At 33.6% G+C, this 57,671-nt stretch carries 45 protein-coding genes (2 of these 45 cut by a window edge); 19 read left to right on the top strand and 26 right to left on the bottom strand.

Annotated features, from left to right (window positions below):
• Nucleotides 1–1,213 carry the 3' portion of an FMN-binding glutamate synthase family protein gene (locus JC605_RS15415; RefSeq protein WP_198857045.1) on the top strand. Its footprint begins 302 nt before the window's first position, so 1,213 of the gene's 1,515 nt are visible here — the last part of the coding sequence; its start codon lies beyond the left edge, outside the window; its stop codon occupies nucleotides 1,211–1,213.
• 49 nt (nucleotides 1,214–1,262) lie between these two features.
• On the opposite strand, the gene JC605_RS15410 is transcribed toward JC605_RS15415, so the two are convergent.
• The 5 genes from JC605_RS15410 to JC605_RS15390 all read right to left on the bottom strand — a co-directional run bounded on the left by JC605_RS15410 (nucleotide 1,263) and on the right by JC605_RS15390 (nucleotide 5,230).
• The gene (locus JC605_RS15410) at nucleotides 1,263–1,694 is read right to left on the bottom strand and encodes a hypothetical protein (protein ID WP_198857044.1); all 432 of its coding nucleotides are present in this window, start codon (nucleotides 1,692–1,694) and stop codon (nucleotides 1,263–1,265) included.
• Between the two features lie 266 nt (nucleotides 1,695–1,960).
• On the bottom strand, nucleotides 1,961–2,368 hold the full coding sequence (locus tag JC605_RS15405) for a hypothetical protein (RefSeq protein WP_198857043.1): 408 nt from the start codon (nucleotides 2,366–2,368) through the stop codon (nucleotides 1,961–1,963).
• Nucleotides 2,369–2,461: 93 nt separating this feature from the next.
• Nucleotides 2,462–3,184 carry a hypothetical protein gene (locus JC605_RS15400; protein WP_198857042.1) on the bottom strand — a complete coding sequence of 241 codons (723 nt, stop codon included), beginning with the start codon at nucleotides 3,182–3,184 and terminating at the stop codon, nucleotides 2,462–2,464.
• Nucleotides 3,184–3,963 (bottom strand): hypothetical protein, encoded by a 780-nt coding sequence (locus tag JC605_RS15395; RefSeq protein ID WP_198857041.1) that lies wholly within the window; start codon nucleotides 3,961–3,963, stop codon nucleotides 3,184–3,186. Before JC605_RS15395 ends, JC605_RS15400 begins: the two co-directional genes overlap by 1 nt.
• A gap of 88 nt (nucleotides 3,964–4,051) precedes the next feature.
• Nucleotides 4,052–5,230 carry a glycoside hydrolase family 88 protein gene (locus JC605_RS15390; protein WP_198857040.1) on the bottom strand — a complete coding sequence of 393 codons (1,179 nt, stop codon included), beginning with the start codon at nucleotides 5,228–5,230 and terminating at the stop codon, nucleotides 4,052–4,054.
• A gap of 199 nt (nucleotides 5,231–5,429) precedes the next feature.
• Between JC605_RS15390 and JC605_RS15385 the strand changes: the two genes are divergently transcribed.
• A complete protein-coding gene (locus JC605_RS15385; RefSeq protein WP_198857039.1) occupies nucleotides 5,430–5,813 on the top strand; it encodes a DUF2809 domain-containing protein in 384 nt (127 codons plus the stop codon).
• On the opposite strand, the gene JC605_RS15380 is transcribed toward JC605_RS15385, so the two are convergent.
• Nucleotides 5,794–7,572, bottom strand: coding sequence for an ABC transporter ATP-binding protein (locus tag JC605_RS15380; RefSeq protein ID WP_198857038.1), 1,779 nt, complete (start codon nucleotides 7,570–7,572; stop codon nucleotides 5,794–5,796). The two genes, JC605_RS15385 and JC605_RS15380, sit on opposite strands and share 20 nt — an antisense overlap.
• A 76-nt stretch (nucleotides 7,573–7,648) precedes the next feature.
• Here JC605_RS15380 and JC605_RS15375 point away from each other — a divergent pair, with 76 nt between their 5' ends.
• The 3 genes from JC605_RS15375 (at nucleotide 7,649) to JC605_RS15365 (ending at nucleotide 11,305) form a co-directional block, all read left to right on the top strand.
• Nucleotides 7,649–8,227: a non-canonical purine NTP diphosphatase gene (locus JC605_RS15375; protein ID WP_198857037.1), complete on the top strand. Its 579-nt coding sequence runs from the start codon at nucleotides 7,649–7,651 to the stop codon at nucleotides 8,225–8,227.
• Between the two features lie 203 nt (nucleotides 8,228–8,430).
• Nucleotides 8,431–10,350 (top strand): DEAD/DEAH box helicase, encoded by a 1,920-nt coding sequence (locus JC605_RS15370; RefSeq protein ID WP_198857036.1) that lies wholly within the window; start codon nucleotides 8,431–8,433, stop codon nucleotides 10,348–10,350.
• A gap of 172 nt (nucleotides 10,351–10,522) precedes the next feature.
• Nucleotides 10,523–11,305, top strand: coding sequence for a carboxypeptidase-like regulatory domain-containing protein (locus JC605_RS15365; RefSeq protein ID WP_198857035.1), 783 nt, complete (start codon nucleotides 10,523–10,525; stop codon nucleotides 11,303–11,305).
• A gap of 120 nt (nucleotides 11,306–11,425) precedes the next feature.
• On the opposite strand, the gene JC605_RS15360 is transcribed toward JC605_RS15365, so the two are convergent.
• On the bottom strand, nucleotides 11,426–12,886 hold the full coding sequence (locus tag JC605_RS15360) for an aminoacyl-histidine dipeptidase (RefSeq protein ID WP_198857034.1): 1,461 nt from the start codon (nucleotides 12,884–12,886) through the stop codon (nucleotides 11,426–11,428).
• 178 nt (nucleotides 12,887–13,064) lie between these two features.
• Between JC605_RS15360 and JC605_RS15355 the strand changes: the two genes are divergently transcribed.
• The 3 genes from JC605_RS15355 (at nucleotide 13,065) to JC605_RS15345 (ending at nucleotide 15,414) form a co-directional block, all read left to right on the top strand.
• Nucleotides 13,065–14,126, top strand: a complete 1,062-nt coding sequence (locus tag JC605_RS15355) for a DUF3810 domain-containing protein (protein WP_198857033.1) — start codon at nucleotides 13,065–13,067, stop codon at nucleotides 14,124–14,126.
• Nucleotides 14,127–14,278: 152 nt separating this feature from the next.
• The gene (locus JC605_RS15350; RefSeq protein ID WP_008462500.1) at nucleotides 14,279–14,773 is read left to right on the top strand and encodes an RNA polymerase sigma factor; all 495 of its coding nucleotides are present in this window, start codon (nucleotides 14,279–14,281) and stop codon (nucleotides 14,771–14,773) included.
• 8 nt (nucleotides 14,774–14,781) lie between these two features.
• Entirely contained in the window at nucleotides 14,782–15,414 is a 633-nt protein-coding gene (locus tag JC605_RS15345; RefSeq protein ID WP_198857032.1) for a hypothetical protein, read from the top strand.
• Between the two features lie 249 nt (nucleotides 15,415–15,663).
• On the opposite strand, the gene JC605_RS15340 is transcribed toward JC605_RS15345, so the two are convergent.
• On the bottom strand, nucleotides 15,664–16,473 hold the full coding sequence (locus JC605_RS15340) for a 1-acyl-sn-glycerol-3-phosphate acyltransferase (RefSeq protein ID WP_198857031.1): 810 nt from the start codon (nucleotides 16,471–16,473) through the stop codon (nucleotides 15,664–15,666).
• A gap of 132 nt (nucleotides 16,474–16,605) precedes the next feature.
• Nucleotides 16,606–17,250 carry a CoA pyrophosphatase gene (locus JC605_RS15335; RefSeq protein WP_198857030.1) on the bottom strand — a complete coding sequence of 215 codons (645 nt, stop codon included), beginning with the start codon at nucleotides 17,248–17,250 and terminating at the stop codon, nucleotides 16,606–16,608.
• 92 nt (nucleotides 17,251–17,342) lie between these two features.
• Here JC605_RS15335 and JC605_RS15330 point away from each other — a divergent pair, with 92 nt between their 5' ends.
• Complete coding sequence (locus JC605_RS15330; RefSeq protein WP_198857029.1) at nucleotides 17,343–17,783, top strand: DUF4268 domain-containing protein; 441 nt, start codon at nucleotides 17,343–17,345, stop codon at nucleotides 17,781–17,783.
• A gap of 161 nt (nucleotides 17,784–17,944) precedes the next feature.
• On the opposite strand, the gene JC605_RS15325 is transcribed toward JC605_RS15330, so the two are convergent.
• From JC605_RS15325 to mnmA, 4 genes are read right to left on the bottom strand one after another with little or no spacing between them, the layout of a single operon-like run.
• Entirely contained in the window at nucleotides 17,945–18,355 is a 411-nt protein-coding gene (locus JC605_RS15325; RefSeq protein ID WP_198857028.1) for a hypothetical protein, read from the bottom strand.
• Nucleotides 18,356–18,375: 20 nt separating this feature from the next.
• On the bottom strand, nucleotides 18,376–19,320 hold the full coding sequence (locus tag JC605_RS15320) for a nitronate monooxygenase family protein (protein WP_198857027.1): 945 nt from the start codon (nucleotides 19,318–19,320) through the stop codon (nucleotides 18,376–18,378).
• Nucleotides 19,321–19,328: 8 nt separating this feature from the next.
• Entirely contained in the window at nucleotides 19,329–20,936 is a 1,608-nt protein-coding gene (locus JC605_RS15315; RefSeq protein ID WP_198857026.1) for a S8 family serine peptidase, read from the bottom strand.
• 44 nt (nucleotides 20,937–20,980) lie between these two features.
• Nucleotides 20,981–22,168, bottom strand: a complete 1,188-nt coding sequence (gene mnmA, locus JC605_RS15310; RefSeq protein WP_198857025.1) for a tRNA 2-thiouridine(34) synthase MnmA — start codon at nucleotides 22,166–22,168, stop codon at nucleotides 20,981–20,983.
• 492 nt (nucleotides 22,169–22,660) lie between these two features.
• On the opposite strand from mnmA, the gene JC605_RS23920 reads away from it, so the two are divergent.
• Nucleotides 22,661–24,391, top strand: coding sequence for a PEP/pyruvate-binding domain-containing protein (locus tag JC605_RS23920; RefSeq protein ID WP_370569056.1), 1,731 nt, complete (start codon nucleotides 22,661–22,663; stop codon nucleotides 24,389–24,391).
• Nucleotides 24,392–24,520: 129 nt separating this feature from the next.
• Here JC605_RS23920 and JC605_RS15300 read toward each other — a convergent pair whose 3' ends face one another.
• The 12 genes from JC605_RS15300 to JC605_RS23910 all read right to left on the bottom strand — a co-directional run bounded on the left by JC605_RS15300 (nucleotide 24,521) and on the right by JC605_RS23910 (nucleotide 37,762).
• A complete protein-coding gene (locus JC605_RS15300; RefSeq protein ID WP_233074126.1) occupies nucleotides 24,521–24,946 on the bottom strand; it encodes a DUF4956 domain-containing protein in 426 nt (141 codons plus the stop codon).
• Between the two features lie 39 nt (nucleotides 24,947–24,985).
• Entirely contained in the window at nucleotides 24,986–26,035 is a 1,050-nt protein-coding gene (locus JC605_RS15295; RefSeq protein WP_198857024.1) for a tetratricopeptide repeat protein, read from the bottom strand.
• A gap of 150 nt (nucleotides 26,036–26,185) precedes the next feature.
• Entirely contained in the window at nucleotides 26,186–26,911 is a 726-nt protein-coding gene (locus JC605_RS15290; RefSeq protein ID WP_198857023.1) for a toxin-antitoxin system YwqK family antitoxin, read from the bottom strand.
• A 95-nt stretch (nucleotides 26,912–27,006) separates the two neighbouring features.
• Nucleotides 27,007–28,929 (bottom strand): membrane protein insertase YidC, encoded by a 1,923-nt coding sequence (gene yidC, locus JC605_RS15285; protein ID WP_198857022.1) that lies wholly within the window; start codon nucleotides 28,927–28,929, stop codon nucleotides 27,007–27,009.
• A 79-nt stretch (nucleotides 28,930–29,008) separates the two neighbouring features.
• Nucleotides 29,009–30,625 carry a CTP synthase gene (locus JC605_RS15280; protein ID WP_198857021.1) on the bottom strand — a complete coding sequence of 539 codons (1,617 nt, stop codon included), beginning with the start codon at nucleotides 30,623–30,625 and terminating at the stop codon, nucleotides 29,009–29,011.
• 216 nt (nucleotides 30,626–30,841) lie between these two features.
• Nucleotides 30,842–31,168 carry a DUF2752 domain-containing protein gene (locus JC605_RS23915; RefSeq protein ID WP_370569058.1) on the bottom strand — a complete coding sequence of 109 codons (327 nt, stop codon included), beginning with the start codon at nucleotides 31,166–31,168 and terminating at the stop codon, nucleotides 30,842–30,844.
• 75 nt (nucleotides 31,169–31,243) lie between these two features.
• Nucleotides 31,244–31,654, bottom strand: a complete 411-nt coding sequence (locus JC605_RS15270; RefSeq protein ID WP_198857019.1) for a DUF4190 domain-containing protein — start codon at nucleotides 31,652–31,654, stop codon at nucleotides 31,244–31,246.
• 104 nt (nucleotides 31,655–31,758) lie between these two features.
• Entirely contained in the window at nucleotides 31,759–31,989 is a 231-nt protein-coding gene (locus tag JC605_RS15265; RefSeq protein ID WP_008462478.1) for a DUF3820 family protein, read from the bottom strand.
• 295 nt (nucleotides 31,990–32,284) lie between these two features.
• Nucleotides 32,285–34,213, bottom strand: a complete 1,929-nt coding sequence (gene nagB / locus JC605_RS15260; protein ID WP_177210273.1) for a glucosamine-6-phosphate deaminase — start codon at nucleotides 34,211–34,213, stop codon at nucleotides 32,285–32,287.
• Nucleotides 34,214–34,237: 24 nt separating this feature from the next.
• Nucleotides 34,238–35,617 (bottom strand): sugar MFS transporter, encoded by a 1,380-nt coding sequence (locus JC605_RS15255; RefSeq protein WP_198857018.1) that lies wholly within the window; start codon nucleotides 35,615–35,617, stop codon nucleotides 34,238–34,240.
• A 165-nt stretch (nucleotides 35,618–35,782) separates the two neighbouring features.
• Entirely contained in the window at nucleotides 35,783–36,664 is an 882-nt protein-coding gene (locus tag JC605_RS15250) for a sugar phosphate nucleotidyltransferase (RefSeq protein WP_198857017.1), read from the bottom strand.
• Nucleotides 36,665–36,670: 6 nt separating this feature from the next.
• Nucleotides 36,671–37,762 (bottom strand): galactokinase family protein, encoded by a 1,092-nt coding sequence (locus tag JC605_RS23910; RefSeq protein ID WP_198857016.1) that lies wholly within the window; start codon nucleotides 37,760–37,762, stop codon nucleotides 36,671–36,673.
• Between the two features lie 231 nt (nucleotides 37,763–37,993).
• Between JC605_RS23910 and JC605_RS15240 the strand changes: the two genes are divergently transcribed.
• Nucleotides 37,994–39,034 carry a LacI family DNA-binding transcriptional regulator gene (locus tag JC605_RS15240; protein ID WP_198857015.1) on the top strand — a complete coding sequence of 347 codons (1,041 nt, stop codon included), beginning with the start codon at nucleotides 37,994–37,996 and terminating at the stop codon, nucleotides 39,032–39,034.
• 193 nt (nucleotides 39,035–39,227) lie between these two features.
• On the opposite strand, the gene JC605_RS15235 is transcribed toward JC605_RS15240, so the two are convergent.
• Nucleotides 39,228–39,866: a sugar-binding protein gene (locus JC605_RS15235; protein WP_198857014.1), complete on the bottom strand. Its 639-nt coding sequence runs from the start codon at nucleotides 39,864–39,866 to the stop codon at nucleotides 39,228–39,230.
• A gap of 679 nt (nucleotides 39,867–40,545) precedes the next feature.
• Between JC605_RS15235 and JC605_RS15230 the strand changes: the two genes are divergently transcribed.
• The 8 genes from JC605_RS15230 to JC605_RS15195 form a co-directional block, all read left to right on the top strand.
• Entirely contained in the window at nucleotides 40,546–43,644 is a 3,099-nt protein-coding gene (locus JC605_RS15230) for a TonB-dependent receptor (RefSeq protein WP_198857013.1), read from the top strand.
• Nucleotides 43,645–43,675: 31 nt separating this feature from the next.
• Nucleotides 43,676–45,187, top strand: coding sequence for a RagB/SusD family nutrient uptake outer membrane protein (locus tag JC605_RS15225; RefSeq protein ID WP_198857012.1), 1,512 nt, complete (start codon nucleotides 43,676–43,678; stop codon nucleotides 45,185–45,187).
• 94 nt (nucleotides 45,188–45,281) lie between these two features.
• A complete protein-coding gene (locus JC605_RS15220; protein ID WP_198857011.1) occupies nucleotides 45,282–46,688 on the top strand; it encodes an aryl-sulfate sulfotransferase in 1,407 nt (468 codons plus the stop codon).
• 13 nt (nucleotides 46,689–46,701) lie between these two features.
• A complete protein-coding gene (locus JC605_RS15215) occupies nucleotides 46,702–47,703 on the top strand; it encodes a c-type cytochrome (RefSeq protein ID WP_198857010.1) in 1,002 nt (333 codons plus the stop codon).
• A gap of 37 nt (nucleotides 47,704–47,740) precedes the next feature.
• Nucleotides 47,741–50,743 (top strand): glycoside hydrolase domain-containing protein, encoded by a 3,003-nt coding sequence (locus tag JC605_RS15210; RefSeq protein WP_233074125.1) that lies wholly within the window; start codon nucleotides 47,741–47,743, stop codon nucleotides 50,741–50,743.
• Between the two features lie 267 nt (nucleotides 50,744–51,010).
• On the top strand, nucleotides 51,011–54,106 hold the full coding sequence (locus JC605_RS15205; protein WP_198857009.1) for a DUF5107 domain-containing protein: 3,096 nt from the start codon (nucleotides 51,011–51,013) through the stop codon (nucleotides 54,104–54,106).
• Nucleotides 54,107–54,128: 22 nt separating this feature from the next.
• The gene (locus JC605_RS15200; protein ID WP_198857008.1) at nucleotides 54,129–56,312 is read left to right on the top strand and encodes a M1 family metallopeptidase; all 2,184 of its coding nucleotides are present in this window, start codon (nucleotides 54,129–54,131) and stop codon (nucleotides 56,310–56,312) included.
• A gap of 99 nt (nucleotides 56,313–56,411) precedes the next feature.
• Nucleotides 56,412–57,671 carry the 5' portion of a Gfo/Idh/MocA family protein gene (locus JC605_RS15195; RefSeq protein WP_198857007.1) on the top strand. 120 nt of this gene lie beyond the right edge of the window, so only the first 1,260 of its 1,380 coding nucleotides appear in the window; it begins with the start codon at nucleotides 56,412–56,414; the stop codon falls past the right edge of the window.

Genomic DNA, 57,671 nt, shown 5'->3' with positions numbered 1-57,671 from the left:
TGATTCGAGCACTCCATTTGGAACACAATTAAACTTAAATACTGAAAACTACGAAGGAATCAAGCATTCTATTTTTCCTGCAAAAGTAAACGAAGAATTACCTCGTGTATTAGTTGGAGGAAAAGATTGCAAACAACCTTATTCTGCTTCTTTATTTAACGTTTCGGCAATGAGTTTCGGTTCACTGAGCGAACATGCAGTTCGCGCCATTAATATTGGAGCAAAAAAAGGAAATTTCTACCAAAACACAGGAGAAGGTGGATTAACTGAATTTCACCTTGCCGGAGGCGGAGATATTACTTGGCAGATTGGTACAGGATATTTTGGCTGTCGTGATGCCGAAGGAAATTTTAGTCCAGAAAATTTCTCAGAAAAAGCAAATCTTCCAAATGTAAAGATGATCGAGATTAAAATTTCTCAAGGTGCAAAACCAGGTCATGGAGGTGTGTTGCCTGCAGCTAAAAACACAGAACAGATTGCTAAAATTAGAGGCGTTGTCCCACACACTATGATTCTTTCTCCTCCAGGCCATCATGCTTTTTCTGATGCCAATGGACTAATTCAGTTTATTAAACAATTACGCGAGTTATCTAACGGAAAACCAATCGGATTTAAATTATGTATTGGCAATACTGAGGAGTTTGAAGCAATCTGCCAAGAGATGATCAATGAAGACACTTATCCCGATTTCATTACCGTTGATGGCGCAGAAGGCGGAACTGGAGCTGCTCCGCTTGAATTTGCAGATGGTGTCGGAATGCCTTTTGAACCTGCATTGATCTTTGTAAATAAAACTTTAGTGCGCTTAGGTATTCGTGATAAAATGCGCATTATTGGAAGCGGAAAAATCATTTCGGGTTATTCTATTTTACATGCCATTGCACTTGGAGCAGATATGTGCAACAGCGCAAGAGGATTTATGTTTTCTTTAGGTTGCATTCAAGCTTTACGTTGTCATAATAACGAATGTCCAACGGGAGTCGCAACACAAAACAAAATGCTAATGAAAGGTTTGGTAGTCACAGACAAATCTGAAAGAGTGTATCACTTCCATAAAAATACGCTTCATGCTGCAAATGAGCTTTTAGCAGCAGCAGGAAAAACATCATTTGCAGATGTTGACATTAATATTTTCATGAGAGGAGATGAGTTTACCAACTTGTCAGAACTTTATTTCCCTGATAATTTGAAAAACGTTACTCAGTTCTCATAAAAAAAATCCTCTTCAAATGAAGAGGATTTTTTTTATGCATAATTTTCAATTATAATTTTGCCGTTTCTTTTCCTGCTTTTGCTGTTCCTTCCAAAACCGCTAACTCATCTTGATCTACTACTTCTTGGGCTAAAATAGCATTATTATAAGCTAAAAAATAGACGTCAAATTTTACTCCTTCAGCAATAAGAGAGGAAGAAATCTGATCATTCTTAATCATCTCTTTTAATAAGTCTGGAAATGATTCTTTGTAGGCTAGTTTATTTGCATCGTTTTCTTCTAAATTGGTTTCAATTCTAATTTCGATTTTATTGTCATTTAGAAACGCTTTTGCTGATGTACTCGTAATTCCGCTTCCTTTTATAGAAACAGAATTATTGTAATTACTTACATGTTCCTGTATTTTTTGCTTGGTATTTTTACAGCTTACCAAGAATAATGCAAAAGCGAATGCGAATGCGATTTGGGTAATTTTTTTCATAATTTTTTGGTTTAATAGTTATTTTTTAACTCAAACATAATTAATTCATAACACAAAAACAATATTCAATTACAAAAATCACATACACAATTCTTTGAATACAAACCAATTACCTGCTTAAAAAGAGGGATATTTGTAAGAATAAAACGTTTATTCTACGCTTAACTTTTAGTCGTAAACATAAAAAAGTCTCTTTAAAATTTATTTAAAGAGACTTTCAATATGTAAGAATTAAAATAATTTGTATTTCTACAAAACTCCATTTATTATTTCAAAAAATCTTTAAGCGATTCGCCCGTTAGTGTTTCTTTATCTAAAACAGTATTATCATCTGCTAGAAAATAAACATCAAATTGAACCCCTTCTTCTATTAATTGTCTTGGAATCTCGTCTTTATCGATCATCAATTTTATTAATTTTGGAAAAGAAATAACAGCTGCTGACTTATTTGCTTCATTTTGTTCCAAATCGGTTTCAAAACGCAACTCTATTTTATCATCATTAATATAACCTCTTGCTGTAGTAAGTGTTACATTTTCAGCTCTAAAACTTGGCGCAATAGTTTTGTTGTAGGTTACAACATACTCTTGAAGTTTTTGTTTGGTATTTTTACAGCTCGCAAGCATTAATACCATCATTATTGCAAAGGCAATTTGGCTTATTTTTTTTATCATGACTTTAGTTTTTAAACTAAATACAATTTAGTCATTATATTTGATATTATTTGTCAATTTCAATTAAGATAGACTTTTACTTTCTATAAATCCTTATTTTTTCTGCTTCATATTTTGAAGTAAAAAGTCTAAAGCTTTCGTTTTTACTAGATCTCTAGAAAGTGTACTGCTCTCAAATTCAAAAAATGTCTGATAATCTCTTCCTTTGCCTTGAAAAGCCAATGCATAACCGTTGAAAGTTTTATTTTCTTTAGAAATCTGATATGAAATAGCCTTTGTCATACCTATAGTATTTTCAACTTTAAACTTCTTAAGATTACTATACTTTTTCAAACTTTTAAAGCCGTTTTCTATACTTTCTTTAGTTTCAAAATCGTGAATAAAAATAGTCAGATTTCGAGGAGATTTAATTGCCATTCGTAATGAATCATCATGATTGTTTTGCAAATAGTATTCTTTCGGTACATTTAACTGAGTCTTTATATCAATAAAAACTACAGAGTCTCTTTTAAGTTTGCTAAATCCGTAATCATTCTGTTCCATAATTGAAAGACTGTCTAAAGCACCATAATTTTTGTAAAACAAATTATTTGAGCGTCTATTCTTTTCAAAATGTGCAATTTGATTGTTGACTTCTCTTTGCTTCATTAGTTCTTCAGCCTTCTCTTGGGTGATAACATAAGGGCTGAGATCGCTGTTAACCAAATTATTACTATTCCTGTTACTATTTGAACAGGTAGAGATAAGCCTAAGTAAGCTTATTATAATAAAAATGACACCTAAAACTGTTCTCCAGCTTGTTGATTCGCTGCTCATTATAGTTGAAGATCTTTTTCTGTTAAAACTAAAGTATTAATCATTTTACCTTTAGCATTAAAATATTCATATTTAATATCTTTAATGCCATAGCGCTGTATCATAGAAGCTACTTTTTGAATCTGACCTTGTCTTAATATGCTTTCTTTAACTAAAGAATTAGCTGTATTATTTTTTAGTATTTCAATTATATCATCTGGCATCTCTACCTGATAAACAAGTTGGTTTTTATCATTATGATAAATTTTCAAAACCTTGCTGCCATCACTATTTTTTAATGGCATATTCCTGTTCATCATTACTAACATCTCTCCAAGCTCAGAACCTCCATTAGGTGTTACTGATTCAACAGAAACTACTGGCTTACCAGCATTCTTTTTAATAAGTTCATCAAGTTCTTTCTTATCTATTTCAAATTCAGCAATTGATGTATTATCGCTACCAAGAAAATCAACTTTGATAACAACTCCATCTTCAATTAGACCTTTTATTTCTCTATCTGTCGAAAACATTTCTTTTAAGAAGTTAGGAAACAGCTGTGTGTACATAGATTTATTTTCAGCATTTGATTCTATTATAGTTTCCATCGTAATTTCTATTCTTTTTTGATCTAGAAATGCCTTTGCTTCAGTTGAAGTAATGATGTCATTACTAAAATTAGCCGCCGATTTATTATAAGAATTTACAAATGCTTGAATATTTTGTTTAGTATCTCTACAGCCTGAAAAAGACAGCAAAAGAGTTAAAACAAATAAGATTTGGGTAATTTTTCTAATCATAGCTTATTTTTTTAGGTTTAAATTGTAAATATTTTACTGCAAAAATAATTAATATTACCGCTTTCGCAAATGTTTTTAAACCAATAAACTATTTTAGTTTCTGAAGTCTTAAAAGTGCTTCAAGATAATAATAATCTGCGTAATTTATAGAACAATCGATCTCACTGTTTGCTGGTTTATGTCCTGTTGAATGCAATAAAAATGCTGAATTAACATCATGACTCTGATAATGATCTGAAAGCGAAACGATCATCTTTTTAGCTTTTGTCAAATATTCAGCTTTTAAATTCTTGTCTTTTGTGTACGAACTTAATTCTAAAAGTGCAGACGAAACAATAGCCGCCGCCGAAGCATCTCGAGGCTCATTTGGAATGTTTGGCGCATTAAAATCCCAATACGGAATTAAATCTTCTGTTGTTAATTTATCTAAATAAACACGCGCTAATTTATGAGCAAAATCTAAAAACTTAGTATCTTTTGTTTCTCTATAGGTCATTGTAAAACCATAAATAGCCCATGCTTGGCCACGCGCCCACATACTATCATCACTATATCCTTGGGCTGTTCTTCCTTTTATCTTTTTTCCCGTTTCGAAATCGTAAATAATTACGTGATAAGAAGTATTATCTGGTCTAAAATGATTTGCCATTGTGGTTTCGGCATGCTTTACAGCTATGTCGTATAATTTTTTACTTCCGCCATTTTTTGAAGCCCAAAACAAAAGCTCTAAATTCATCATATTGTCTATAATCGTATTATGCCCACCCATTTTATTATGAGGCCAAGATTGTATTGTTCCCACTTTCGGATTAAAAAGTGTGGCAAGCGTATCGGCAGTTTTTAAAATGATTTCTTTGTATTCCTTATTTTTAGTCAAACGATATCCGTTTCCGAAACTATTGAAAACCTGAAAACCTAAATCATGATCTGCAGCTTTTGTAATCGATAAAGGCGTTAAGAAACGAGTAAATTTATCGGCTTCTTTTTCCCATTTTTTATCTTTTGTCGCTTCATATAAAAACCATAATTCTCCCGGCCAAAATCCGCTTGTCCAATCTTTATAGTCAACAAATTTCCATTCTTTACTTCCGTTTGGAACTGTTCTTGGCGAAGTTCCGTCATTCGGAATTACTTGTAACGTTTTTGAAGCTTGTTCTGCACAGTAATCTAACTGTTTTTTAATATTAAATGTTTTGTCTTTTTGAGAATAACCTTGATTTCCTAGAATAAACAATGCGGCAATCAGAGTGTAAATTTTTGCATTCATGTGGTAGATAGTTTGTTTAATCGATAAATTTATGAAATAAAAAATTTCTAATAGAGTTTTGTATTTTTTGACACCTAAAAATGTATTATTGATTACCTCATTCTACAAACCTTTGATCTAGTTTGTCATTCCAGAATAACGAGACTTAATCTCTTTTAAAAATTTCATATAAATTTGCTGCACCTAAAGTAATCTCAACTTGAACAAAACCAGAATATACTATTTCGCAATTTTTCTAAGTATAATTTTCCTCGGAATCCTTTCTAGAAAAATCCCTTTTATCCCTTTATGGATTGGCGATTTTCTTTATGCAGTAATGATTTACTTTTTAGTTAGAATCTTTTTCCCGTTCAAAAACGCATTTTTGATATTCTTTCTTTCGCTGCTAATTTGTTATTGCATTGAATTTCTTCAATTGTATCAAGCGGAATGGATCATTGAATTAAGAAAAACTCTTTTTGGAAGATACGTTCTAGGTCAAGGTTTTTTATGGTCGGATATTCTGGCTTACACTTTTGGAATTTTTTCAGCTTTTATCTCAGAAAAAATCATTCTAAAATTTTTCACTCAAAAGTCTGAGTAATTTTATCAATATTCAAGCTGTTAGCCATTGCCATAAATATTTGGTAATAAGTTCCTTTATTATCGTATAGTTCGTCGTGAGTTCCTTTTTCTACACATCTTCCTTTTTCTAAAACAATGATATTGGAAGCATCAATAATCTGAGAAATACTATGCGATATTATAATAACAGTTCTATCTTTTTTAATTGCATCCAAAGATTTCTTAATTTGCTCTGTTGCAATTGCATCTAAACTTGCTGTTGGTTCGTCAAGAAAAATTATAGGAGGATTTTTCAAAAACAACCTTGCAATTGCAATTCGTTGCTGCTGACCACCAGAAAGCAAATGTGCATCAGAATCGTAGCTTTTTGGCAATTGGATCACTTGTTCATGAATATACGCCTGTTTTGCTGCTTCGATTACTTCTTCTTGAGAAGCTTCAGGATTTCCGTATAAAATGTTTTCGGCAATTGTTCCTTTAAAAATATGATTCTTCTGAAGCACCAATCCAATGTTTTTACGCAGAAAATCGGTATTGTAATCTATTAAATCTACTCCATCTAAAAAGATTTGTCCTGATGATGGCAGATAAAACTTATCTAATAAATTAATAATAGTACTTTTTCCCGCACCACTTAATCCTACCAGAGCCGATGTCTCATTTGGTTTAACTGTAAAATTAATATCGTAAAGCGCCTGTGTTCCGTTTGGATAAACAAAATCGACATTTTTAACCTCAATTAATCCAACAATTTTTTCTGGAATATAATTGCCACTGGTTTCTACTTCCTGTTCTGATTCTAAAATATCAAAAAAGCCTTCTGAATAAATCAGCGCATCATTTACCTCGTCATAAATACGATGCAATTGCCTAATTGGCGACGAAACGTTATTAAAAAGCATAATATGAAACATAATCGCTCCAATTGTCATTTGATTATTCAAAACAAAATAAGCAGTCAAAATGATAATAATTACCACTCCTATCTGTTCGACAAAGCTTTTAATGCTTTCAAAAATAAAGCTAGTCTTTCTCGTTTGGAGCTGATTTTCGGTCATCTCAAACTGAATCTTTTCATGCCGATCTGCTTCTGTCGACTCACGCACAAAGGATTTAATTACTGTTATGGATTCAATTAAACTAATGATTCCGTTATTTTTAGTCTCACGGTAATTTCGCATTCTTCGTCTGAATCCGCTCAATTTAGTTGCTTGTAACTGACTAATATAAAAGTAAATCGGGATAATACACAAACTTACCAAACCCACATAAACATTGGCATAAAACATAATTACCAAAGCCACAAAAGCATTGGCAAATAAAGGCAGAATATCAATAAAAAAGTTCTGAACTAATCTCGTCAAACTGCTAATTCCGGCATCAATTCTAGTTTGAAGTTTTCCGCTTTCATTTTCATCAGAAGTGTAAAATTCCATTCTATAACTCAGAATTTTTTCGACAATAGTTTGCGAAATATCTCGAGTAATGAAAATGCGGAGTTTTTCTCCATAAAATTTTTGTCCAAACTGCACAACAGAATTTACCAATTCTTTAGTCAACAACACCACACTAATAATGCCTAACAAATGGAATCCTTTAGATAATGGTTCATGGGCAACCATCAGGTTGTTTATAGTATCTACAGTATATTTTAGAATAACGGCATTTACTTGTGCTGCAAACGAACCTAAAAAAGTTAGAAGTAAAGTTGCAGCTACCATTTTTCTGTATGGCTTAACAAAAGGTAGGATTTTTTTATATAATACAGATAATTGCATTTATTTCATTTTTAAGCCACATATCAAATATAAGAATTCTAAATTTGTGTTGAAAATCATTTAAAACTTTAATTCTATGAAACTTGTTTTCGCTTCCAATAACAAAAATAAAATCGCAGAAATTCAGAGTATGCTTCCAGAGAGTATCAAAATATTAAGCTTAGAGGATATTAATTGTTTGGAAGATATTCCAGAAACCGCTGATACAATTGAAGGAAATGCAATTTTAAAAGCTGATTACGTAACTCAAAAATACGGTTATGATTGTTTTGCAGATGATACAGGTTTAGAAGTTCTTGCTTTAAATGGCGAACCAGGAGTATATTCAGCTCGATACGCCGGAGAACAAAAAAATGCAGATGATAACATGAATAAGCTTTTGGAGGCTCTAAAAAATGAAAAAAATCGAGATGCACAGTTCAAAACCGTTATTACTTTAAACTTAGAAGGAAAACAATATCTATTTACCGGAATTGCGAAAGGAGAAATTACAAATACAAAAACCGGAACAAACGGATTTGGTTATGATCCTATTTTTAAGCCCGAAAATTTTGACAAAACCTTTGCAGAATTACCCTTAGAGACCAAAAACACTATAGGTCACCGCGGAAAAGCTGTTAAGCAACTGATTGATTTTCTGAACACCACAAAATAATTGTTTAAAATACAACATTTTAGATGCTAAATTTTAGATTTTAAGACGTGTTTTTTGGCATATTTCTTCATTTAACACGAAAATTTATTTCAACAAAAACGTAACTTTTTGATAATCAATTCTTAACAAATACATAATTCTTAAAATTGCATTAGTTTATCTGAATAATTAGCAGTAATTTTGCACCCTATTTTAAAACACATATGAATAAATTTGAACAATTAGGATTGAATGAATCGTTACTGAAGGCGATTTTAGATCTAGGATTTGAAAATCCGTCAGAGGTACAGGAAAAGGCGATTCCCCTATTATTGGAAAAAGACACGGATATGGTTGCGTTGGCTCAAACAGGGACAGGGAAAACGGCAGCTTTCGGTTTTCCGCTAATTCAAAAAATTGATGCCGACAACAGAAATACACAAGCATTAGTTTTATCGCCAACACGCGAGTTATGTTTACAGATTACTAACGAACTTAAAAACTACTCAAAATACGAAAAAGGTATTAATGTGGTAGCAGTTTACGGAGGAGCTAGTATAACAGAGCAAGCAAGAGAAATAAAGAGAGGTGCACAAATTATTGTGGCAACTCCAGGAAGAATGCAAGACATGATTAACAGAGGTCTAGTAAACATTAAAAATATAGATTACTGTATTTTGGATGAGGCTGACGAAATGTTAAACATGGGATTCTATGAGGATATCGTATCTATTTTATCAGATACTCCAGACGAAAAAAGTACATGGTTGTTCTCTGCGACTATGCCGCAAGAGGTTGCTAGAATTGCAAAACAATTTATGAGCGAACCAGTTGAGATTACTGTTGGTGCTAAAAACTCAGGTTCATCTACAGTTTCTCACGAATTTTATTTAGTTAATGCTCGTGACCGTTACGAAGCATTAAAACGTTTAGCCGATGCTAATCCAGACATTTTCTCAGTAGTTTTCTGTCGTACAAAAAGAGACACGCAAGCTATTGCTGAGAAATTAATTGAAGATGGATATAGCGCCGCTGCGTTACACGGAGATTTATCTCAAGCGCAACGTGATGGTGTAATGAAATCGTTCCGTGGAAGACAAATTCAGATGCTTGTTGCTACTGATGTTGCTGCACGTGGTATTGACGTTGATAACGTAACTCACGTTGTGAACTACCAATTACCTGACGAAATCGAAACTTACAACCACCGTTCTGGCCGTACAGGTAGAGCTGGAAAATTAGGTACTTCTATTGTAATTGTTACAAAAAGTGAGTTACGTAAAATTTCTTCTATCGAGAGAATCATCAAACAAAAATTCGAAGAAAAAACTATTCCATCTGGAATTGAAATCTGCGAAATTCAGTTATTGCACTTAGCTAACAAAATTAAAGACACTGAGGTTGATCACGAAATTGACAACTATTTGCCAGCAATCAACAATGTTCTTGAAGATTTATCTAAAGAAGAATTGATTAAGAAAATGGTTTCAGTAGAATTTAATCGTTTCATTACTTATTACAAGAAAAACAGAGATATTTCTGTTCAATCTGGTGAAAGACGTGAAAGAGGTGATTCTGAACCAAGAGAATTCAGTAACAACGGAGCAGTTCGTTATTTTGTAAACATCGGTTCTAGAGACAACTTCGATTGGATGTCATTAAAAGATTACTTGAAAGAAACATTAGATTTAGGTCGTGATGATATCTTTAAAGTAGATGTTAAAGAAGGATTCTCTTTCTTCAACACAGATCCACAGCATACAGACAAAGTGATGGACGTTTTAAATAACGTACAATTAGAAGGTCGTCGTATCAATGTTGAGATTTCTAAAAATGACGGTGGCGGAAGACGTGACCACAACAACCGTGGCGGTGGAAGACGTGATTCTGGAAGAAGAGAAGGAAACTTCGCTCCAAGACGTGAAGGCGGATTTAGAGGTGATAGAAATTCTTCAAGAGAAGGTGGATCACGCGAAGGCGGATCTCGTGACGGAGGTTTTAGAGGTGATAGAAACTCAGCTCCTAGAAGAGATGGTGGTTTTAGAAGCTCTGCTCCAAGAAGCGAAGGTGGTTCAGATAGAGCTCCAAGACGTTCAGAAAACTTCGGCGATAGCTCAAGACCAAGAAGATCTAGAAGAGATTAATCATTTAAGATCTTAAAATATAAATCCCAAATTCCTATTTTATATGGAATTTGGGATTTTTTCTTATATCTAATAATCTTATCAATGTCTTTGTTAATTTTCTTATAATTAAATTCCAAGACTATGAGATATTTAATCCCGATTTACTACTTTTAGAGCTTTAAATCAGGATATGAAATATTTCGCAGTTTTCTTTTTTACACTTATCGCCAACCTTGGTTTCGCGCAAGATACGCAAGATGCACAGCCAACAGTTCCACAAAGAGTTTCAGGTTATGTTATTAACGACGACAGCAAACAACCGCTTGCTGGCGTAAATATCATTAACACCAACAAGGTACGTGGTGCAAAATCTGACGAAAAAGGGTATTTTGAAATTGATGTGCAAGTCAATGACACGCTTCATTTTTCTATTCTAGGATTTCAATCGCTAAGAATCAGAGTTACAAATGACTGGATTAAGAATAAAGTAACTAGAATTCAGCTTACAGAAAAAGCGATTGCTTTGGAAGAAGTGGTTATTGCACCTTTTTCCCTAACAGGTTATCTTGAAATTGACTCTAAATTAATTCCAACAAAAGAAAACTACCGTTATAGCATTTCAGGTTTAACACAAGGTTATGAAGCCGGAGAATACGCTCCAAATGCTTTCGGAAAAGTTCTCGGTTCGATTTTTAACCCTGCCGACATGCTCTACAATTTCTTTGGAAAGAACGGAAAAGAGCTCAAGAAGCTAAAGGAAATGAAAAAAGACGATACTGTACGAACGCTTTTAGAGTCCAAATACGATCGCGAAACGGTTGCAGTATTATTAGGCATCAGCAAAGACGAAATTCCTGAAATTATGCACCGTTGCAATTATTCCGACTCCTTCATTCAATCTGCAAACGATCTGCAAATTATGGATGCAATCAGTGCTTGTTACGAACAGTATAAAGTTTTGAAAAGAAATTAATATTTTACCATAAAAAAATCCCCAATTTTTCAATTGGGGATTTTTTTTATAGTCGCAGTTTTCCGTCTCAGTTTGCAGTACAATAGAACTGAGAACTGTGACTGCGACTGAAAACTATTTTTATTTAACTGGAATATTCTCTAAAATCTCTAGTACAAATTTCCAATATTTCTGTGCAGAAGAAATACTTGCTCTTTCGTCTGGAGAATGCGCTCCGTGAATTGTTGGACCAAAAGAAATCATATCCATATCTGGATAATTTGTTCCTAAAATTCCGCACTCTAAACCAGCGTGACAAGCCACTACTTTTGGTTGTTCTCCATTTTGTTTTTCGTAAATATCTTTTAAAACTTCTAAGATTTCAGAGTTTACATTTGGTGTCCAACCTGGATAAGAACCAGAAAGTTCTACTTCGCATCCAACTAATTCAAACGCAGAACGTAACGAATTAGCTAAATCAAATTTTGAAGATTCTACAGAAGAACGCGTTAAACATCCAACTAAAATTTCACCATCTTTAATTACTACACGAGCAATATTATTTGAAGTTTCAACTAAATCGGCCATATCAGCACTCATTTTATAAACTCCATTCTGCGCCGCATAAATCGCTCTGATGATTCCTTCTTGAACACCAAGTTCCATTACTTTTTCAGGTAAATCTCCTTTTACGATTTCAATTGATAAGTTTGGTTCAGTTGTTTTATATTCTGCTTTGATATCAGAAATGATTTCCTGCATATCATAAACGTAAGCCTCATCAAACATCTGAGAAATAATCACTTTGGCAACACTTTCTCTTGGAATTGCATTTCTAAGACTTCCTCCATTAATTTCAACAATCTGCAAACCAAAGTTTTCAAATGCATCAAATAACAAACGATTCATAATTTTATTGGCATTTCCTAAACCTTTATGAATATCCATTCCTGAATGCCCACCATTTAAGCCTTTTACTGTAATAGTATAACCAACAGAACCTTCTGGAACTTCTTCTTCATGATACGTTCTTGTAGCCGTTACATCAATTCCACCAGCACATCCAATATCAATTTCATCATCCTCTTCAGTATCCAAATTCAATAAAATCTGACCTTGCAAAATTCCGCCTTTTAGATTTAAAGCTCCAGTCATTCCTGTTTCTTCATCAATTGTAAATAAAGCTTCGATTGCAGGATGCGGAATATCTTTACTTTCTAGAATTGCCATAATAGTCGCCACTCCTAACCCATTATCAGCTCCAAGTGTTGTACCGCGCGCGCGAACCCAGTCACCATCAACATACATATCGATTCCTTGTGTATCAAAATCAAAAACGGTATCTGCATTTTTTTGATGCACCATATCTAAATGTCCTTGCATTACGATTGGTTTACGGTTTTCCATTCCTGGAGTTTCCGGTTTCCTGATGATTACGTTTCTGATTTCATCTTCGAAAGTTTCTAAACCTAAGCTGTTTCCAAAGTTTTTCATAAACTCAATTACACGCTCTTCTTTCTTCGATGGACGAGGAACAGCATTTAAATCTGCAAATTTGTTCCAAAGTGCTTTTGGTTCCAGATTTCTTATTTCTTGACTCATTATATTTTGTTTGATGTTTAACAATTAAGAGCTTCAAAGTTACAAAGTTTATATTTTTTTTCGCCACAAATTTCACGAATTAGCACTAATTATCCACTTTAAAATCAAATTTCACAAATACTATTCTTTTTTAGTTACAAATAATTGTGTTTATATTTACGTATCTAAAATTTACCTTGTGAAATCAAAATACGTTTTACCTTTATTTCTAATAGTTCAAATCATTTTTTATAAAATCCTTCCATACTTCCCAGATTTTGTTGAAGGTTTTTACAGTAAAAATTTATTCGCCAGGATTTCACATTTTTCTAGAACAGTTTTAGGCAATATTCCGTTTTCTGTTGGCGACATAATTTATGCTATTTTGATGATTTCTATAATTAGCTGGTTTTGGAAAATAAGAGGAACATGGAAGACTAATTGGAAAGATCATCTTTTAAAAATAATAGGCAAAATTTCTGTTTTTTACTTTTTCTTCCATTTGCTTTGGGCTTTCAATTATTATCGCAAACCTCTTTTTGAAAAAATGGAAATCAAAAGAGAATATACCGATGCTGATCTTTTGGCTTTCACCAAAAGATTAATTGCAAAGACGAATGAAGTTCAGTTTCAAATCACAAAAAATAAAAGCTCCAAAATTGTCTTTCCATATTCACAGAAAGAGTCATTTAACATGATTTTAAATGGTTATGATAATTTAGAAAAAGAACATCCTTATTTTGAATACAAAACCTTAAGCGTAAAAAAATCATTGTTCAGCCTTCCTTTAACTTATATGGGATTTGGCGGTTATTTAAATCCATTTACAAACGAAGCGCAAATTAACGACTTATTGCCAATGTACACTTTTCCGTTAACTACATCTCATGAAATGGCACATCAGATTGGTTTTGCAAGTGAAAGCGAATGCAATTTTATTGGCCTTTTGGCTTCTGTCAAAAATGACAATTTATATTATCAATATGCAGGATATAGTTTTGCATTACGCTATTGTCTCGGAATCTGGCAGTTTAAAAACGAGAAAATTTTTGAAATATTAAAGAAACAAGTAAATACGGGAATTTTAAAAAACTATCAAGAAGACCAAGATTTCTGGAAAAAATATGACACATTTATAGACAAAGGTTTTCATTTTCTATGGGATAGTTTTTTAAAAACAAATAACCAAAAAGATGGAATGAAAAGCTATAGTAAGTTTATCGATTTGACGATTAATTACTATAAAACAAGAGAACTATAAAGTTTGCCACGAATTACACAAATTAGCACAAATTTTAAAAAACTCAACTTTAATCTATTCTGTTTTAGAAGTAATTCGAGAAATTTGTGTAATTCGTGGCAAAAATAAAACACCAACTGTAACAAAAATGATTTCATAACTACTAATACATTATGAGCGAAAATCTAGAACAGTCATTTGTTGCGCAGCTGCAGGCAAATCAGAATATAATCCACAAGATTTGTAGATTATATACTGCTGGTGAAGATGCTCATAAAGATCTGTTTCAAGAGATTACCATTCAGCTTTGGAAAGCTTATCCAAAATTTAGAGGCGACAGTAAATTTTCGACTTGGACATATCGTGTTGCCTTAAACACAGCGATTACCTTATACCGCAAAACCAAAAGAACTATATCGACCGTAGATTATGAAAACCACCAACATTTTGTAAAAGATGTTGACTACAATTATGAAGAAGAAGAACAGATTAAACTGATGTACAAAGCAGTTTATCAATTAAATGACATCGAAAAGGCATTAGTTTTTATGTATTTAGAAGACAAAGATTATCAAGAAATAGCTGAAACCTTAGGAATCAGCGAAGTGAATGCGCGCGTGAAAATGAACAGAATTAAGGGGAAACTTAAAAAAATACTAAATCCTTAAAAATTATTATGAAAGAACTGGATTTACTAAAAAAAGACTGGCAAAAGAACTCAGGTTCTTTTCAACAAATTTCTGAAAACGAAATCTACAAGATGATTCATAGAAAGTCATCTTCTATTGTAAAGTGGATTTTAATTATCAGTATTTTAGAGATTTCCTTTTGGACTTTTTCGAACTTATTCATCAATACAGATGATGTACTGCGAAAGATGAATCATCCTGAAATTGTAACAGCTTTAGAGTTTCTAACGTATTTCAATTATGTTGTCGTTTTAATTTTCGTTTACATTTTTTATAAAAACTACAAAACAATTTCGACCACAATAGCCACAAAATCATTGATGAGTGCTATTTTAAAAACCCGTAAAACAGTTCAATATTACGTTTGGTACAATCTAGGAATGATTGTAATTACAGCTATTTTAAGTTTCTTTATTGCTTTCGTATATAATCCAGATATGGAGTTTTTAAGAAACAAACTTGCCATGAACGGAAAAGCAATGTTTGTAACAATCGGAATTCTATTCTTAGTAATCTTAGGTTTCTTTGGATTGTTCTGGTGTTTCTACAGAATTATCTATGGAACACTTTTAAGAAGATTGTATGCTAATTATAAAGAGTTGAAGAAAATAGATTTCTGAAAAAGGTTCTAAGGCTCTAAGGTTCTGAGATGCTAAGGCTCTAAGTTTTTCTTTAAGGCACAAAGATTCTGAGTTGCAAAGGGACAAAGTTTCCCTATTTGAAACCTAAAACCATAAACACAAAAGCCTGATACAAAAACAATTTGTCACCCTGAGCGAAGTTGAAGGGCACAAAGTTAGGCTTCGACTTTGCTCAGCCAGAAAAAGCAAATTTGAAACCTTAAACTTGAAACAAAATAAAACCAACTTTTAATAATCCCAACGTCTTAATTTGTTTAGTTCTTCTTGCACTTTGATTTCTTCAGCAGGAATAACTTTTAAAAATGATGGATGTTGTTCAATTGCGTATTCTACTTTTTCTACAATTTGTTCGATTGTATCATTTTCATAATCAATATCTAGAGGTTCTTTGATAATGAAAGATTGCAGTATTCCTTTTTTCTTCATTCGAAGTCCTTTTTTATCGAATGATCTGCGGAAACCGTCAATTACAATTGGAATAACAATTGGTTTGTGCTGTTTGATAATATGTGCTGTTCCTTTACGAACTGGCTTAAAAGATTTTGTTGTTCCTTGAGGAAAAGTAATTACCCAACCGTCTTCAAGCGCAATTCTAATATTTTCAGTATCATTTGGGTTAACATCACGTTTTTCTGTTACATCAACTCCTTTTGCTCTCCAGGTTCTTTCAACTGTAATTGCACCCACATAGGCCAATATTCTTGGTAACAATCCTGCTTGCATGGTTTCTTTTGCAGCAACGTAATAAATATTCATTTTAGGTTGCCACAAATAACCGATATTTTTAATCGTGTCTTGACGTCCAGATAAACTGGCGTTAAAAACATGAAACATTGCCACAACATCTGCAAAATAAGTCTGGTGATTGGATATAAATAAAACATTAGTACCTGGGAGCGTTTTAATAATTTCAGATCCTTCAATCTGCAATTCATTAAAACCTCTATATCTCTTGTGAGTCATGGCACCTAGAATTCGGATTAACCATTTCTTGATGAATAATATATGCCCAAAAGGATTTCGTTTAAACAATCCCATAACTAATTTATCTTATTTTTTTGTTAGGTCGCAAACATACAAAAATTATTCTTTTAGCAACAGTATAAAACAATTTCTCCAATTAAGAGTTATCCAAATGAATATCAAATCATTAAATAAACTTTATCAAATTTATTTCTTCATCGCTTCTTTTAAGACATCTCGCAATTCGCTCAAAATCATTGCCGTGGCTCCCCAAACAACATGATTCTGAATATTAAAAGCAGGAACTAAAATATTTGCCCCATAAGAAGTTGATAATCTGGCTTCGATAATAATATCATCATTTAAAAAAACAGATAAGGGCAGTTCAATAATTCCAGCAACTTCTCTAATATCGGGATAAAAAGAAAGTTCTTCTCTGGCAATTCCTAAAAACGGATGCACCAAAAAATTGCTCGGCGGAATATACATTGGAGAAAAATGCTTAATTACATTTATTTTGTCACTTGTAACTCCAACTTCTTCGTGTGTTTCTCTAAGCGCTGTAGTTTCAAAATTTAAATCTTCCTTTTCATACTTGCCTCCCGGAAATGCAATCTGAGCCGAATGAACACCAACATAAGCGTTTCTAACAATCAAAACGAGATGTGTTTTTTCTTGTTTTGGATAAAACAGCATCATTACTCCAGCCATTCTGGCATTTAACGCTTCTATATCAAGATTCTTTAATCCTTCTATACGTTCTTTGGGAGCCATTTTTAAATGTGAGGTTACTGCTGGAAGCTCTACGGGAATTATATTGGGAACATATTTCAAAAAGTCTTGAAAATTCATAATCAAAGCTTATTTTTGTACTTTCAAATAAAACATAAATATACTCCAGAAAACGCAGTACCACAAGTTTTCTATTATTAAAGCCTAAAAAAATGTACAGCAAAGAAGAATCGCAAAGAATAAAAAGAGAATTTTGGGTAGCTTTTGCCGAAAAATATCCTCGTAAATGGGTACTTTATGATACAAAGATCAAAGACTTTTCTTTTAAGTTTTATGTTGACAACAAAAAGGCTCAGGTTTTAATTGACATTGAACAGCGAAGCGATGAAAAACGTATTGCTTATTTTGAAAAACTGGAAGCTTTAAAAAATATTCTAGAAGAAGAATTTATTAAAGATTTAGTCTTTGAGAAAAACCATACTTTAGAAAGCGGTAAAACCATCAGCAGAATCTGGGTTGAAAAACTTGGCGTTGGTTTCAGCAATAAAAATACTTGGGATACTATTTTTGATTTTTTCAACGAAAATATGCATGCTCTAGAAATGTTTTATTTAGAATATGATGAGTTTATCAAGGATGTTGATTCTTTGTAGTCTAAGACGCTAAGTTTCTAAGTTTTCGAGATACTAAGTTTATATAGCAAACCCGACAGATTTTAAAACCTGTCGGGTTTATTATTTTTAATTAAATCTGAAATACTTATAATCTAAAAAAACTTAGTCCCTCAGAACCTTAGCATCTTAGAAGCTTATTTTTAAACTGTAATAATATTATAGACAATAATACGATTGTCATAATTAATGTATAATTGTTTTCTGTAATCTTGCTTTTTTCGGGTGATAATTGACAGTTTGCATTCTTTTCCGTCATTATCTTTACACATAAAAGAATAAACAATATCGGTATCATTTTCTTCTCTTTCGATATAATCTAAGATATTGTATAACTGAATTTCCTGAGAATATACTACAATCCTGTGTTTATTGGTATCTAAAACCACCGAAAGATTTACCAGATCAAGATTAGACCATTCTCCCCACTTACCTCGTTCATTTTTCTCTAGAACACTAAATCCTGATGTTTTAAAATGATAAGACTGACTCTGAACCTGTTGCAATCCAAAAGCTAAAAACAGTAACAATATGTAAGGGCGTAGGGAATTCATAAAATATTTCTTGCAGGTAATTAAAACTCAAAAGTACTCTTTTCTTTGGATGCGACTTCAAATTCGGCAATCATTTGTCGAATAATTTCTTCAACCGGCAAAATTTCATGAATCAGACCTGCAACTTGTCCAATTTCCAATTCTCCCTCGTCCAAATCTCCTTCAAACATTCCTTTTTTTGCTCTTGCTCTTCCTAAAAGCTGTATTAATTCTTCCTTAGAAGGGCATTTTTGGTACAATTCCTGAACATCTTGATAAAATTTATTTTTAATCAATCGAACAGGAGCTAATTCTTTCAATGTCAACTGTGTACCCCCTTCTAAAGTACTAACTATAGTTTGTTTAAAATTATTGTGCGAAGAAGATTCTATAGATGCCGCAAAACGGCTTCCAACTTGAACACCATCTGCTCCAAGAACCATTGCAGCAAGCATTCCTCTTCCTGTAGCAATTCCTCCAGCTGCGATCAACGGAATCTGGATTTTTTCTTTTACCATCGGAATCAAAGTCAATGTCGTGGTTTCTTCACGTCCGTTATGACCGCCAGCTTCAAAACCCTCAGCAACAACTGCATCTACTCCAGCATCTTGCGCTTTCAAAGCAAAAACGCTACTGCTAACCACATGAACAACTGTAATACCTCTTTCTTTCAAAAAAGAAGTCCAAGTTTTAGGATTTCCTGCGGAAGTAAAAACAATTTTAACGCCTTCTTCAACCACAATATTCATGATTTCTTCGATATTAGGATATAACATCGGAATATTGACCCCAAAAGGTTTGTCAGTTGCTTTTTTACATTTTTGGATGTGTTCTCTTAAAACTTCTGGATACATCGAACCTGCACCAATAAGCCCTAAACCTCCAGCATTACTTACTGCCGAAGCCAATTTATAACCACTGTTCCAGATCATTCCGCCTTGAATGATTGGATATTTTATATTGAAAAGTTGGGTGATTTTATTCATTAAGAAAATTATTGCTTGATTATCTTTCCTGTCTTATGCAGTTTATTGGCGTCAAAACTATAAAAATAAAGTCCGCTTTGTAAAGATTGCAAAGACAGAACGGGATTTAAATTACTAATTTTTTCTTCAATTAGTTTCTGTCCTAAGACAGAATAAATAGTTACTGATGCTGTATTGTCTTCGTTTAAAAAAGAAAAAGTAATCGATGTTTGAGTTGGGTTTGGATAAACCGAAAAAGCAGTTTCGGCAATAAAATCATCAACACTCAAAGTTGCTCCAAAATTTGGTATTCCATATCCATAATTATTATCTGGATTGGCATATCTATCAGCAGATTTTACAATCATTTGCCTGATTTCTTTATTGGTTTTAGTTGGAAAAGCCTGCCATAAAGAAGCCGCCATTCCTGCCATTATCGGACATGAAAATGACGTTCCGCTTGCTGTGCCAATATTGCCATTTGCATCAGAAACTACCGCCGATGCTCCTTGTGCCATAACATCTGGTTTTATTCTTCCATCATAAGTTGGTCCGATAGAACTGGAACTAGCTCTTACTTTAGAGGCATTAACAGAACCAACTGTCAATACTGAAACCGCATCTGCAGGCGAACCAATATGTTTTTCTACTTGAGTTCCTTCATTTCCAGCAGATGCCAAAACCAAAATTCCTTTGCTAAAAGCAATTTCGGCACCACGAGAAATAAAAGTCGTAGTTCCATTCATCTCGCTGTAGGTGTGATTGTATCTAATTTCGTCTCTATCCAGAAAATATCCTAATGAAGTAGTAATTATATCGACTCCTAAAGCATCTGCCTGTTCTGCGGCTTCTACCCACAGCGACTCTTCTAACGGAATCTCTTGAGCTTGAATTTCTGTAATAAAAAGATAATATGAGGCATTTGGAGCAGTTCCAACTAAAGAATTTGCTTTAAAACCTCCCATTGTTGAAAGCACCGAAGTTCCATGAGAATCGCCCGTATAGAAATTGCTATTTCTGGTAGTATAATCATAACCGCCTAGAATTTTATTATTATTTCTAAGATTTTCAAATGGTTGCGCAGTATTAACGCCAGGAAAACCGCCGTCCATAACGGCTATAATTTTTCCTTCTCCAGTAAAATTCTGCTGATGCAGAACTTGCCCGTTCAACATCTGAATTTGATTCGCAGAATTTCCGTAAGAATAATCAATTGTAGTTTTTAACTGTTCGTGAACTTGGTTTACCGAAGCTTCAGAAACTCTTTTCCCTGTAGTATTTAAAGTTCTATCTGCAAACTCTACCCTAGAAACAAAAGACAGTGATTTTAAGGCGTTAATATTCGATTGAGTTCCCTGAATATGAAGTGCATTCAGCCATTTTGATTGCGCTTTTACCGTAATCCCTGCGCTTGATGTAATTTGATTTACATACGAAGTTTCCAAAGGAGCATCAGTAATATCTAAAGCAATATTCTGGTTCGTTCTTCGATCTAAGGCTCTTTGTGAAAGCTCGCTTAATGGATTGTCATAAAAAGATTGCGCATTAGGCTTTTCATTAAAATAAACCCATGCATCTTCTTGTGAAAATACTGTAAACGAAAGAAGTAATAAAAGAAAAGTAAAGCTACATCTCATCAATTTATACCTTAAAGGGATTTACTCCCAAATAAAGTATAAAGCTAAGAAATTACTCCCGAACCAACTAATTCATTTTCTAAATACCAAGCAACAAATTGTCCTTCTGTAATAGCAGACTGCGGTTCTTCAAACTCCACATACATTCCGTCTTCAAATTGATATAAAACAGCTTTTTGCAAAGGCTGACGGTAACGAATTCTAGCCATTACTTCCATTTTATCGCCAGCTTTCAGCGTCATGTCTTCTCTAATCCAGTGTACTTCAGATTCTCCAACAAAAAGCGCTTTTTTAAACAAACCTGGATGATGGCTCGACATACCAGTATAAATGGTATTGGTTTCAACATCTGTAGCAATTACAAATAGAGGATCAGTAGTACCTCCTACATTCAGACCTTTTCTTTGTCCAACTGTAAAATAATGTGCGCCTTGGTGTTTTCCAACCACTTTACCCATTGTTGGAAGATATTCTAATTTTTGAGATTCTAATTTTAACCTTTCTTCCAAAGAAAGTTCAGTCGATTTCTCAACAGTATAAATCGGATCATTTTTATCAATCTGAACAATTTTGCCATCTTTTGGCTGTAGTTTTTGCTGTAAAAATTCTGGAAGACGAACTTTCCCAATAAAACATAAACCTTGAGAATCTTTCTTTTCAGCTGTAACCAATTCCATTTCGGCAGCGATTTCACGCACTTCTGGTTTTGTTAAAGCTCCAATAGGAAACAAAGCTTTAGACAATTGTTCTTGAGACAATTGGCATAAGAAATAAGATTGATCTTTGTTAACGTCATTTCCAGCAATTAATTGATAAACGGTTTTTCCGTCTACTTCAATTTCGCTTTTTTGGCAATAGTGTCCTGTTGCTACGTAATCTGCTCCAAGACTTAAAGCGATTTTCATAAACACATCAAATTTGATTTCGCGATTACAAAGCACATCAGGATTTGGAGTTCTACCTTTTTCGTATTCGTTGAACATGTAGTCAACGATTTTTTCTTTGTATTCTTCGCTTAAATCAACAGTTTGAAACGGGATTCCAAGTTTTTCAGCAACAAGCAAAGCATCGTTGCTGTCCTCAAGCCACGGACATTCGTTAGAAATAGTAACCGAATCATCGTGCCAGTTCTTCATGAAAAGGCCTATAACTTCGTATCCCTGCTGCTGCAATAAATATGCTGCAACACTAGAATCTACCCCACCTGAAAGTCCAACAACTACTCGTTTCATTTTGAAATGTTTAATTTTTTAAGGTTGCAAAGGTACACCAAATAATAGAAAATTTCACCATGGTTTTCATTAGTTTAAGCAATCCCGCAGTAGATAAAACTTATTCTGTTTTTGCTCGTTGAACGAAATCGAATAATTAATAGAATAAAAATCAAATTTGATCTGCTAAAATCTTTTAAAATCTGCGTGAAATACTTTTTTCAATCGATAACTTTCACGCAGATTTATACAGATTAAAGCAGATTTGCAAAGATTTAAATTTAATTCGATAATGTAAAATTGACAAAAACAATTTCACCCAATGAGTTCTTTTTTTAATTACATTTAATCATCTATTTGTATTATATGAAAAAATTCATTTACAGCTTATTTTTCCTTTTCATCTTAACCTCTCTAAGTGCACAGTGATTTAGCGCGTCCCTGCCAAATTATGAAGCTTACAAGGCATTTAGAGGAAAACCTTTGTCTGATAAATTTTCGAATATTGAATCAGTGAAGGTAATTTATGATATGCGAAAACAGAAAATGTATTATTTCAACAGTAACCTTATTTTGCTTCACTATGATTTCGTTGTTAATTATTTAGGCTACAGCCAAGATCTTGAAGTATTCAACAATGAAAATTACAGCGATACAGAAAAAAACAGAGACTTTCTTCTCGGAAATTTAAACCACATAAAAGGAACAGATAAGTGGATTTTCGAACTTGCTGCATCCGATCATATGCCAGTTCCATTAATTGAACGTTTTTTTGGTATGGTTAAAAATTCCACATTTATTGGCGAAAAACTAAAATTCTATTTGAACAATCCCGATATGATGCAATGGTATCAAGAACAGAAATTCAAAATTCCGTGTGTTAAATCAGATTATATTTTTGGCGAAATCAAATATCAAGAAGTTGTTCGAGGAACTAATATTGGAATTCTAAAAAAATACAAAATCAAGGAATTGGAATCCACAAAGCCTAATTCTGACGAAATCATTATTTTGGATGGAACACCTGATGTTCTTCCAAATGTGCGAGGAATCATTGTAAATGAACTCCAGACGCCTTTAAGCCATTTGGTTCTTCTAGGAAAAAACAGAAAGATTCCGATTATGGCTTATACCAATATTGAAAAAGATAACAATATCAAAAAACTGCTTTCTAAAAAAGTAGAATTAAAGATAGAAGTCGATACTTTTTTCATCAAAGAAACAACCAAAAAGATTCCAGTAAAAACCTCTGGAAAAAAGAAAAAACTCATTATTGATAATAGCATTACCGAATTAGTAAACTTGGCTGAAATTCCTAAAAAGGGGGTTAATTATATTGGTTCAAAAGCACAAAACATGGCGTATTTAATTGCTATTTCAAAAGAAATTCCATTTAAAGTACCTGAAAATGCGCATGCTATTCCGTTTTACTATTATACAAAGCATATTCAGAATCCTGCTATTTCTCCATTAATTGCTGAACTTTTAACTTTTCCCAAAAAAGATTCTACAATTTGGATCAATAAACAGCTTAAAAAAATTAGAGACGCTATTAAAAAAGAACCTATTGATCCTCAATTAATTTCAAAATTGAACACCGCTTTTAAAGATGCAAAATTCAAAAATTTCAGATTTCGCTCTTCTACAAACGCAGAAGATTTGGATGATTTTAATGGCGCTGGATTGTACGATTCAAAAACTGGAATTATAGGTGATTCTATCAAAACTTTCGAAAAAGCCATAAAACAAGTTTGGGCAAGCGTATGGAATGAAGCTTCGTATAACGAAAGAGAACTTTTTGGAATTGATCAGCAAAATATTGCAATGGGCGTTTTAGTACATCGCTCTTTTCCTGACGAATTGGCAAATGGTGTTATCATCACAAAAAACATTTTTAGACAAAACTTTCCTGGAATTACAGTTAATGTTCAAAAAGGAGAAAATTCGGTTGTTAAACCCGAAAAAGGAGAAATCTGCGAACAATTTGTCGCTTATCATTTTAATGACGGAAAAGACGAAACCGATTTTGATATCGATTATACTTCCAATTCCAATTTAAACAATAATGAGCCTTTATTGACCAGAAAAGAAATGAGTAATCTGTATGATGTCAGCAAAAAAATTGAAACCAAAATGTATCGATATTGGCGTAAAAACCAATTTCATCCTGTAGATATTGAGTTTAAAATTGTCGGCGAAAAAAGAGATTTATACATCAAACAAGTTCGCCCTTTCAACGATTAATAGAATACTAATAAATCTATTTCGTTGTTTGCAGTATTGATTAGTACAATTCTAAAATCAAAATCTTCAATCTTAATTTTCTCTTGAATTGATTTTCTAATTATCTCTGTGTTTAAAGAAAAATTATCGTCAAGAGAAATTTTTCATATCAACGGAATTTAGATATTTTGACGCTTTCTTATTGACAATAATTGAAGCCGCGATGTAAAATCCGATGATAATAATTTGAAAAAAGAGCAACAATTCAATCTTTTCAAACGGATACATAATGTCTAAAATAGACAATGTGATTGTTGCAAACAGAAAGATGATTGCATTTACTGTAAAGGATTGTGTCCTAAAACGGAGTATTGAAAAAATGGCAAAAAGACCAAAACCAATTCCAACGCCAATTTCGATTTTTGTAAAAAGATAACAAAGCGAAAAAGTGCAAAGTCCTACAATAACCATTAGTGGATTTATAGTAGCATTATCTTTTCTGTTGGAGAAAAAATACAAGATCAAAATCGAAAAAAACAACAACAAAAATCTTCCTAGAAGCTCTTTTAAATCCATTTTATAAAAATATTAGCAAATTAAGATTAGATCTTTTTATCACTTAAAACCCCATTTATAATTTTTAGACCATTCATAAAAATCATCCAGTTTATTCTGATTTTTTTTATGCCATTTTACAACATCATCTGTTTCAGCATCGACATATGCAATATAAGCAAAAGGCTCTATTAGCTTTTTATTTTTCATTTCTATAAAATAAGGCGCCAAAAAATTCCAATAAAAACCTTGATTTTCTTTTTTCCCTTCATCTAATGAAGCACAAATCACTTCAATTTTTCGAATAAAATTCTCTACTTCAGTTTTTTTGATATTCTTTTTATCAAAATCTAAACTAGCGGTTATAGAAAGTATTAAATCTGTGCTAGAAAAATCATTTTCTTTTTTTACTCCTGTAGAATCTGGAAGCGTTGATGAATCGATATTAATGGTTATTGCTTTTTCGCCGGTTTGTGTTACCCCTTTCATCAAGAGACCTTTTAGGTTTTCAAAATTCTTCTTCGATCTATTGGTTTGCGGCTCTACAATTAAAAATCTTGAAAAAGCCAGAACAGCGGGAATCCTATTAGAATTTGATTCTAATATACCAATAGCGTTTAATGAACCAGGATGTTTTGGATTTATAGCCAGAGACCTTTGAAAACATGAAATAGCTTCAGAACTATTATTGAGATTTGCATAACAAATTCCTTTATTAAAATACAATTGATAATAATCTGGAAACTTTCGTATTCCTTCTTCGTAGATTTTTAATGCTTCTTCCGTTTTATTTAAATGATCTAGTGCATTTCCATAATTTACATAAATATTTTCTAGTCCGCTATTGGGATGCGTTGCAATAGCATGTTTTGAAATAGTAATAACTTCATCAAACTTCTTTATTGAGTTTAAGGTTAATGATTTCTCAATTAATGCAAACAAATTATCTTTATCAAGACTTAATGCGTTATCATAAATTTTGATAGCACCTTCATAATCGCCCTTATCATGAAGAACAATTCCTTCTTCAACTAATTTATCTGCATCAGCTTGATTTTGTGCATAAACACCTGTAAACAACAAGAGAAATAGTAAAGTTTTCACTTTCATAAACGTTAAAATTTAAGTTATAAACTTACTATATTTTACTTATATAAAAACAATTTTTACAAGAAAACAATTGCAAAAAAAATGGACTCAAAAATTCATTTAAGTCCATTGATTCGTCTATTAATTAAATTTATAAAATTGAAATCAAAATTATTTCTTTGAAGTTCCTACTTTTTCAGAAGCTTTATTCGTGTTTTTAGGATCGCTCATATTCACTTCTTTCACTAATTTTCCTTTCTGATAAAACTGCCACATTCCAGCTTTTTTACCATTCACAAATTTACCTTTAGAAGCAACCGATTTGTCTGAATCATAAAAAACGGCATCTCCATTATATTCGTTATCTTTAAAATTAGATTCTTCCAAGAGTGTTCCGTCTACTCCCATTTTCTTATATGCTCCTTCTTTTAAACCATTTTTGTACATCATCTCTTCAGCAATTTGAGCATTTGGATAATAAATAGTTTTTAAGCCTTCTAATTTTCCATTTTTATAATTCTCAACTGTCATTAAAACTTTAGAAGCTTTGTGATAATATTTCCATTCTCCATCACGTACTTTTCCCACTTCTTTTCCTTCGCTTACCTTATTTTTATTTTGATCAAAAAAAATAGTGTACGAACTTCCATCATTTGCACTAAAATCTCTTGTAGCGATAACGTCTCCTTTTTTTGTATCATCAAAAAATTTAAAAATACCTGTTTCTTTTCCGTGATCAAAAGTTCCTTCGTAACGTGGGCGTTTAGATTCGGCGTAAGTTCCTTTCCAAAGTCCATCTTTTTTTCCAGCTGCATCTAGTTTATTACTTTCTGACTGCGCATTCGAAATTAATGTTATTAGGAATAATATCCCAGATATGATTTTTTTTGAGATCATAATAAATTCTATTTTTTAAGCTTAACGAAAATCTTAATTATAAAGTATAATGGTATAAAAAAATCCCGATAAATCGAGATTTTTTTTATTTAGAATTATTTCTTCTTTTTATTCTGTGCTTGAGCTTTTGCTGCTTCTTGCTGTTCCATTACATCTTGAAGACGCTGTTGGAACTTACTTGGCTTTTTAGGCTCTCTTTGTTTGTTTTCTTGAATTTGAGCGTGAATTTTATCACTGTCTACAATATAATTCTTGATAACAAACATAATTCCGATTGTAATTAAGTTTGAAATAAAGTTATACAAACTCAATCCTGATCCGTAATTATTGAAGAAAATCAACATCATTAATGGCGAAACATAAATCATGATTTTCATCATTTTTGCCATATCTGGCATACCTTCTTGCTGAGGAGCTGCCATTTGTTGGTCTCCTGAAGTCATTTTCATGTAGAAGAAAATCGCAATTGCCGCCAAGATTGGGAACAAACTGATGTGATCTCCGTACATTGGAATATTGAATGGTAATTTTACCACCGAGTCAAAAGAAGATAAATCGTCTGCCCAAAGGAAGCTTTTTTGTCTTAATTCAAATGCTGCAGGGAAAAACTGGAACGATGCATACATGAAAGGCAACTGAATCAATGCAGGAATACATCCTGCCATTGGGTTTACACCCGCTTTGTTGTACAGTTTCATTGTTTCCTGTTGTTTCTTCATTGGGTCTTTTTTGAATTTTTCTCCCAACTCTGCAATATCAGGTCTTAAAACTTTCATTTTAGCCTGAGACAAGAATGACTTATAAGTAATTGGCGACATGGCCAATTTGATGATAATTGTAAAGATAATAATCGCAATACCTAATGATAAACCGATTGTTGAACTTAAGAATCCGAATAACGGAATGAAAATCCATTTGTTGATCCATCCAAAGATTCCCCATCCTAATGGAATAATCTTTTCGAAGTTTTTATCGTATGCTTTTAAAGTTTTGTAATCTGCAGGACCCATGTACAAATTCATTTTGTAATCGATCTCTCCATTTGAAAACGCTAAAGGCAAATTAGCTCTAAACTGTTTTGTGAAAACAGTATCAATTTTATCATCTTTAACTAAATCGTCAGATTGTAATTTTGAAGTTTCAAAAGGTTTATCTGTAGATAAAATTGTAGTAAAGAAATGCTGTTTGAACGCTACATAACTAACTTTTGTAGGGGTTTCTTCTTTACCTTGTCCGTGCGAACTTACGTTGTTGTATTTTGATTCTTCGTATTTGTAATCAATTTGTGCATAACGGTTTTCATACGCAACGCTTTTTTCGTTTCTGTATGTTTTTAAATCCCATTGCAAATCAACTAGTTTAGCAGAATTTAAAACTCTGTTTAAACCTTGAGAACGAATATCAAAACCAACTAAATAATCGTTTGGTTTAAGAATGTATTTATATTCTAAAAATTCATTAGCTCCAGCTTTCAAACGCATAGAAAGAACTTGGTCTGCACCAATTTTTTCTAATGTTGGCTCAAAATATAAATCTTTAGAATTTAATGTTCTATTATCTGTAGTAAGAAGCTGTAAATTTAAGTTTGAGTTATTATTTTTAATTAACTCAACTAACTCACCAGAACCTTTTTTTAATCTTTCGAATTCTTTTAAAGTAGCTTCAACAATATATCCACCTTTATTAGCAATCTTCAATCTTAATTTTTCGTTTTCGATTGTAGTAAAAGCTTCTTTTGCAGAAGGAAGTGTTGCAGAATAAGCAAATCCTCCTAAAGTTTTTTGCAATTGCGCCAATTGAACTGTATCTCCAGGAGTTACAGCTGCAGCTGGTAATGATGCCGTTTTTGCTTTATCTGCTTTTGCTTGTGCTTCTTGTTTAGCAACTAATTCTTTCTTGGCTTTTTCAGCAGCGATTTCTTTTTCAGAAGGCTGATTTTGATACATAATCCAAATCAAAATTCCAAAGATCAATACAAAACCAATGATTGAATTGAGGTCTAATTTTTTTTCTTCCATTATAATTTAAAAAAGTTATTCATTGAAGCTTATTAGTAATGAGTTTGTCTCAAAAGTTACAAGTTTCTCAAAATATTAATTACTGTTTTTTATGCGCATTTACTGCAGCTGCCACAAAGTTTACAAAGATTGGGTGCGGATTTGCAACTGTACTCTTGTATTCTGGGTGGTATTGTACACCAATGAAAAATGGGTGGTTTTCAAGCTCTACGATTTCTACTAAACCTGTATCAGGGTTAACTCCCGAAGCTTTTAAACCAGCTTTTTGCAATTCATCAGCATATTTATTGTTGTACTCATAACGGTGGCGGTGACGCTCCGAAATAGTTTTTTCTCCGTAAATTCTATACGCTAAAGTGTCTGGTTTAATATCGCATTTCCAAGCACCTAAACGCATTGTTCCTCCTTTATCGGTTACATTTTTCTGTTCTTCCATTAAACTCACAACCGGATGAGACGTTTTATCGTTCATCTCTGTAGAGTTTGCTTCTGCATATCCTAAAATATTTCTAGAATATTCGATAACAGACATCTGCATTCCTAAACAGATTCCGAAGAAAGGAATGTTGTTTTCACGTACAAAACGAACTGCTTCAATTTTTCCTTCAATACCTCTTTCTCCAAAACCTGGAGCAACTAAAACTCCGTCTAGAGAGCCTAATTTCTCTTCTACGTTATCAGCATTGATATGCTCTGAGTGAATAGAAATTACGTTTACTTTTGTTTCGTTTGCAGCTCCTGCATGAATGAACGCCTCTAAAATAGATTTGTAGCAATCCTGCATTTCTACATATTTCCCAACCAAACCAATGTTTACTGTTTGTTTTGGGCTTTTTAATCTTTTTAAGAAAGTATTCCAGTTTTTAAGATCTGGAGATGCTTTTTTAGGTAAATCTAATTTCTTTAAAGCTACAACGTCTAATCCTTCTTCAAGCATTAAGTTTGGAACTTCATATATAGTAGAAGCATCAATTGACTGAATAACCGCTTCTTTCTTCACATTACAGAATAAAGCTAATTTCTGGCGTAATTCCTGAGACAATTCGTGCTCTGTTCTACAAACCAAAATATCTGCTTTAATACCGCTCTCCATTAAAGTTTTAACAGAGTGCTGTGTTGGTTTTGTTTTCAACTCACCTGCAGCAGCCAAGTAAGGAACTAATGTCAAGTGAATAACAATTCCGTTATTTTCACCTAACTCCCAAACTAATTGACGAACAGATTCTATATAAGGTAGAGATTCGATATCACCAACCGTTCCACCAATTTCAGTAATTACAATATCATAATCGCCAGATTTACCTAGCAATTGCATTCTGTCTTTGATCTCGTTTGTGATATGAGGAACAACCTGAACTGTTTTTCCTAAAAATTCTCCTCTTCTTTCTTTTTCAATAACCGAAAGATAAACTCTTCCTGTAGTAACATTATTAGCCTGAGAAGTAGGAACGTTCAAGAAACGCTCGTAGTGCCCTAAGTCTAAGTCCGTTTCAGCTCCATCATCTGTCACATAACATTCTCCGTGCTCGTACGGGTTTAGTGTCCCCGGATCTACGTTAATATATGGATCAAATTTCTGAATTGTAGTGCGGTATCCTCTTCCTTGTAACAATTTTGCCAAAGATGCCGCGATAATCCCTTTTCCTAATGAAGAGGTCACACCTCCTGTAACAAAAATATATTTTGTTTGATTCATTCTGTTGTTTGTTTGTAAGTAGTTGTGTAAAAAACTTGGCAAAAGTACAAATTTAATTAGACAATTTATCAATTCCAGAATGAGATAATTTTTAAAATTTTAAGCACATTTTATTTTATATACTTCCCTATCAATTATATTATCAAAATGAATGCTTTTTATCATTATTAGCTAAAAATTCATAACTAAAACTAAAAAACACAATGTAATTAATTTCTAATAAGGGAGTATTAAATTATAAAAACAAAAAAGGAAAGAAAGTGCGCTTATAGATACATCAAAAATTAATACTTTTTTGAATATGGAAAAAGAAATGATCCAATTAATCAAAAATCTAGCAATAAGCTGAAAGAAAAAGAAACAAAAAATTTTTATAGAAAATGGATTGTAAATAATCGCCTCCTGAAAATGAAATCGAAGGATTTGAGAAAAAGCTCTTGTAAGTCCGCGGCTTTTACAGTATGCCAAAGGCAATCCTTCACAGGATGATTGCAAACCAAAATTTAAATAGGGAAGAAAAAAGCAATAAAAAAAGACAAACATAATTAGGAAAGCCAGAATTACGTTTATCTTTTTATAAGAATCAATTTCTTGGGAAAGAAACATTTATTCAAGAAATTATTTTACAGTAGTTTCTATTGTAGTAGAATCTACCTGTACTTTTACATTTAAAGAATCATCTGTTTCTATTTTTTCTATTTTGACAGAATCTAAAGCTCTCTTAATTTCATCTTTGTGTTCTAAAGCCATAGAACCTACTGAGCCTACAAAAATAGCAACCCAGATAATAACAAAAACTGTTGCTGCGATTCCTAAATAAAGACCCGCTTTCGGCAAAGAAGTCGATGCATTTTCTTTTTTTGCTTGATTTAAAGCAATAGCTCCAAACACAATCGCAAGGACGCCAAATATTACAGCTATAAAACCAAAGCAAGGGATAAATGCTGCCAATACACCTATAATACCAAAAATTAAAGCGATAATACCTAGCGACTGACCAGCATTTGAAGAAGGTAAATTGTTTTCCATAAAAAATTGTTTTGTTAGTTCAGACAAAAATAGAAAACGACTAACACAAACTATAACTATAGAATCTAAGTTATTAACAATTAAATTAACCTTCTTTTTCTGAATTAAGGTTTTGGATATTGTTTTTTGATATTTCGAATCAATTCTTCCAATCCGTTCAATTTCAACTCATAAATTAATTGTAATTGTTGTCCTAATTCTCCTTTTGGAAATCCTTTGTTATGATACCAAACTACGTAATATTCAGGTAAATCTATCAAATATTTTCCCTCGTATTTTCCGAAAGGCATTTTGGTGTGGGCTAATTTTATGAGTTGTTTTTTGTCTTGATCCATAGTTTTTAAGAAGAAAGAAGCAAGAAGAAAGATTTTATAGATTTTCTGCTTATTTCATTTTATACAAAACTACCATTTATTTTTTCTTTTGCCACAGATTAAAAGGATTCTCACAGATTATAACTTAGCTTCTCAGCAACTCAGCAACTTAGAATCTAAACAAAAAAAGAAGCAAGAAAAAAGAACCTATTTTCGTTCCCTCTTCCTGCTTCAAAAATATTATTTAAGCTTTATTACTAATTTTCTAAAAGACTAAAAAAAACTTAGAATCTCAAAACCTTAGCAACTTAAAATCTTAATAGTGCCATCTCACAAAAGCCTCCATTGCAGCATAAGTCGCAAGACCTAATTGGTGGTACAATTCTGCTGTTTCACGGTTTCTGTCTTCTGCTCTCTGCCAGAACTCTCTTGCGTCTGTTCCTTGAAAAACAACACCGTCTTTTTGAGATTGGTGTTTGAAAATTCCGTGACGTTTTGCCAAAACCTGATCAGGACTCATTGGAACTGCCATTTCAACTTCATCAATTCCCCACTCTTGCCAAGCTCCACGGTATAACCATAACCAGCAGTCGTTCATGAATTCTTTAGGTTTTAAAACTTTAACTGCCTCAAAAATAGCATCTAAACAAACTTTATGTGTTCCGTGTGGATCTGCTAAATCTCCTGCTGCATAAATTTGGTGCGGTTTAATTTTTTCAATTAAATCTACTGTCAACTGAATATCCTCTGGTCCAATTGGTTTTTTCTCGATTGTTCCTGTTTCATAGAAAGGCAATTCCATAAAGTGAATTTGAGAATCCGGAAGACCAACAAAATGACTTGTAGCTCTCGCCTCTCCTTTTCTGATTAAACCTTTAATATAGCGAACTTCTGGAATATCAATTTCACTATTCTTTTTGTTCTGCAAGAATGCTTCTGCTTTTTTGTAGATATTATCTGCCTCTTCGCTTTTGATTCCGAATTTTTCATTGTAATCAATTACGAATCTTGCGAAACGTAAAGCTTCATCATCTGCCACCGCAATGTTTCCAGACGTTTGGTACGCTACATGCACTTCGTGTCCTTGCTCTTGAAGACGCATAAAAGTTCCTCCCATACTGATAATATCATCATCAGGATGCGGACTAAAAATCAATACACGTTTTTTTGCCGGCTCTGCTCTTTCAGGACGATTTGTATCGTCTGCATTTGGTTTTCCACCTGGCCAACCCGTAATTGTATTTTGTAATTTATTAAATATCTTAATATTAGTGTCATAAGCTGGACCTGAATCTGCCAACAAATCGCTCATACCGTTTTCTATATAATCTGCATCAGTAAGCATTAAAATTGGTTTTTTAAGATCTAGTGCCAATCCTAAAACTGCTTTACGAGTTAATTTGTCTGTCCAAACAATTTTCTCAACCAACCAAGGCTTGTTGATTCTCGTTAATTTTGAAGAAGCTTCTTTGTCTAAAACAAAAACTGCGTTGTTGTGCTCTTGCAAGAACGAAGCAGGAACTCGGTTTGTAACTTCATCTTCAACAGATTTTTTTACAATGTTTGCTTTTCCTTCACCCCAAGCTAACAAAATCACTCTTTTTGCTTCCATGATTTTTTTAACACCAAGCGTAATCGCAGTTCTTGGCGTATTATTTAAACCAAAGAAATCTTTACTTGCTGCAACTCTTGTAATATGATCTAAAGCCACCAAACGAGTTTTAGAGTTTTGAAGTGAACCAGACTCATTAAATCCGATGTGCCCGTTTCCTCCAATTCCAAGAATCTGAAGATCGATTCCGCCTAAAGCTTCAATTTTAGCTTCATATTCGTGGCAGTAATCTGCAATTTGTTCTTTAGTTAAAAGTCCGTCTGGAACGTGAGCGTTTTCAGGTAAAATATCGACATGATCAAACAAAAGTTCTTTCATGAAACGAACATAACTGTTGATTGAATTTGGTTCCATTGGATAATACTCATCCAAGTTAAAACTGATTACGTTTTTGAAACTCAAGCCTTCTTCTTTATGAAGACGCACTAATTCAGCATACAAACCTTTTGGAGAAGAACCGGTAGCTAATCCTAAAATACAAGGTTTTCCTTCTTTTTGTTTTTCTTTGATTAAAGACGCAATTTCCTGCGCTACTTCTTTTGAAGCATCCGTTGAGTTTTCAAAAACAACTGTGTTAATGTTTTCGAATCGTTTTTCGAAACCTGTTGCTTTGTCGATTTTACTTTTTAACATGATATATTAATTTTTATTTTTTGTTCAACTATTCCATTTCCTATATTTATGCCCTTTCACAGCATAAAACAAAATCATTGCATAAGAAGGCAACAACATTAAGTACGCCAATTGATTTCCACTTTTTGAAACATTTTGCATATTTTTTGCAACATTTGCAGAATTGATACTTTCGGTGATCATTCCATAAAAAAGTGGAAAAACTGCTCCACCGATAATTCCCATAATCAAAATAGCACTTCCAATCTTTGTATAACCTCCTAAATCCTGCAGAGCCATTGGCCATATTGCTGGCCAGCACAATGCATTTGCTAGTCCCAAAAGCGCTACTAAAAGTATCACCAATGGTATATTTGGAGTTCCAGGCAATGCAATCATTATCTTTGGAGAAATCAAAACAATTGCCGTAACTAACACCAAACCAAGTAATCCAGACACTTTTAAAGCAGTGACTTGCGAAACATATTTAGGAATCAAAACTATACCAAGAATATAGCCGATCACCATTGCTGACATGGTAAATGAGGTTAATTTAAGATAAAAGTTCCCTTCTTCACCATAAACTCCCAGCTGTTTTCCGAAAGCTCCGATTGAATCTCCCGCCAAAACTTCGGCAGATAAATACAACATTAGAGTTATTACTCCTAAAACCAACTGTGGGTGCTGAAAAGCATTTTTAATTTGTTTAAAAACACTTAATTCTGACACATTTCCATCTTCGCCTAAATCAATTTCTGGAAGAGGAGAAAATTTCACCATTAAAGCTAAAACTGTAATAATCAGCCCCATATAAAGATACGGTGTTTGCAATTGTAAAGCAAGAGAATTTAATGCGCTAGTTTTTGCAGCTTGATCCATCAAGGCAATTTTGTCTGCGGTAAAATCCTGCATATTAGACAAAACCAAAATAGTAAGCACAATTGGTGCAACAAAACCTGCCAATTTATTTGCAATTCCTAAAACGCTGATTCTTGCAGCGGCACTTTCTCTTGGGCCAATTACAACAACATACGGATTTGAAGCTGTTTGTAAAACTGCCAAACCAGTTCCCATGATAAATAAAGCTAATAAAAACAAGAGAAATGTACGACTTGAAGCCGCTGGATAAAACATAAATGCTCCCGCGGCGATAATCAATAATCCTAAAGAAATTCCGTTTTTATATCCCACTTTTTCAATAATGTAAGAAGAAGGAACTGCCATTACAAAGTAGGCAATATAAAATGCGAAAGTCACAAAATAGGCTTGCGAAGAAGTTAGTTCGCAAGCTAATTCAAAAAACGGAATTAGTGGTCCGTTAAGCCAGGTTACAAATCCTAGAATAAAAAACAATAAAGTTAAAATTACCATCGGAACAATGGTACTTTTTTTCTCCAGCTGTAATGTACTTTGAATGTTTGTCATAATTTTTGGTTGATTTAGTTATAGATTTATTTAATTCAAAATCTAAATTAGAATCAACTCTCACATTATTGATTGCGTAATTTATGCAAATATCTGCATTTTTTTTGCAAAACAAAAGTACTACATTAAATTTCCTTATTCTCTAATTTAGATATGAAAGTTTTGTTAATTTTTATTATTCCAATTTAAATCTGGATAATATTTTGCCAAATATGTTTTTACTTCGGCAATATCTTCTTTAGCAGTCAGGTCAGGAACGTGCTCAGAAAACGGAATTCCGATCGTTGTATTCGGATTTTCCTTAACGGAGTTCAAAAGAACCGTCGGAAGCTCCTTTTCATCACGCTCCGGATGAACAGGACAATTTTTAAGATGTATATATAAGGTCTTGCCGTTAAACTTAAAAGCATTCATACTAACACGTATTTTTCCTTCTGCATCTTTATATTGCTCCAAATCTTCTTCTGTAGGCTTTTCTAAAATATCCAACAACTGATTATTCTGGTCCAATTTTGCAATTGCAAAACGGGAAATACGCTCTAGCGGAAAATCCATTGCATCGCGATCATAACTAATAAAAGCATTCGGACTTTTAGTTTCTCTCAAAGCACGCAATGCTTCAGCCGAATACAAATTATCGCTATTACAAACCGAATAAAACTGCGAATTTAATTCTGGATATTGCTCTACAGCTTGAAACAGAGCATCTGCAGTTCCAAAAGGCTTTACTCTTCCTTCAGGAATATACTGAACAGCAAATGAAATATTGAGTCCGTGAAAATCGTTATCCTTCATTTTACTTCCATAAAACTCTTTAAATAATTCTCCTTGTTCTCCTATTATAATATAGATATTTTTATAGCCTGCTTTTTTCGCATTCCATAAAAGATAATCCAAAAGAGGTCTTCCGCTTGAACCAACACCTATTAAGCCTTTACTTCTTTCGTTGGCCTGCGCAATTTCTTCTGGAGATAAACTATCTGTAACCGCTTCTTTTTTCATACGAGAAGAAGCTCCGCCGGCTAGAATTACTAAACTGTCGTGCATTTTATTTTAAATTTCAATATTATCAATAATTCGTACTCCTGGATCAACATTTACCGCGTAAGCTTCTTGGGCTCCAGCATCTAAAATCGCTTTTATAACCGCATCTTCGTTTTTAGGATCGGCAATTACAACAATACTTCCGCCACCGCCAGAGCCCACAATTTTTGCTCCATATGCTCCTGCTTTTAATGCAGCGTTAACCATTGCATCAATTCTTGGGACGGTAATTTTTAGTAAATCGCGCAAAACTTCATGATGTCCATTCATTAATGCTCCAATTTTTTTAAGATCTAAAACTGGTTTTTCGAATTCCTTTAACGCTTCTTTGGTATAATGGTAATTCTTGATTGCTGCTTCAAAAAACGGAATCATACGATCTGGAAGGCAATTTCTGTATTTATCCAAATCCTCTATTTCAGCAGCATTTAAATCAAACTGTGGATAATTCTGTTTTACAAGATCAATTGCCATTAAAGCATTGCCTTTTAATTCGCCAAGCAAACCAATAGTTTCCTTTGGAACACCTGAAACTCCTGTAATCAATCCTTTTAATTCTGTTCCTATTACATCAAAAGAAAACGGTTTTTTTGTATTGATATAAACGATATTTCCAACGCCAATGCTAAAATGATCCATCATTCCGCCAGGTTCTCCGTGTTCCAAAACTTCAGATTCATAACCTAATTTAGAAAGAAATTCGGGCGTAACTTCATGATCTATTCCAAAAGCTTCTATCAGAAAACGAATCCAAGCCATCAGCAAAGCCGACGAACTCGATGTTCCCGAATTAATCGGAATGTCTCCGGTAATTGTAATATCATAACCAGATGTAGGCTTACAGCCGTGTCTGCGCAATACGCGCAATGAGGAAGCAAAATAATCTCTTGATTCTAATTTTTCGAAAGCCTCGTGTATATCAATAACTCTAATTTCATTAATATCAACCATATTCAGAACAAATGTCTCGGTCTGATTTTCTGTTGCAATCAATTTAATATTTCGATCTATCGCACAGGCTATAACAGGCAACCCTAAATAATCTTGATGATCTCCAAAAAGACAGGTTCGGCCGGGAGCTAATGACGTAATTTTTTTCACTTAAACACTTTGTGTTAAAACACTTTATTTCAATAAATTAAAGTGCTGTTTGGTTATAGATTTATTTTAGTTTTTTGGTTTTGATTTCACGAAACTAGAGATTATATTTTTATAAAACAAGAAAAAATATAAAAATGTGCTCGAACACACTATTTTTATGTTCTCGAGCACATTTATTAATTCTTACAGAAAAAATGCGTTTATTAAATCAAAGTTTTTATATTTGTCTATATGGATAAAAAGTACACAATTAAGGATATTGCGCAAATGGCTGGAGTTTCTAAAGGAACTGTAGACCGTGTTCTGCACAACAGAGGAAAAGTCTCTCCTGCTGCACTCGAAAAGATCAATGAGGTTTTGAATGTTATTGATTATGAACCCAACTTAATTGCGCGAAATTTAAAAAGCACAAAAGTGTACCGCATTTGCGTTTTGCTTCCAGATCCTGTATTTGATCCTTACTGGCTTCCTTGCGTTAACGGAATCCAAGATGCGATTACAGAGTTTAAAGCTTACAATGTTGTTATAGAAATACATTATTTTAATCCAGAAAGCACCAAATCTTTTTTAAAGACCAACGAAGCGATTATTTCTCAATCGCCTGATGCCGTTTTATTGACTCCGCTTTTCCATAAAGAAACCATCGAAATTATAAATCAATATGATGAACTGGGAATTATGGTTAATACTTTTAACAACCAGGTCGAATCTTCTTCTATCAAAAGTTTTGTGGGACAAGATTTGTACAAAAGCGGTCGTGTCGCCGCGAGTCTAATGAATTTGATTCTTCAGAAAGGCCAAATTGCGATTATTCATATTGATGAAAGTCTGAAAAATGCCGTTCACATGCAGGAAAAGGAACGAGGTTTTAGAAGTTATTTTGACGAAAAAAATCTTCCTGATTACTCTTTAACCACATTAAAACTGAAATATTCCAACATAGAAAATAAGCTCACTGCTTTTTTAGATGAAAATCCAGATTTAAGCGGAATTTTTATTACAACTTCCAAAGCATACCAAATCGCCTCTATTTTATCATCAATTACAGACAAAAAGATTGCTTTGATTGGCTACGATTTAATTGATAAAAATGTTAGCTTTTTAAACCAAGGCTTGGTTCATTTCTTAATTCATCAAAATCAAAAAAGACAGGCTTATTTAGGCGTAAGCACTTTGGCAGATCATTTTATCTTTAGAAAAGACATTCCGGAAACCATTTTGCTTCCTATTGATATTATAAATGTAGAAAATGCTTCTTTTTACGTTAGTTAAGGAGTTTTGCCGCTAAGACGCTAAGGCACCAAGTTTTTTTAAACTTTTACCAATTTAAATCTCGCAAAGGCACTAAGACGCAAAGTTTTTTCACTTTCAAATTATAACCTTAATTGCCTCTAGCTTTAGCTGGAAGCAATTGAAATTTCTTTTTCCTTAAAAAAACTTTGAGCCTTCGTGCCTTTGTGGCAAATTACTTCATCAAAACAAATTTCCCAAAAGAAGAAGCGATATGAAAATTCGGTTCTGCTGTATTTGGATTTATCCAAGAAATCCATGTTGGTTCATAATTTCCGTCTTCAGCTTTAGAGAATTTAGCTCGGTAAACTCCAACTTCCATAATATTATCATGGATCAAATCTAATTCTTCTAGTGAAGCAATACTAATTCTCCCCACAACAGTAAAAGAATTTTGTTCTTTTACCGATTGTATTTCCAACTGTTTTTCTGGCCATTTCCAATTGTAATCAAAATTCCAGTTCGGATAAGCTTCAAAATCCAAAATACGTGCATCTACATCCATTTCCAAACAATAATAGGGACTTAGTTTTTCATCTTTTCTAAAAAACAGCTCTACTCTATCTGAATTACAAATACTATCTGTAGAATTGTCTTTTCGATCAATATAAACCTCTGAATCAAAAACTTGAAAATTAAAATACAGATAATCTAAATCCCAAAGCGCACGAAATTCAATTTTCAGAACTGGATCATTATTCCATGGCGAAGTAAAATCAGTTAAACAATTTGCTTTTTCCCAAAAAAAAGAATCTAAAATCTGAGTTACATTCTTTTCATTTTTATCGATTATTTCTACGTGGTATTCTTTCAAAATTCTTCTTCTTAAAATCTGTTAATTTTTCATTTTTAAAAAAAGTCAAAATGACCATTAATTCATTTCGCGATTTCGGCTTTTTCCTCCATGACCAATATAGTTCAAAAATTGAATTAAAAAACAAACCGAATTCATAATAAAAACCAAAAATTCTCTTCATTTCTGCATAAGAAAAGACTGCTTAATTTTTACGTTTTTCATTTAGTGATTGCGAAATTCATAAGTTTTTAATAAATCCTTATTTAAAATTTAAAAAACAACACATTTCACAGGTGCTGCTTTTTCTAAAATATTTTAAAAATATCACATCTTTTTAAGTGTAAAAAAATGTATTGTATAATTTTATGTGCTCGAGAACATAAATTTTGTGTGTTCGAGCACATTTTTTGTGTTTTTTCTTGTTTTATAAAAATATAATCTCTAGTTTCGTCAGAGATTAATCTTAAAACTAAGTTAATTATGTAAAAATTAGGGTGATTTTTAATCTTTAAAAAACAAGAAAACAGAACTAAACAAGCCGTGTTTAGAGCAAAAACAAAACCTCTTATTTGTATAGAAAACGACTTAATCAACACATAACTAAAAAAAGTAAAATGAATTCCACGATCAAAAAAGAAATCTAAAACCTACAAACAAGAAAAAAACAATTAAACATTAACCAAAACCAATTTAAAGTATGAAATTATTAACCCAAAAAAAGCCAAGAGATTTTCGGATTAAAAATTTATCCAGCAAAGAAATCGGAATAACGGTTCTCTCGTTATTAGTTTTTACATGTCAAGCCTCTGCAGCTTCTTCTATAAATATTTCGGATAAGAACAAAACGGCGTTGTTTTTTGAAAAAACAGTAAAAGGTACTGTAACAGATCAAAATGGCATGCCTCTTCCTGGTGCGAATGTTACGGTTAAAGGCTCGTCTAAAGGTGTTCAAACGGATGTAGATGGAAGCTTTGTTATTACAGTTCCTGATAATGCTACAAAACTTGTGATTACTTACATTGGTATGGAAGATCAAGAAGTAGCTATTGGAACTACTCCTCTAAAAATTGCCATGAAAGAAGCAGGGCAAAAACTAGAAGAAGTAGTAATTGGATACGGAAAAGCAAAGAAAAAAGACATTACTGGTTCTGTTGCTTCTGTTGGAAAAGACAACTTAAACTTAGGTGGTACTGTTTCAAACGTTGGACAGGCATTACAAGGACGTGCTTCTGGAGTTCAAGTTCAACAGAACAGTTATGCTCCTGGAACATCGCCTACTATAGTTGTTAGAGGAGGAAACTCTATTACAACATCAAATGCTCCATTATATGTAGTTGATGGTTTTATTACAAGTACTGGTGCATCTATTAGTCCAAATGACATAGAAAGCATTCAGATTCTTAAAGATGCCGCTTCTACTGCCATTTATGGTTCAAGAGGAGGAAATGGTGTTATCATGATTACTACTAAAAAAGGAAAATCTGGAAAAATGCAGATTGAAGGTGAAATTTCTGATGGTTTCCAAAACATTATTCAGGAACCATCTCTTTTAACAGGTCAACAATATGCTTCTATTCAGAATGCTATTGCTGCTGAAAATGGCAGACCTGCAGTTTTCCCTTCAAGTTTTCCAATTGCCAACACAAATTGGTTTGAAGCGGCAACTCGGCCAGGCGAAGTTCTTAATAGAACGTTGACTTTTAGCGGAAGCGATAAAACATCTAAATTTTTCTTATCTGGAAATTACTTAAAACAAACTGGAGCAATACAAAACACTGATTTCACAAGATATAGTGTTCGTATTGGAACAGAGAAAAAATTTACAGACAAATTAACTGTAGGAGCCAATGTTTATGGGGCTGCAAGTGAAGGACATAATAGTGATTTTGGCGATAATATCTTATCTCCTATGTTTTCTATTCAAACTGCTCCTCCGGCAATTCCAATTTATAATGCAGATGGTTCATACTACAAATATCAAGGAAAAGATAATGCTTTAGCGCTTTTATTAGAACCAACTGATCATACTATTAACAGATTGGTTAATGGAAACATGTTTATGGATTATGAAATCATAAAAGGCTTAACATATCATTTTGGAGCTGGTGCAGAGTGGCAGGAAAATATTCAAGGTAAATATACTCCACGAACACTTGTTGCAGGAGCTGCCTTAAATGGTTCTGGATCTGAAGAAAACAAAACCTATTTCAGATGGAGTACAGAACAATATTTAACCTATAAATTTAATATCAAAGAGCAGCATGCATTTACTGCAATGATTGGAACATCAAACCAAAAAGATACTTACGAAAGAATGAAAGCTTCTGGTTCTGGTTTTGCAAATGATGTATTAACGTATTACAATCTAGAAAGTGCTTCTGTTTATCTAAAACCTGAAACTCAAAAAACAGAAACAAAATTGACTTCTTATTTTGGTAGGCTAACTTATGCTTTTGACGATAAATATTTAGCTTCATTTACATATAGACTAGATGGTTCTTCTCGTTTTGGTCCAAATAACCAATATGGTAAATTCCCTTCGGGAGCAGTTGCATGGAGAATTTCAAAAGAGGCATTTATGCAAAATTTGGAAACCGTTTCTGAACTAAAATTAAGAGTTAGTTACGGTATTACAGGTAATGATGGAATTCCTGATTATTTATATCTAGCTAATCTTGCTCCTTGGAATGTCACCATTTCTGATGGTTCTTTTGTAGGCGGTACTGAACCAAAAAATTTATCAAATCCTGATCTAAAATGGGAACAGCAAGCTCAAGCTAATATTGGTCTGGATATGGGATTCTTTAATGATCGATTGACTGCTACAATTGATGTTTACAAAAAGAAAACAACAGATGCTCTTTTGAATGTTCCTGTTGGAGGATGGTGGGGTTTTAATACTCAAACACTTAACTCAGGTACTATCGAAAATAAGGGAATTGAACTTGGTATTAGCAGTGAGAATTTCAAAAATGATAAATTTTACTGGAGAACTTCACTAAATCTTGCCTATAATAAACAAGAGGTTGTTTCATTGGCAGAGAATGTTAAAATAATTAGTTACAACACTTCTAATCCAAGCGGTACGGTTTCTGGTCGTGAATTTACAAGATTAGAACCTGGAAAAGAAATGGGTGTATTATATGGATTTAAATATGCTGGAGTAATAAAAACAGGTGAAACTTATGCTGCGCAACCTGGTTCTAAACCTGGAGATCCTAAATACGAAGATTTAGATGGCGATGGATTGATTACGGCTAAAGACAGAACTTATTTAGGAAATTCTACTCCTCACTACATTGTTGGTTTTAATAATGATTTTAGATTCGGAGATTTTGATGTGAATCTATTTTTCCAAGGTGCTCTTGATTACTCTGTTTATAACATGACCAGAATGGTTGGAGAATCAAGCACAAGTACTGATGCTTTGAATCGTTGGGTTGCTGGTACAAATGAAAATACTGATATTCCAAGAGATGGTTATTACAAAAGTGCTTATGGTAGTTATGTAAACTCAAGGTTTGTTGAAGATGCTTCTTACATACGTCTTAAAAATCTATCTATCGGATATTCTATCCCAGAAAGCCTTTTAAAACCAACCAAATTTATTGATAATATAAGACTATATGCAATAGGGCAAAATTTATTGACAATTACAAAGTATTCTGGAAACGATCCTGAAATAAATGGACACACTACTACTGCTACAGCGCAAAATCTTGGTGGAGGAATTGATTTTAACTCATTCCCAGCTTCTAGAACGTTTATATTAGGGATCAAAATAGCAATTCATTAATAGCTTTTTCAATAACATTAAACTTATCAAAATGAAAAAATATACAATTTTATTGCTTTTACTTGCTGCTGGACTTCAATATTCCTGCAATGAGGATCTTGATCCTACAGTATATAGCAGTTTGACGACTACTAATGGATATCAAACCAAATCAGATGCTATTGCCGCAGTTAATTCTATTTACGGCAGACTAAAAGGACCATCTGTGGGTGATAACTTTTCGTATTGGGCTACAAGACACTTCGCATTAACTGATATTGCGACAGATTTAGGACATTGTCAATTTGGAGGAGATCCTGGCCAATTGTCTTTAGGAACATGGAATTCTGCAAATGGCTTACTTTTAGAAGATTGGAATGCAATGTATAAATTAATTTCCAATGCTAACAATGCTATTTATTACATCGGAAAGATGTCTTCTGTATCAGATATTGAAAAAGCACAGTTTATTTCTGAGGCAAAATTTTTAAGAGCATCTGCTTATATGGATTTGACTGACTCTTGGGGACCTGTTGTTTTAATGACCGAAGAAAACATAGCAAATCCAAGTTACTTAGCGCAGACACCTCCATCATCTGTAGAAGAAATTGACGCTTTCATTATTAAAGACCTTACAGAAATTGCTGCTATTTTGCCTGTAAACTATAAAGAAAATGCAATTTATGGCAGTAATGATGTTGGCCGCGCTACAAAAGGCGCTGCCCTTACTTTACTAGCAAAATTATACTTACGCAATCACGATTGGCAAAAAGTAGTTACACTTACTCAGCAGGTAATAGATCTAAACGAATATCGTCTTTATCCTTCTTACTTAGGTTTGTTTAAAGAAAGTAACAAATGGTGCAGCGAAAATATCTTCTCTTCTTTAAGTGATGCTAATACAAACGGAACAGAATTATTAAACCACTTTGGTCCTGTTGATCACCCTGTAGTTCAAAACAGATGGCAGTATTATACTGTAAACTGGGATTTCTATAACACTTTTGGTGATGAAGATGAAAGAAAACAATGTTTCTTCCCAGAATTTGAAGGGACAGACGGGTTACTTCACAAACAAGCGCCTTCATTAGGAGCTCAGCCACCAGCTGGTGAATTTTATATGCCAGACGTTTCTACTAGAAAATATGCCGATGATGAAACTACAACATATTACGATGGGCATAGTGTAAATATCCTTCGTTATGCTGATGTTTTATTAAGCCGAGCTGAAGCCTTAAACGAAATAAGTGGTCCAACTCAAGAAGCGATAGATCTAATCAATCAAGTAAAAGGAAGGTCGCATGCAAAACTTTTGGTTTTATCGGCTCTTACGCAAACTAGTTTGAGAGATGCTATTTTACAAGAGAGAGGATGGGAACTTTTCTACGAAGGAAAACGTCGCGCCGATTTGATCAGAATGAACAAATATGATGTTCTGGTAAATGCATACCATCTTAGAGTTGGTGAAGCAGCTTTAATCAAAATGCCGCAAAACAAATATTACACTTATCCGCAAAGTCAGGTTGACCTTAATCCAAATTTAAGCAACGCCGACAGACAATAAAAAAATAATCAGGAACAGACAGTAAAACAGTCTGTCTGTTCTTGTTTTTTTATATAAAAAAGTATTTTTCTGTTTCACAAAAGAAGCTTTTCAAATGATCAAAAAATTAATATTAAAAGGAAGTTTTATTTTAGTTCTCCTTGCACTGGCAAGCTGTTCTAAAAGCCAAATTATCTCCAATATCAATATTGGCACTCATAGCAACAACGAATTGAAAATTCAAATCGATGTTACTACGAATGACCAAGCTCAGGTATATGCAGAATATTGGTCTGACAAAAAAGGAATTGAAAATAAAATAACCTCTCCTATTTCAAATACTGGTTTAAAACATTCCTTGGTACTTTGCAACATAATTCCAGAAACCGATTATAGTTTTCAATTAATTACAGTTCAAGACGGAAATAAACAAACTAGTAAAGTTTATGCTTTCAAATCAAGAAAACTTCCAGAATGGCTACAGAAACAATTCAAAGCCAATTGTCCGAAACCAGAATTATTGCCTGAAAATTTCAAAAAAGGCTTTATGCTTTTAGCGAAAAGAGAAACTCCAGGAACAGCTTATATTGTTGATTACAAAGGAAACTTAAGATGGTATCATACTATTGAAGGAACTGGATTTAAAGTTACTCACTTTACAAAAGACCAAACGATTCTTTCTATTTTGGGTACAAATGACGAACCAACAAGTTATGGAAGCGAAATCCTTGAAATAAATTTTCAAGGCGATACTTTAACCCACATCAAAAAAGGACAGGGCGATTTGAAGCAGGTTCTTCATCATGAAATCATAAAAAAATCGGCTGACGAAATTGTCGCTTTAACTGTTGAGCAAAAAATAATCGATTTGACTTCTATTGGAGGGAAAAAACAAGATACCATCAACGGAGACGGAATTATAATTTTAAATAAAAAAGGAAAACAGCTTTGGAAATGGAGTGTTTTTGATGATTTAGATCCGTTTAAAGATAAAGATTTACTAAAAACCAAAAAGGATTGGACGCATGCCAACAGTTTGAGTTACGATAAAGATGGAAACTTTTTAATTTCTTTCTACAACAATGGCCAGATTTGGAAAATCAATTCTAAAACTGGAAAAGTAATCTGGAAATTAGGGAAAGGCGGAACTATGAAAATGGCTCCAGATGCTAATTTCTCCCAGGCTCATGCCGCACATATCGATCAAGAAGGCAGTTTATTATTTTTTGATAATGGAGTCGACATCAAACAATCTTCTGTTTTTGCCTTAAAAGTAGACGAAAAAAACAATGATGTAAAACTTGATTTTCATATCAAATTACCAAAAGATATTTACAATGACCGAATGGGAAGCGCTTACATGATCAATAAAGACCTCTTTTTGGTTTGTTGTTCTAAAAGACATATTACAGTTTTGACAAATAAAAAAGGAATACTTATTTGGGCATTAGAATCTGAAATTCCTCCATACAGAACGATCTTTATTCCTGAAGAAAAACTAAAACCTTTTCTTCTAAATTAAAAAAATAGTACCCATGAAAAAAACAATTCTTATCGGACTTTTTTCAGCATTGTCAATCGCTGTTTTCAATTCCTGCACCAAAACCAATTCACAGACTTTAGCTTCAAATACAATCGAAGAAGGAGAAGAAGATGAAGGTTACATCACAATTGATACTTCCCAAATTCCAGACGATCAATTTGGAGAATCGGTTCGTTATGGAAAAGAATTAATGATGAAAACCGCTTATTACATTGGCCCAAACGGAAAAAAAGGACAATATTTAGGCAATAAAATGAACTGCACGAACTGTCATCAAGATGCAGGAACAAAACCTCATGCATTCAATTTAATGTCTTCGCATGACAATTATCCACAATATCGCGGACGCGAAAACAAAGTACTTACTTTAGCAGAAAGAGTTAATAACTGCATTATGCGTCCGCATTCTGGAAAACCGCTTCCGTTGGACAGCAAAGAAATGGTGGCGTTTTTATCGTACTTTAAATGGATCAGTAAATTTGTTCCAAAAGATGGTAATTTTAAAGGAGCCAAAAATTTAGAAATCGAATTTCCAGATGTTGCCGCAAGTCCAGAAAGAGGAAAAGTTTTATTTGCTGAAAACTGCGCAAGATGTCACGGAAATAATGGCGAGGGAGTTTACAATGCCGACAAATCGGGTTACACCTACCCTCCACTTTGGGGACAATACGGTTATCAGCCTGGTTCAAGCATGCATCGCGTAATCAAACAAGCACAATGGCTAAAAAGCAATATGCCTTATGATAAAGTTCAACTAGGAAAACCGTATCTTACAGACAAAGAAGCACTTGACATTGCGGCTTATGTAAACGACGATTCTGTACATACAAGACCAAACCCAAAAACATTGGATTATCCAGACAAAATGGGCAAACCGATTGATTATGCACACAGTCCGTTTAATGATAGTTTTACTGAAGAACAGCATAAATACGGCCCTTATAAACCTATTATTGCTTATTGGAAAAAACAAGGATGGAAAGCCGTTTACTAAACTCAAAATATACTATTTAACCTGATTATACAATACAATGAAACTAAACCTAAACAACACAACGCTTTTAAGCAGAATATTGATAATGTGTTTTATCACGATCAGTATTCCTCTAACTGCACAAATTAAATATTCAGACGGAAATGACAGCTGGAATCCGAATAAATTAGGGAATCACCGTGCTGTAGTTGCTTTTTCTGGTTCAGGAAATGTTGCTAAAACAACGATCGAATGGCGAAGAAGAGACACGAATCCAGAACTTAAAAAAATTATCGTTCAGGATGCATCTGGAAAAGATATTCAGAACATAAAAACCGAAAATATCAATAGAGAAAACGGTACTATTTACTTCGAACCAATTTCGGGAAAAGGAACATATTACGTGTATTATATGCCTTATGTTGACGAAGGAACGGCAAATTACCCAAAAGGAATTTATCAGAAACCTGAAGACAAAGCCGATGCAAAATGGCTTTCTAATGTAAAAGCAAACTTAAAAGACAATGCGGCTGTAACAGAAATTCAGAGCGTGAATGCTTTCAATAGTTTTTATCCAATGGAAGTAATTGCGACAGCTGCCGAAACTTCAGCTCTTGTGGCAAAAAACAGCGGAAATTCTTTCTTAGTTTTCCCAGAAGACAGAGAACATTCTATCAAATTAAAATCAGATTTGCCACAAAGATGGATTCAAAAAGGCGTTCAAAACAGCTTTTCTGATACGGCAATGAAAGGTGAATATTTAGCTTTTCAATTAGGCGTTTATGCTCTTGAAGATTTAAAAAACATAAAAGTAACTTTTACGAATTTAGTAAGTACAACTGGCGCAACAATCGAAGCGAAAGATATCAGCTGTATCAATACTGACGGAACGAAATATGACGGTAATCCTTTCACCAATACTGTTTCTGTTTCAAAAGGAAAAATTCAGGCAATGTGGTGCGGTATCGATGTTCCGCAAACAGCTGCAGCAGGAACTTACAACGGAAAAGCAACTGTTATTGCTGACGGAAAATCAAAAGAAATCAATCTTCAAATTACGGTTTCTAACCAAGTAACAAAAAACGGAGGTATTGACAGTCCAGAAAAAATGACTCGACTAAAATGGTTAAACTCAACTTTAGCTCAAGAAAATACGGTTATTGCGCCTTATACTCCATTAACCGTAAACAATTCTGAAATTGCTTTATTAGGAAGAAAATTAATTTTAGCTCCAAACGGATTCCCTGCGCAAATTCAGACTTTCTTTACTCCAGAAATGACTTCTGTAACAGCAAAAGCAAATGATGTTTTAAGCTCACCAATCGATTTTCATTTTGTTGACGCATCAGGAAAAGAAGTGCAATGGAAAAACAGCGGTGTAAAATTCACTAAAAAAGAAGCTGGAACGGTTTCTTGGGAAAGTACTTCTACTTCAAAATCGGTTCAAATGGATGTAAATGCTTCTGTTGAATTTGATGGTTTCGTACATTATATCGTGAAAGTTACAGCTCTTGAAGATGTTGCCTTTAATGACATTAATTTCCAAATGCCAATGCAGCCAACATCTGCAAAATACATGATGGGATTAGGTCAAAAAGGTGGAGATCGTCCTGCAACTTTTGATTGGAAATGGGATGTAGCGCATAAAAATCAAGACGGAGCTTGGATTGGTGCTGTAAATTCTGGATTGCAGTTTTCTTTGAGAGATGAAAAATATAGCCGCCCTTTAAATACTAATTTCTATTTACAAAAACCTTTATTGCTGCCTACTTCATGGGGTAACGAAAATAAGGGCGGTATTACCATCACGCCAAACCAAAAATCGGTTCTAGTAAATGCGTACAGCGGTGCTAGAACAATGAAAAAAGGCGATGTTTTGTATTACAACTTCAACTTATTGATTACGCCTTTCCATACGATCAATACAGATTTTCAATGGGATACAAAATTTTACCACAAATACAGCCCAATTGATTCAATCGCTAAAACTGGTGCAACAGTAATTAATATTCACCACGCAAATGCAATCAATCCATATATCAATTATCCTTTTATCGAATTTAAAAAGATGAAATCATATATCGATGAAGCGCACGAAAAAGGATTAAAAGTAAAAATCTACAACACAGTTAGAGAGGTTTCAAACAAAGCTTATGAAACTTTCGCTCTTAGAAGTTTAGGCCACGAAATTTATTCTCCAGGAAAAGGTGGCGGATTCTCTTGGCTTCAAGAACATGTTGGTGACGATTATATCGCAGCGTGGTTTGTACCTGAAATTAAAGATGCTGCGATAGTAAATAGTGGCATGAATCGTTGGCACAATTACTATGTGGAAGGAATGAATTGGCTGACTCAAAATGTTGGTATTGACGGAATTTATCTAGATGACGTTGCTTTTGACAGAATTACAATGAAACGTATCAAAAGAGTATTGACTAAAGACGGTCATCCTGGAATTATCGATTTGCATAGTGCGAACCAATACAACAAAAGCGACGGATTTAATAACAGTGCCAACTTATACATGGAGCACTTCCCGTACATCAATAAATTATGGTTTGGAGAATATTTTGATTATGAGAAAAATCAACCTGACTTTTTCTTAACTGAAGTAAGCGGAATTCCGTTTGGATTAATGGGAGAAATGCTTCAAGATGGTGGAAATCCGTGGAGAGGAATGGTTTACGGAATGACGAACAGATTGCCTTGGAGCGACGGTGCAGACCCAAGAAACATCTGGAAAGTTTGGGATTCTTTCGGAATTAAAGGTTCTGAAATGATCGGATATTGGAGCGAAAACTGTCCTGTAAAAACAAACAACGACAAAGTTCTAGCAACGGTTTATAAAAAGAATGGAACGGCTTTAATTTCAATCGCAAGCTGGGCAGATGCTGATGTAAATGTGAAACTAAATATTGACTGGAAAAAACTAGGAATCAATCCTGCAAAAGCAACGATTGCTGCTCCAGAAGTTACCAATTTCCAACCGGCAAAAACGTTCACAACAAAAGACGAAATAACTGTTCCTAAAGGAAAAGGATGGTTATTGATTGTTAAGTAATTAAACGCAACATCAATTACCTCGTCTTGCTTGTCATTTCGACGAAGGAGAAATCTCCACAAGAAACTCTACAAAGATTGGTTTTTCGTTGCGGAGCTACTTACGAAGATTTCTCCTTCGTCGAAATGACAAAAAAGCTCAAAAAACTAAGCCACAGATTTCACAGATTAACACAGATTAGTTTGTCCACACAGATTAAAAAAAATCATTTTAATCTGTGTAATCTGTGGCAAAAAAAAACAACCACAAATAACCAAGCTCTCCATCATGAAATTTAGACCATTACTATCCTTTTTACTCCTTGGAAGCCTTTTTGTCACCGCACAAAACAAACCCACTATAAAAGAATACAAAAAAGTATTTACGACATATCCGTTCTCAGATCCTGATCCGATTCCGAAACCAGATACCAAGTTTTATCCGTATTTCCGTTTTGACGGTTTTACTGATAAACCCGTTCAGAAAGAATGGAAAGTAATCGAAATTGAAAACGGTTATATCAAACTGATGATTCTGCCAGAAATTGGCGGAAAAGTCTGGTCAGCTATAGAAAAATCTACAGGAAAAGATATTGTTTACAATAATCATGTGGTAAAATTTAGAGACATTGCCATGCGCGGACCTTGGACAAGCGGTGGTGTTGAAGGCAATTATGGAATTATCGGACACACGCCAAATTGCGCTACTCCTGTCGATTACAAAATCATAAACAGAGAAGACGGAAGCATTAGCTGTGTGATTGGGGTTTTAGATTTATTGACAAGAACTTCTTGGAAATTAGACATCAATCTTCCTAAAGACAAAGCGTATTTTACCACAAATTCATTTTGGTCAAACACAACCGAATTCGAACAGCCTTACTATACTTGGATAAATACGGGAATTAAAGCGGCCGAAAATCTGCAGTTTATTTATCCAGGACAAACCTATATTGGTCATAACGGAGAATACAATTCGTGGCCAATTGACAAAGAAAACGGTAAAAATTTATCTTTCTACAAAAACAATAATTTTGGAGGCTACAAATCGTATCACGTATTCGGGAAATACGATGATTTCTTTGGAGGATATTATCATGACGAAGATTTCGGAATGGGAAGATACGGCAATCACGATGATAAACCGGGCAAAAAAATCTGGATTTGGGGATTGTCGCAGCAAGGAATGATTTGGGAAAAATTATTAACCGATACCGACGGACAATATGTAGAAGTACAAAGCGGAAGATTATTTAATCAGGCGAGCGAAGGCAGTAATCTTACGCCTTTCAAACAGCGCTCATTTGCGCCTTATCAAACCGATACTTGGACTGAATATTGGTTTCCTGTAAAGCAGACGAAAGGTTTTGTAAAAGCTAATAATTACGGTTCTGTCAATATTAAAAACGAAAACGGCTGGCTGAAAATCTATTTTTCTCCGCTTCAAAAACTAAATGAAAAAATTGAAGTTTTTGAAAATGACAAAAAAGTATATTCTAAAGATATTGCTTTAAATACACTCCAAACTTTCAAAGATTCTATTCAGGGTAAAGTCGATTCTAATAAATTGAAATTTGTTTTGGGTGGCAATAAATTGGTTTGGAATTCTGCTCCAGAAGACGGAAACATCAATCGCCCTGTAGAAATACCTAAAGATTTTGATCATAATTCGGTTTATGGATTGTATTTGCAGGGGAAAAATTACATCAGTTTTAAAGATTATGTACTTGCCGAAGAAAAATTAAATGCCTGTTTGAAATTAGATGCTAACTACGCTCCTGCTCTTTCTGCATTGGCTTCTTTGCAAATCAGAAAATTAGATTACAAAGCAGCTATAAATTCGGCAAGTAAAGCTTTATCAATAGACACTTATGATCCTGCGGGTAATTATTTTTATGCTTTGGCTAATTTTCATTTAGGAAATAATACCGATGCAAAAGATGGTTTTGATATTGCTGCCGCAAGTGTCGAATTCCGCAGTCCAGCTTATACCGCTTTAAGCAAAATTTATTTGGCCGAAAACGATCTTTCAAAAGCGATTGAATATGCTGAGAAAAGCTTGGTATACAATCAATATAACATAGAAGGTCTACAGGTTTTAGCGGTTTTATATCGTCTTCAAAATAATTCCGATAAAGCAAATTCGGTTTTAAAAACCATTACAAAATTGGATCCGCTGAATCATTTTGCTGATTTTGAAAAATACCTTTCGAATAATTCAAACGATTCAAAAAATGCTTTTGTTACTGCCATTCAAAACGAAATGCCAGAACAGACTTTTCTTGAATTAGGAATCTGGTATAATAATATAAGCCGAAAAGAAGAAGCTTTAAAAGTATTTTCTATTGCAGAACCAAGTGCTGAAATTATCTATTGGAAAGCCTTTTTAGAAAACAAACCTGTTGATGTAAGCAAAATCAAACCTGGAACAAGCTTCCCTTTTAGAAATGAGACGGCTGAAATTTTGAAATCATTAATTAAAACAAATGATCAATACCAATTAAAATATCATTTAGGTTTAATTGAATGGAATCGTAACAGCATCTCAGAAGCTAAAAGATTGTTTTCAGAATGCGGTTCAAAACCAATCGATCCTGCTTTTTATGGCGCAAAAGCTTCTTTATTCAAAGACGATGCCTCAATAGTATTGGCAAGTCTTCAGCAGGCAATAAAATTAGATCCGCAAGGCTGGAGATACCATAAAATGCTGGCAGAACATTACATCGCTCAAAAACAATTTGACAAAGCGCTTACAACGGCTGAATCTTTCTATAAAAAACATCAAGACAATTATTTGATTGGAATGCTTTACGCTAAAACTTTATTGCTAAATAAAAAATACCGCGAAGCCGATTCGTTCTTAACCAAATTGCAAATCCTTCCGTTTGAAGGCGCAACAGCTGGAAGACAATTGTATCATGAAGCAAAATTGATGCAGGCTTTAGCAGAAATCAAAAACAAGCAATACAAAAAAGCATTACAATTTATTGCTGATGCCAAACTGTTTCCAGAGAATTTAGGCGTTGGAAAACCGTATGACGAAAACATAGACGAAAGATTAGAAAACTGGCTGGATTATCAATGTTATACCAATTTAGGAAATAAAGAAATGGCTTCTAAATCTTTAGATAAAATCGTCGCTTTCCGTCCTGTAGTGGATAATACGGTCATGAATTTCCTTCCGGCGAACAACCTTGTTTCGGCTTGGGCGATTGAGAAAACGTCTTCTTCACAAGAGGCAGAAAAATGGATTAAAACTCAGGCAGATTTATATCCGACAAATAAAATAGTGCAGTGGACTTTATTGTCTTACACCAAAAAACCTTCGAATATTTTGAGTGAAGATGAAAAAGACGGTGAAGTTAGAATTATCGAAAAATTGTAAAGAACTTTCAAAAACAATAAAAATGAAAAACCATTTTTTAAAATATACTTTTTTGGGTCTTGTCGTTTTGATGAGTCCAAAAATTGAGGCACAAAACAAAGCAGAAAAGGTTGATGAATTATCCATTTACCGCACTACTCCTTTAAAAACACACGATTTAATTCATACCAAATTGGAAGTTTCTTTCGATTATGGAAAACGCTATTTGTATGGAAAGGAATGGATTACTTTAAAACCTCATTTCTACGAAACTGATTCGCTTAAGCTGGACGCAAAAGGAATGGATTTTAAAGAAATTGCTATTATTGATGGTAAAAAAAGCATTCCGTTGCAATATAAATATGATAACGAAGAACTTTCAATCGCTTTAAACAGAAAATACAAAAGCACAGAAAAGTATACGATTTTCATTAATTATACTGCAAAACCAGCAGAACTGAAAAGCAAAGCTGGCGAATCGATTACCAATTCAAACGGATTGTATTTTATTAATCCTGATGGAAAAGGTGACAAACCAACACAAATATGGACACAAGGCGAAACAGAAGCATCTTCTTGCTGGTTCCCGACAATTGACAAACCAAATCAGAAAACAACTTCTGAAATTGCGATGACTGTTGAGGCAAAATATACGACGCTTTCAAACGGTAAATTAGCCTCACAAAAAGTAAATAAAGACGGAACAAGAACTGATATCTGGAAAATGGAACAGCCAAATGCGCCTTATTTGTTTATGATGGCCGTTGGTGATTTTAAAATCTATAAAGATTCTTATAATGGCAAAGAAGTCAGCTATTATTTAGAACCGAAATATGCGCCTTATGCCAAACAGATTTTTTATAAAACGCCAGATATGATGAATTTTTACAGCAAAATGCTTGGTGTAGAATATCCTTGGGCAAAATATTCGCAAATTGTGGTGAAAGACTATTTTGGAGGTGCGATGGAAAATACTTCGGCAACCGTTCATGGCGAATATGTTCAGAAAACAGAACGAGAATTATTGGATGATAATCAAGAAAGCACCATTGCTCACGAGCTTTTTCACCAATGGTTTGGAGATTATGTAACAGCTGAGTCGTGGTCAAACTTAACAATGAACGAATCATTTGCCACTTTTGGAGAAGTGCTTTGGCACGGACATGATGCTGGACAAGATGGTGAAGACAGATCTCGTTATGAAAAATTGCAGAATTATTTACGTTCTCAAAAAAATGGTGACAGCCCTATTTTAGCTCGTTTTCATTACAGAAACGCAGACGATATGTTTGATAATATCAGCTATTCTAAAGGTTCGATTATTTTATATGCCATGAAAAATCAAATGGGTGACGAAGCCTTTTTTAAAGGACTAAATCATTATTTGACTACAAATGCATATAAATCTGGTGAGCCACATCAGTTGCGTTTATCGATGGAAGAAGTGACTGGAAAAGACTGGCTGCCTTATTTTGATCAATGGTATTATAATGCTGGAAGTCCGATTCTTGATGTAACTTACAAATATGCTAATGGAAAAGTTACCATTACAATAAGTCAATCTCAAGATAGTTCGGTGCAAACCTTTACACTGCCTTTAAAAGTTGATTTTTACGTAAACGGAACTAAAATAAGAAAGGATATTTTAATTGATAAAAGACAACAAAGTTTCAGTTTTGATCTTCCTTCAAAACCTGAATTCATCGACTTAGATCCAGATAAAATCTTAGTTGGCGAAGTGAATGTCGATAAAAAAACGGCTGCTGATTATCTTTTTCAGTATAAAAATGCGCCATCGTATTATAATCGAATTGAAGCTATAAAATTTGCTTCAAAAGACAGAAGTCAGGAGTCACAGCTTATTTTACTAGAAGGCTTAAAAGATCCTCAAGAAGACTTAAGAGTATTGAGTATCAAAGCAATTGATTTAAATGAGAAACAAAACAAAGATCAGGTTTTAAAAACGCTTCTTGATATTGCTAAAAACGACAAAAAAACTATTGCAAGAGCAAATGCTATTGTAAAATTAGCTTCTACAGGCGATGCTTCTTATAAAGCATTGATGGACAAAAGCATAAAAGAACAATCATACAACGTAATTGCAGCTGGATTATCAGGATTAACAAAATACGCACCAGCCGAATCAGATAAAGCATTAGGTTCATTAGATGACGATACCAAAAAACATGTAACGCCATTAATGAAAAGATTTAGTAGTCAAAAATAATTATTAAAAGTCCTTTAGGTCTGTTTTTGTTTTTGAAAACCTCTCTAATTTGGTTCATTAGAGAGGTTGTTTTAAAAAATTATCTAACAATAATCACTCATGAAAATTAGCTTCTTAAAACCTATAACAATCCTTTTTCTTTTGTTCGGATGGACAATTGCATCCGCACAAATGATTAAGACCAAAACACCTTCTCGTCCAAAAGGACAGCAAGACGTATTGAGAATGGCTGCAGATCCGATTCCGACCGTTCGTGTTGCTTTCATCGGACTTGGAATGCGCGGTCCTGGAGCTGTAGAACGTATGACACATATTCCGGGTGTTGAGATTGTAGCCTTGTGCGACATGACTCAAGAAAATACTGCAAAATCAAATGAAATTTTAACCAAAGCAGGTTTTCCAAAAGCACAAGAATTCTACGGTGACGAAAATGCTTGGAGAAAAGTAACGGCCTTGCCAAACGTAGATTTAGTATATGTTGCCACAGATTGGAAACATCATGCCGTAATTGGAGTTCAGGCCATGAAAGATGGAAAACACGTTGCAATAGAAGTTCCTGGCGCTTTAACTATGAAAGAAATCTGGGAACTTATTGATACTTCAGAAAAAACGAGAAAACACTGTATGCAATTGGAAAATTGCGTTTATGATTTCTTCGAATTGACAACATTAAACATGGCACAACAAGGTGTTTTTGGAGAAATTCTTCATGCTGAAGGTTCTTATATTCATGGTTTACAACCTTTCTGGGGAGAATACTGGAACAACTGGAGAATGGATTACAACATCAAACACCGCGGTGATGTTTATGCGACACACGGTATGGGACCTGCGTGTCAGGCACTAAATATTCACCGTGGTGACAAAATGAATTTTTTGGTTTCTATGGATACAAAAGCCGTAGGAAATCCTGCTTACATTAAAGAAAAATCAGGACAGGAAATTAAAGATTTTAGAAATGGAGATCACACGATGACAATGATTCGTACTGAAAACGGAAAAACAATCCAAATTCAGCACGATGTGACTTCTCCTCGTCCCTACAGCAGAATGTATCAGTTGAGTGGTACAAAAGGTTTTGCTAACAAATATCCATTAGAAGGTTATGCTTTGGATGGAAAAGAATTAGGTGATGATGTAAAACCAAATCACGAAAAATTAAGTGCTCATTCTTTTGTTCCTGAAGAAGTAAAAAAAGCATTAATGGAAAAATACAAACACCCAATTGCTAAAGGAATTGAAGAACAAGCCAAAAAAGTAGGCGGTCACGGCGGAATGGATTTTATTATGGATTATCGTTTAATTCATTGTCTCCAAAAAGGACTTCCACTTGACATGGACGTTTACGATTTAGCCGAA

Source organism: Flavobacterium sp. IB48 (assembly GCF_016405855.1).
In the GTDB taxonomy this organism is placed as follows: Bacteria; Bacteroidota; Bacteroidia; order Flavobacteriales; family Flavobacteriaceae; genus Flavobacterium; species Flavobacterium ginsengisoli.
The sequence above is the reverse complement of the archived record's forward strand: the minus strand, read 5'-3'. Positions and strand labels throughout refer to the sequence as shown.

What these genes read in the sequence shown, in the direction of transcription:
- JC605_RS15330 (WP_198857029.1), top strand. Translation starts at nt 17,343, where the DNA reads ATGTACAGCAAAGAAGAATCGCAAAGAATAAAAAGAGAATTTTGGGTA.
- JC605_RS15230 (WP_198857013.1), top strand. Translation starts at nt 40,546, where the DNA reads ATGAAATTATTAACCCAAAAAAAGCCAAGAGATTTTCGGATTAAAAAT.
- JC605_RS15220 (WP_198857011.1), top strand. Translation starts at nt 45,282, where the DNA reads ATGATCAAAAAATTAATATTAAAAGGAAGTTTTATTTTAGTTCTCCTT.
- JC605_RS15240 (WP_198857015.1), top strand. Translation starts at nt 37,994, where the DNA reads ATGGATAAAAAGTACACAATTAAGGATATTGCGCAAATGGCTGGAGTT.
- JC605_RS15380 (WP_198857038.1), bottom strand. Translation starts at nt 7,572, where the DNA reads ATGCAATTATCTGTATTATATAAAAAAATCCTACCTTTTGTTAAGCCA.
- JC605_RS15215 (WP_198857010.1), top strand. Translation starts at nt 46,702, where the DNA reads ATGAAAAAAACAATTCTTATCGGACTTTTTTCAGCATTGTCAATCGCT.
- JC605_RS15340 (WP_198857031.1), bottom strand. Translation starts at nt 16,473, where the DNA reads ATGGGATTGTTTAAACGAAATCCTTTTGGGCATATATTATTCATCAAG.
- JC605_RS15365 (WP_198857035.1), top strand. Translation starts at nt 10,523, where the DNA reads ATGAAATATTTCGCAGTTTTCTTTTTTACACTTATCGCCAACCTTGGT.
- JC605_RS15250 (WP_198857017.1), bottom strand. Translation starts at nt 36,664, where the DNA reads ATGCACGACAGTTTAGTAATTCTAGCCGGCGGAGCTTCTTCTCGTATG.
- JC605_RS15255 (WP_198857018.1), bottom strand. Translation starts at nt 35,617, where the DNA reads ATGACAAACATTCAAAGTACATTACAGCTGGAGAAAAAAAGTACCATT.
- JC605_RS15225 (WP_198857012.1), top strand. Translation starts at nt 43,676, where the DNA reads ATGAAAAAATATACAATTTTATTGCTTTTACTTGCTGCTGGACTTCAA.
- JC605_RS23915 (WP_370569058.1), bottom strand. Translation starts at nt 31,168, where the DNA reads ATGTTTGTCTTTTTTTATTGCTTTTTTCTTCCCTATTTAAATTTTGGT.
- yidC (WP_198857022.1), bottom strand. Translation starts at nt 28,929, where the DNA reads ATGGAAGAAAAAAAATTAGACCTCAATTCAATCATTGGTTTTGTATTG.
- JC605_RS15410 (WP_198857044.1), bottom strand. Translation starts at nt 1,694, where the DNA reads ATGAAAAAAATTACCCAAATCGCATTCGCATTCGCTTTTGCATTATTC.
- JC605_RS15200 (WP_198857008.1), top strand. Translation starts at nt 54,129, where the DNA reads ATGAAAAACCATTTTTTAAAATATACTTTTTTGGGTCTTGTCGTTTTG.
- JC605_RS15315 (WP_198857026.1), bottom strand. Translation starts at nt 20,936, where the DNA reads ATGAGATGTAGCTTTACTTTTCTTTTATTACTTCTTTCGTTTACAGTA.
- nagB (WP_177210273.1), bottom strand. Translation starts at nt 34,213, where the DNA reads ATGTTAAAAAGTAAAATCGACAAAGCAACAGGTTTCGAAAAACGATTC.
- JC605_RS15395 (WP_198857041.1), bottom strand. Translation starts at nt 3,963, where the DNA reads ATGATTAGAAAAATTACCCAAATCTTATTTGTTTTAACTCTTTTGCTG.
- mnmA (WP_198857025.1), bottom strand. Translation starts at nt 22,168, where the DNA reads ATGAAACGAGTAGTTGTTGGACTTTCAGGTGGGGTAGATTCTAGTGTT.
- JC605_RS15350 (WP_008462500.1), top strand. Translation starts at nt 14,279, where the DNA reads ATGAGCGAAAATCTAGAACAGTCATTTGTTGCGCAGCTGCAGGCAAAT.
- JC605_RS15405 (WP_198857043.1), bottom strand. Translation starts at nt 2,368, where the DNA reads ATGATAAAAAAAATAAGCCAAATTGCCTTTGCAATAATGATGGTATTA.
- JC605_RS15325 (WP_198857028.1), bottom strand. Translation starts at nt 18,355, where the DNA reads ATGAATTCCCTACGCCCTTACATATTGTTACTGTTTTTAGCTTTTGGA.
- JC605_RS15375 (WP_198857037.1), top strand. Translation starts at nt 7,649, where the DNA reads ATGAAACTTGTTTTCGCTTCCAATAACAAAAATAAAATCGCAGAAATT.
- JC605_RS15345 (WP_198857032.1), top strand. Translation starts at nt 14,782, where the DNA reads ATGAAAGAACTGGATTTACTAAAAAAAGACTGGCAAAAGAACTCAGGT.
- JC605_RS15390 (WP_198857040.1), bottom strand. Translation starts at nt 5,230, where the DNA reads ATGAATGCAAAAATTTACACTCTGATTGCCGCATTGTTTATTCTAGGA.
- JC605_RS15370 (WP_198857036.1), top strand. Translation starts at nt 8,431, where the DNA reads ATGAATAAATTTGAACAATTAGGATTGAATGAATCGTTACTGAAGGCG.
- JC605_RS15400 (WP_198857042.1), bottom strand. Translation starts at nt 3,184, where the DNA reads ATGAGCAGCGAATCAACAAGCTGGAGAACAGTTTTAGGTGTCATTTTT.
- JC605_RS15335 (WP_198857030.1), bottom strand. Translation starts at nt 17,250, where the DNA reads ATGAATTTTCAAGACTTTTTGAAATATGTTCCCAATATAATTCCCGTA.
- JC605_RS15295 (WP_198857024.1), bottom strand. Translation starts at nt 26,035, where the DNA reads ATGAAAGTGAAAACTTTACTATTTCTCTTGTTGTTTACAGGTGTTTAT.
- JC605_RS15360 (WP_198857034.1), bottom strand. Translation starts at nt 12,886, where the DNA reads ATGAGTCAAGAAATAAGAAATCTGGAACCAAAAGCACTTTGGAACAAA.
- JC605_RS15210 (WP_233074125.1), top strand. Translation starts at nt 47,741, where the DNA reads ATGAAACTAAACCTAAACAACACAACGCTTTTAAGCAGAATATTGATA.
- JC605_RS15270 (WP_198857019.1), bottom strand. Translation starts at nt 31,654, where the DNA reads ATGGAAAACAATTTACCTTCTTCAAATGCTGGTCAGTCGCTAGGTATT.
- JC605_RS15205 (WP_198857009.1), top strand. Translation starts at nt 51,011, where the DNA reads ATGAAATTTAGACCATTACTATCCTTTTTACTCCTTGGAAGCCTTTTT.
- JC605_RS15265 (WP_008462478.1), bottom strand. Translation starts at nt 31,989, where the DNA reads ATGGATCAAGACAAAAAACAACTCATAAAATTAGCCCACACCAAAATG.
- JC605_RS15290 (WP_198857023.1), bottom strand. Translation starts at nt 26,911, where the DNA reads ATGATCTCAAAAAAAATCATATCTGGGATATTATTCCTAATAACATTA.
- JC605_RS15280 (WP_198857021.1), bottom strand. Translation starts at nt 30,625, where the DNA reads ATGAATCAAACAAAATATATTTTTGTTACAGGAGGTGTGACCTCTTCA.
- JC605_RS15320 (WP_198857027.1), bottom strand. Translation starts at nt 19,320, where the DNA reads ATGAATAAAATCACCCAACTTTTCAATATAAAATATCCAATCATTCAA.
- JC605_RS15300 (WP_233074126.1), bottom strand. Translation starts at nt 24,946, where the DNA reads ATGGATTTAAAAGAGCTTCTAGGAAGATTTTTGTTGTTGTTTTTTTCG.